48 protein-coding genes and 1 pseudogene (1 of these 49 running past the window's edge) are annotated in these 57671 nt (G+C 50.4%); 35 read left to right on the plus strand and 14 right to left on the minus strand.

What is annotated here, in order from left to right; genetic code table 11:
- Positions 1-415 precede the first annotated feature (415 nt).
- The 6 genes from J7E85_RS10080 (at position 416) to J7E85_RS10105 (ending at position 10625) form a co-directional block, all read left to right on the plus strand.
- Positions 416-649 carry a hypothetical protein gene (locus J7E85_RS10080; RefSeq protein ID WP_215157395.1) on the plus strand — a complete coding sequence of 78 codons (234 nt, stop codon included), beginning with the start codon at positions 416-418 and terminating at the stop codon, positions 647-649.
- A 449-nt stretch (positions 650-1098) separates the two neighbouring features.
- Positions 1099-2067, plus strand: a complete 969-nt coding sequence (locus J7E85_RS10085) for an ABC transporter permease (protein ID WP_215157397.1) — start codon at positions 1099-1101, stop codon at positions 2065-2067.
- A 16-nt stretch (positions 2068-2083) separates the two neighbouring features.
- A complete protein-coding gene (locus tag J7E85_RS10090; protein ID WP_215157399.1) occupies positions 2084-3001 on the plus strand; it encodes a carbohydrate ABC transporter permease in 918 nt (305 codons plus the stop codon).
- 290 nt (positions 3002-3291) lie between these two features.
- Complete coding sequence (locus J7E85_RS10095) at positions 3292-4830, plus strand: extracellular solute-binding protein (protein WP_215157401.1); 1539 nt, start codon at positions 3292-3294, stop codon at positions 4828-4830.
- A 130-nt stretch (positions 4831-4960) separates the two neighbouring features.
- On the plus strand, positions 4961-9619 hold the full coding sequence (locus J7E85_RS10100; RefSeq protein WP_251035625.1) for an S-layer homology domain-containing protein: 4659 nt from the start codon (positions 4961-4963) through the stop codon (positions 9617-9619).
- A gap of 901 nt (positions 9620-10520) precedes the next feature.
- A complete protein-coding gene (locus tag J7E85_RS10105; protein WP_127596271.1) occupies positions 10521-10625 on the plus strand; it encodes a YjcZ family sporulation protein in 105 nt (34 codons plus the stop codon).
- A 190-nt stretch (positions 10626-10815) separates the two neighbouring features.
- Here the strand turns inward: J7E85_RS10105 and J7E85_RS10110 are convergent, their stop codons facing one another.
- Entirely contained in the window at positions 10816-11580 is a 765-nt protein-coding gene (locus J7E85_RS10110; RefSeq protein WP_215157403.1) for an aminoglycoside adenylyltransferase domain-containing protein, read from the minus strand.
- Positions 11581-11772: 192 nt separating this feature from the next.
- On the opposite strand from J7E85_RS10110, the gene J7E85_RS10115 reads away from it, so the two are divergent.
- On the plus strand, positions 11773-12474 hold the full coding sequence (locus J7E85_RS10115) for a 4'-phosphopantetheinyl transferase family protein (RefSeq protein WP_251035626.1): 702 nt from the start codon (positions 11773-11775) through the stop codon (positions 12472-12474).
- 96 nt (positions 12475-12570) lie between these two features.
- Here the strand turns inward: J7E85_RS10115 and J7E85_RS10120 are convergent, their stop codons facing one another.
- Entirely contained in the window at positions 12571-14145 is a 1575-nt protein-coding gene (locus J7E85_RS10120) for an FAD-dependent oxidoreductase (RefSeq protein ID WP_215157406.1), read from the minus strand.
- 146 nt (positions 14146-14291) lie between these two features.
- Positions 14292-16574 (minus strand): helix-turn-helix domain-containing protein, encoded by a 2283-nt coding sequence (locus J7E85_RS10125; RefSeq protein ID WP_251035635.1) that lies wholly within the window; start codon positions 16572-16574, stop codon positions 14292-14294.
- A gap of 228 nt (positions 16575-16802) precedes the next feature.
- On the opposite strand from J7E85_RS10125, the gene J7E85_RS10130 reads away from it, so the two are divergent.
- The 10 genes from J7E85_RS10130 (at position 16803) to J7E85_RS10175 (ending at position 27812) form a co-directional block, all read left to right on the plus strand.
- A complete protein-coding gene (locus tag J7E85_RS10130; RefSeq protein WP_215157410.1) occupies positions 16803-18341 on the plus strand; it encodes an extracellular solute-binding protein in 1539 nt (512 codons plus the stop codon).
- 211 nt (positions 18342-18552) lie between these two features.
- Positions 18553-20088, plus strand: coding sequence for an extracellular solute-binding protein (locus tag J7E85_RS10135; RefSeq protein ID WP_215157412.1), 1536 nt, complete (start codon positions 18553-18555; stop codon positions 20086-20088).
- Positions 20089-20238: 150 nt separating this feature from the next.
- Complete coding sequence (locus J7E85_RS10140; RefSeq protein ID WP_372238778.1) at positions 20239-21132, plus strand: ABC transporter permease; 894 nt, start codon at positions 20239-20241, stop codon at positions 21130-21132.
- Between the two features lie 20 nt (positions 21133-21152).
- A complete protein-coding gene (locus tag J7E85_RS10145; protein ID WP_215157413.1) occupies positions 21153-22031 on the plus strand; it encodes a carbohydrate ABC transporter permease in 879 nt (292 codons plus the stop codon).
- A 16-nt stretch (positions 22032-22047) separates the two neighbouring features.
- The gene (locus tag J7E85_RS34815; protein ID WP_215157415.1) at positions 22048-23484 is read left to right on the plus strand and encodes a family 43 glycosylhydrolase; all 1437 of its coding nucleotides are present in this window, start codon (positions 22048-22050) and stop codon (positions 23482-23484) included.
- A 15-nt stretch (positions 23485-23499) separates the two neighbouring features.
- Positions 23500-24618, plus strand: coding sequence for a hypothetical protein (locus J7E85_RS10155; protein ID WP_215157417.1), 1119 nt, complete (start codon positions 23500-23502; stop codon positions 24616-24618).
- Between the two features lie 250 nt (positions 24619-24868).
- A complete protein-coding gene (gene tnpA, locus J7E85_RS10160; RefSeq protein ID WP_215157419.1) occupies positions 24869-25270 on the plus strand; it encodes an IS200/IS605 family transposase in 402 nt (133 codons plus the stop codon).
- A 6-nt stretch (positions 25271-25276) separates the two neighbouring features.
- Positions 25277-26380: an IS200/IS605 family element RNA-guided endonuclease TnpB gene (tnpB, locus tag J7E85_RS10165; protein WP_215157720.1), complete on the plus strand. Its 1104-nt coding sequence runs from the start codon at positions 25277-25279 to the stop codon at positions 26378-26380.
- Between the two features lie 233 nt (positions 26381-26613).
- Positions 26614-26931 (plus strand): cupin domain-containing protein, encoded by a 318-nt coding sequence (locus J7E85_RS10170; protein ID WP_215157421.1) that lies wholly within the window; start codon positions 26614-26616, stop codon positions 26929-26931.
- Positions 26932-27002: 71 nt separating this feature from the next.
- Positions 27003-27812: an alpha/beta hydrolase gene (locus tag J7E85_RS10175; RefSeq protein ID WP_215157722.1), complete on the plus strand. Its 810-nt coding sequence runs from the start codon at positions 27003-27005 to the stop codon at positions 27810-27812.
- A gap of 83 nt (positions 27813-27895) precedes the next feature.
- Here J7E85_RS10175 and J7E85_RS33985 read toward each other — a convergent pair.
- Positions 27896-28015: pseudogene (locus tag J7E85_RS33985) on the minus strand (ABC transporter permease); the annotation flags it as partial.
- Between the two features lie 180 nt (positions 28016-28195).
- Between J7E85_RS33985 and J7E85_RS10185 the strand changes: the two are divergent.
- The gene (locus J7E85_RS10185; protein ID WP_215157425.1) at positions 28196-29230 is read left to right on the plus strand and encodes a dienelactone hydrolase family protein; all 1035 of its coding nucleotides are present in this window, start codon (positions 28196-28198) and stop codon (positions 29228-29230) included.
- Between the two features lie 174 nt (positions 29231-29404).
- Here the strand turns inward: J7E85_RS10185 and J7E85_RS10190 are convergent, their stop codons facing one another.
- The 5 genes from J7E85_RS10190 to J7E85_RS10210 all read right to left on the minus strand — a co-directional run bounded on the left by J7E85_RS10190 (position 29405) and on the right by J7E85_RS10210 (position 37299).
- Entirely contained in the window at positions 29405-32659 is a 3255-nt protein-coding gene (locus J7E85_RS10190) for a carbohydrate-binding protein (RefSeq protein WP_215157427.1), read from the minus strand.
- Positions 32660-32739: 80 nt separating this feature from the next.
- Positions 32740-34077, minus strand: a complete 1338-nt coding sequence (locus J7E85_RS10195; protein WP_215157429.1) for an ABC transporter substrate-binding protein — start codon at positions 34075-34077, stop codon at positions 32740-32742.
- A 99-nt stretch (positions 34078-34176) separates the two neighbouring features.
- Positions 34177-35076, minus strand: coding sequence for a carbohydrate ABC transporter permease (locus tag J7E85_RS10200; RefSeq protein ID WP_215157431.1), 900 nt, complete (start codon positions 35074-35076; stop codon positions 34177-34179).
- Positions 35077-35090: 14 nt separating this feature from the next.
- Complete coding sequence (locus J7E85_RS10205; protein ID WP_215157432.1) at positions 35091-35981, minus strand: carbohydrate ABC transporter permease; 891 nt, start codon at positions 35979-35981, stop codon at positions 35091-35093.
- A complete protein-coding gene (locus J7E85_RS10210) occupies positions 35968-37299 on the minus strand; it encodes a glycoside hydrolase family 125 protein (RefSeq protein WP_215157433.1) in 1332 nt (443 codons plus the stop codon). The genes J7E85_RS10205 and J7E85_RS10210 overlap by 14 nt, the downstream gene beginning before the upstream one ends.
- A gap of 594 nt (positions 37300-37893) precedes the next feature.
- Between J7E85_RS10210 and sigK the strand changes: the two genes are divergently transcribed.
- Positions 37894-38595 (plus strand): RNA polymerase sporulation sigma factor SigK, encoded by a 702-nt coding sequence (sigK, locus tag J7E85_RS10215; RefSeq protein WP_215157434.1) that lies wholly within the window; start codon positions 37894-37896, stop codon positions 38593-38595.
- A gap of 205 nt (positions 38596-38800) precedes the next feature.
- Here sigK and J7E85_RS10220 read toward each other — a convergent pair whose 3' ends face one another.
- The 4 genes from J7E85_RS10220 to J7E85_RS10230 form a co-directional block, all read right to left on the minus strand.
- Positions 38801-39052 carry a hypothetical protein gene (locus J7E85_RS10220; RefSeq protein ID WP_215157435.1) on the minus strand — a complete coding sequence of 84 codons (252 nt, stop codon included), beginning with the start codon at positions 39050-39052 and terminating at the stop codon, positions 38801-38803.
- A 313-nt stretch (positions 39053-39365) separates the two neighbouring features.
- Positions 39366-39644 carry a hypothetical protein gene (locus tag J7E85_RS10225; protein WP_215157436.1) on the minus strand — a complete coding sequence of 93 codons (279 nt, stop codon included), beginning with the start codon at positions 39642-39644 and terminating at the stop codon, positions 39366-39368.
- A gap of 24 nt (positions 39645-39668) precedes the next feature.
- On the minus strand, positions 39669-39797 hold the full coding sequence (locus tag J7E85_RS34550) for a hypothetical protein (protein WP_285228806.1): 129 nt from the start codon (positions 39795-39797) through the stop codon (positions 39669-39671).
- 14 nt (positions 39798-39811) lie between these two features.
- Positions 39812-40648 carry a sugar phosphate isomerase/epimerase family protein gene (locus J7E85_RS10230; protein ID WP_215157437.1) on the minus strand — a complete coding sequence of 279 codons (837 nt, stop codon included), beginning with the start codon at positions 40646-40648 and terminating at the stop codon, positions 39812-39814.
- Positions 40649-40939: 291 nt separating this feature from the next.
- On the opposite strand from J7E85_RS10230, the gene J7E85_RS10235 reads away from it, so the two are divergent.
- From J7E85_RS10235 to J7E85_RS10265, 7 genes are all read left to right on the plus strand, one after another.
- Entirely contained in the window at positions 40940-41911 is a 972-nt protein-coding gene (locus J7E85_RS10235; RefSeq protein ID WP_215157439.1) for an acetylxylan esterase, read from the plus strand.
- A 288-nt stretch (positions 41912-42199) separates the two neighbouring features.
- On the plus strand, positions 42200-42574 hold the full coding sequence (locus J7E85_RS10240; protein WP_215157441.1) for a Na-translocating system protein MpsC family protein: 375 nt from the start codon (positions 42200-42202) through the stop codon (positions 42572-42574).
- A 147-nt stretch (positions 42575-42721) separates the two neighbouring features.
- Positions 42722-43501, plus strand: a complete 780-nt coding sequence (locus J7E85_RS10245) for an ABC transporter ATP-binding protein (protein WP_215157443.1) — start codon at positions 42722-42724, stop codon at positions 43499-43501.
- Between the two features lie 30 nt (positions 43502-43531).
- Positions 43532-44413, plus strand: coding sequence for an ABC transporter permease (locus J7E85_RS10250; protein WP_215157446.1), 882 nt, complete (start codon positions 43532-43534; stop codon positions 44411-44413).
- A gap of 44 nt (positions 44414-44457) precedes the next feature.
- Positions 44458-45498: an ABC transporter substrate-binding protein gene (locus tag J7E85_RS10255; protein WP_215157448.1), complete on the plus strand. Its 1041-nt coding sequence runs from the start codon at positions 44458-44460 to the stop codon at positions 45496-45498.
- 58 nt (positions 45499-45556) lie between these two features.
- Positions 45557-46219 (plus strand): cysteine hydrolase family protein, encoded by a 663-nt coding sequence (locus J7E85_RS10260; protein WP_215157450.1) that lies wholly within the window; start codon positions 45557-45559, stop codon positions 46217-46219.
- Between the two features lie 100 nt (positions 46220-46319).
- Positions 46320-47723 (plus strand): MFS transporter, encoded by a 1404-nt coding sequence (locus J7E85_RS10265; protein WP_215157451.1) that lies wholly within the window; start codon positions 46320-46322, stop codon positions 47721-47723.
- A 66-nt stretch (positions 47724-47789) separates the two neighbouring features.
- Here the strand turns inward: J7E85_RS10265 and J7E85_RS10270 are convergent, their stop codons facing one another.
- Positions 47790-48863, minus strand: a complete 1074-nt coding sequence (locus J7E85_RS10270) for a M42 family metallopeptidase (protein WP_215157453.1) — start codon at positions 48861-48863, stop codon at positions 47790-47792.
- A 150-nt stretch (positions 48864-49013) separates the two neighbouring features.
- On the opposite strand from J7E85_RS10270, the gene J7E85_RS10275 reads away from it, so the two are divergent.
- The 9 genes from J7E85_RS10275 to yqeH all read left to right on the plus strand — a co-directional run.
- Positions 49014-49175 (plus strand): hypothetical protein, encoded by a 162-nt coding sequence (locus J7E85_RS10275; protein WP_215157455.1) that lies wholly within the window; start codon positions 49014-49016, stop codon positions 49173-49175.
- Between the two features lie 241 nt (positions 49176-49416).
- Entirely contained in the window at positions 49417-49905 is a 489-nt protein-coding gene (gene spoVAC, locus J7E85_RS10280; protein ID WP_076320540.1) for a stage V sporulation protein AC, read from the plus strand.
- A 6-nt stretch (positions 49906-49911) separates the two neighbouring features.
- Positions 49912-50925: a stage V sporulation protein AD gene (gene spoVAD / locus J7E85_RS10285; protein ID WP_215157457.1), complete on the plus strand. Its 1014-nt coding sequence runs from the start codon at positions 49912-49914 to the stop codon at positions 50923-50925.
- 4 nt (positions 50926-50929) lie between these two features.
- The gene (spoVAE, locus tag J7E85_RS10290) at positions 50930-51280 is read left to right on the plus strand and encodes a stage V sporulation protein AE (RefSeq protein WP_015734153.1); all 351 of its coding nucleotides are present in this window, start codon (positions 50930-50932) and stop codon (positions 51278-51280) included.
- 181 nt (positions 51281-51461) lie between these two features.
- Positions 51462-52418 carry an AAA family ATPase gene (locus J7E85_RS10295; protein ID WP_215157459.1) on the plus strand — a complete coding sequence of 319 codons (957 nt, stop codon included), beginning with the start codon at positions 51462-51464 and terminating at the stop codon, positions 52416-52418.
- Between the two features lie 2 nt (positions 52419-52420).
- Positions 52421-53668: a DUF58 domain-containing protein gene (locus J7E85_RS10300; RefSeq protein ID WP_215157461.1), complete on the plus strand. Its 1248-nt coding sequence runs from the start codon at positions 52421-52423 to the stop codon at positions 53666-53668.
- Positions 53665-55905 (plus strand): transglutaminase TgpA family protein, encoded by a 2241-nt coding sequence (locus J7E85_RS10305; protein WP_215157468.1) that lies wholly within the window; start codon positions 53665-53667, stop codon positions 55903-55905. Before J7E85_RS10300 ends, J7E85_RS10305 begins: the two co-directional genes overlap by 4 nt.
- 242 nt (positions 55906-56147) lie before the next feature.
- A complete protein-coding gene (locus J7E85_RS10310) occupies positions 56148-56678 on the plus strand; it encodes a YqeG family HAD IIIA-type phosphatase (protein WP_098742677.1) in 531 nt (176 codons plus the stop codon).
- Positions 56675-57671, plus strand: partial view of a ribosome biogenesis GTPase YqeH gene (gene yqeH, locus J7E85_RS10315; protein ID WP_215157470.1) — the 5' portion only. 131 nt of this gene lie beyond the right edge of the window; the window shows 997 of its 1128 coding nt (coding positions 1-997); the start codon lies at positions 56675-56677; its stop codon lies beyond the right edge, outside the window. Before J7E85_RS10310 ends, yqeH begins: the two co-directional genes overlap by 4 nt.

Here is a 57671-nt window from a genome sequence, read left to right on the forward strand (position 1 = left end):
TCCTGGATCAGCTACAGATACCGCAATATTTTCCTTTGACACGTCTAAGCCTACGTATTTTATGGTATCCTTCATAGTACAGACTCTCCTTTGCAATTTAGCTCTGATTTTGGTTTTGGTTTAGCTTCTACTACACCATTATTCCCAAAATTAACCTAAGATGTTGCAATTACGGGGAGTCTGTCTCGTTCATGATAACTGTTGTCGCCGAATTCCTGGAATTAGGGTTTACGGAAGAATTTCGGCTCCAGTTTATGCTTTAGATGTGAGTTTTCCGATGGAAAACTTTCGGGCGACAGCTCTACGCTTTTCCGGAATCGGTACGTTCTCTCCGCTGGTCCGCGAGGATCCAAACCAACCCAAAAGCCTCCCCCCATGAGGGTGGGGGAGGGGTGAAAACGCAGCGCAGCATAGCATGCCGCTGTTACTTAAACAAGCAAACGAGCCGTTCGGGTCATACATCCCGAACGGCTCGTTTGCTTTTACCCCCAGCCCCAACCATCGGCAGGGCGGAAGTAATCACCCGCGCAGTGTGGCTGGGGGAGTGTATAGAGGCGAGGCCAAGCTAGGCAGAAAGCAGCGAGGCCTCCCATATGGCGACGAAACACGGCATTGCCGTGTTTCGAATGCCAACATCATTCTTGAGTAAGCTTCAACGGAGCAGGCGGAATTGTTCTGGAGAAGCGTGAGCGGTCCCCTTTATCCCCGGATTTCAACATTGTTTCATTCATTCAGAAGAAATCCGGGGGTAACAGGGATCGGAAGAACAATCCGCATGCGGAGTGATGAACCATCCCCTTTTTTCGATGAAGGTTCAAATAGGGGCTAGGGGTTCAAATGGTCCTAGGGGTTTTGAAAGCAAATGGTTTGAATCTCAGTTATGAATTTTCGGCTGGCAGCAATTAGCCAATCGTGACAACTTAACACCTCATGAAATACCCACCGTAACCTCATGGCACAATTACTGACGTCCATGCCCCAACACAACATCATATTACCATAAATAGTAATGATCCTCGCCTACTCAGTCGCTTCGGCGGGAATTACAATTTGTAGTAACCAAGGAGATTGAATCAATAGAAAGGGGGAGACGAGTCGATGAAACCCACGTTAGAACCATCGCCCGCACCGCACAGAGAATTGAAGCCAAAACGAGGGTATTGGGGCCGCTTAGGTTCCGACATATGGAAAGAGTGGGATCTATATCTGCTGCTCGTACCGGGCATCTTGTTCATTTTACTGTTTAAATACACACCGATGTACGGGATTACGATTGCATTTAAGGATTTCAACATATTCACCGGATTTGCCGATAGCCCGTGGGTGGGATGGAAGCATTTCGAGAAGCTGTTCACGTCGCCGGATTTTGCTCAGGTATTCAAAAATACGGTCATCATCAGCTTCCTGAAAATCGTGATCTTGTTTCCGCTCCCTATCATTATTGCACTGATGCTCAATGAGCTGAGGAATATGGTATTTAAACGAACGGTGCAAACCGTCATCTATCTTCCGCATTTCCTGTCTTGGGTCATTGTTGGCGGATTATTTATCGATCTCCTCTCAACAAACGGAGGAATCGTCAATAAATTGCTGGTATCCCTGGGCATGGAGCAGATTGCGTTCTTCCTGGATAACAGTGTGTTCCGGAGCGTACTGATCACATCAGCGGGCTGGAAGGAAACGGGCTGGAGCACGATCGTATATTTGGCAGCGTTTACAATGATTGACCCGATGCTGTATGAAGCAGCGAAGATCGACGGGGCCGGGCGATGGAAGCAGCTGTGGCATATTACGCTCCCGGGGATCGCCCCGATTATTGTCCTGATGTTTATCCTGCGGCTCGGGAACGTGCTGGAAGCGGGAACGGAACAGATTCTCGTCATGTACAATCCGGTGGTATACCAGGTATCGGATGTCATTGGAACCTATGTATACCGGCAGGGTCTCGGGAACCAGGATTACAGCTTCTCAACCGCGGTTGGCTTGTTCGAAGCGGTGATATCCTTCACATTGGTCATCATCGGCAATTCCATGAGCAGAAAATACTTACAGCGCGGGATCTGGTAAAGAAAGGGTGGCGCAAATGGATCACAAAAAAGCTTTGGAAGGAATAAACACCACCCGAGGTGTCATCAAAACGTCGTTCTCGGAAAAATGCTTCTCGGTATTTAATTATACGTTCTTCATCGTGATGGGTTTAACGACCCTGCTGCCTTTCATGAATCTGATCGCAAAATCCCTAAGCAGCGAGGGAGCCGTCATATCGGGTCAAGTTGGACTGCTCCCCGTCGGGGTTCAATTCGAAACGTACAAGTACGTGCTGCAGGATTCCATGTTCTTGAATTCGCTTAAGGTTTCCATTTTTCTGACGATCATCGGAACAGCCTGCAGCCTGTTTCTGACCACGCTGACGGCTTATCCGTTGTCCAAATACCGGTTGCGCGGACGGAAAGGCCTGCTGTTGATCTTCGTATTCACCATGCTCTTTAGCGGCGGACTGATTCCGACTTACCTCCTCATGCAGAATTTGAATCTGGTGAACTCCTTCCCGGTGTTATTCCTGCCGGCGATGGTGAACGTGTACAACATGCTCATCATTAAAAACTATTTCGAGGGGCTTCCGGATGAGCTCGAGGAATCCGCCAAGCTGGACGGAGCGGGGAATATCCGCATCTTGGTCTCGGTCATTGTGCCGCTCTCACTTCCCGTCATGGCAACGATCGGTTTGTTCTTTGCGGTCGCTTTCTGGAATGACTACTTTGCGGCGATGATTTACATTACTGACCCGGCGATCAAACCCATGCAGCTGTACCTGAAGGAATTGCTGGTTTCGTCCAGCGGGGACTTCCTGAAGGATAATGTCGATGCCGCGATTAACGCGACGCCGCAGTCCATCCAAGCATCTTCAATTCTGCTGGCAACGATCCCGATTTTGCTGGTGTATCCGTTCCTGCAAAAATATTTTGTCAAAGGCGTGCTGGTAGGTTCGGTTAAAGGCTAGATTTCATCAGGTTTTCTGAAGAGATCAGAAAGTATAAACTTTGGAGGATCTGCAGCCTATATTTCAAGAAAAACTACCGCTAATCGCGGTCTGTCTTCTTGGAGAGTACGTCGATAGACGTTTTTCTTAACATCATAGAAGTTATAATTTCCGGGGTCCCCGCAAAGTACCTGAATGGACTTCGGAGCAAGGCCCCACTTTGTGGGGTTATCTTATAAAGGTGGTGATGCGCTTCGTATTGCTCAGATGGCAGAATTCATTGAATTTCTCAATCACAAGGAGGGTTATCCATGATCAAGATTAAAAAATCCGCAGTACTGGCCGGGATTCTCGGATTCACGCTGGCGCTATCCGGATGCGGCGGCGGGGGAGGCGGCACGACGGACACGCCGGCCGCTAAGCCATCGGACACACCGGCAACCACACCGAAAGACGAGGGGAACGGGGGCACAACGGCCGAAAAACCGGGTCTGCGCATGATCATGCAATATGGATTGTTTGACCCGAAGACCGAATATGTAGCCAAGTACATCCAGGAAAGAACCGGATTCAATGTGGAATACGAACTGCTGCCGGCCGAGAACGCGGATGAGAAGCTGAACCTGCTTGTATCCAGCAAAGATAACTATGATTTGGTGAAATTGAATGCACTCCAGTTCTACAATCTGGCCTCTGCGGGAGCGCTCGAGCCGATCGATGAGCTGCTGGAATCCCACGGCAATTATATTAAGCAATCCATTAAGCAGGAATCCTTTGGCAGTGCCACCATCGACGGGAAGATTTACGGCATTCCCGAGACTGGGGCGGGCGTAAGTATCGGGGAGGCACTGGTGGTTAGACAGGATTGGATGGATGAATTAGGATTGTCCACACCGACGAACGCCGATGAGCTTTACAATGTGCTAAAAACGATCAAAGAGAAGAAGAATGTCATTCCGCTCACGGTGAGCAATAAGGCCCCTGCTATTTATGGCAACATTGCCACGACATTTGGCGTTTTGACGGATTGGAAAGAGGTCGATGGTAAGCTGGTGCATCGGGCTGAGCTTCCAGAGATGAAAGAGTATCTAACCTTTATGAATAAACTGTATAAAGAAGGATTGCTCGATACCGAGACTCCGATTAATACCGCACAGAAATCCATTGAAAAATTTTCAGGCGGTAAAGCTGCGATGTATGAGTTGGCCTGGTGGAATGCCGGGACAACGATTGATGCGCTGACCAAAAACTTCCCGGATGCCAAAACGTCCATTATTCCTTATCTGAAAGGGAAAGACGGCAAAGCCGTTGTCGGTGTTAAAACAAACACCACTTGGTATGTGGCTATCCTGAAATCCTCGAAGAACAAGGAAGCAGCCATGGAATTCCTGAACGCGAAGATGGAGCCTGAGACGTTTAAGGGCATCGCGCTTGGTAAGGAAGGCGTACATTATGAAGTGAAGGAAGAGAAATACTATCCGATTCTGCCGATCTTCAATGATGAATTGAGTAATGCAAGCAATTTTCTAACCGGGGTAGACGAAGAGAAGTATCCGATTTACTGGCAGGCACGCGTTCGTAAGGATCCGATTCTGCAAGCACATTTCGAAGCTTTCCAGAAAAATGCCGAGGGCATTATCGTAGTGGATCCGATGTCAACGGCACCGCCAATTGAAGCTGTATCCAAAAATCAGCTGAAATTGTCGACCATGCTCGATGACAATGTGCTGCAATTCATTTCCGGAGCGAAGCCGATTGATGCTTACGATCAATTCCTGGCTCAATGGAGAGCCGAAGGTGGAGCCGATATGGTAACCGCAGCAAATGAATGGTTTCAGTCCTCGAAGTAAATGATTCAATTTGAAAAAGCAGTCTGCGCTGGCGGCTGCTTTTTTCAAAATTAAATAACAGAGGGGAGGTGTTGGTTGAATTTAAATGGCACCAAACGGTTCATTCTGAATAAGAGAAGGGTGGTAATCAATGATGTATCGTTTATTTCGCAGGCGGATCGCACTGTTTCTCAGTCTGTCACTGATCGTTTCCCTCATCGTTCCGGTTGGTTCCTCCGCGTTCGCGGATAACGAAATTTCCCCGGCGCAAAGTGCGGGCACGGATCCCGTTACCTTGGTCTCCCAAGGCGGAGAGATTCTGGAGTTCACGGATATCAACGTGGCAGGCGACACGGTGGAAGGAAAAAATGATTATTTGGCGCTGTATACCAGCGGCGCAACAGTTACGGATTCCGTATATACCGATGAGGTATGGGTGCCTACACTTCATGTCGCGGTCTCCGTGGATGCGGGCGGCATCGTGCAGAATGTGGTTGGACCGGACGCTGATCCTCCGACTTCTTGGCCTCCGGGCACGCTGCTGCCGATTCCGGCCGGTGGTTACGTTGTAGTGGCTGGCGGCACCAATACGTGGGATCAATCCGTTTTTCAGAAACCTCTCTTCAATCATAACAAAACGGGAGATTCGGTTAAGCTGATGCGGGCGGGCGGAGAAGTGACTGCGGGTGATTTCCTGCCGGATTCGCCTGGACCGGGTCCTGGGCCCGATCCGCTGCCACCCGAGCTGCATCTGATTACAAAAACGGATACGACCGTGGATATTCCGGTCATTGAGATTGCAGGTTTTGTGGCGAACTATGCCGCTGATCAGGATTTAAGCGTAACCGTTAATAGCGATAAGACCGCACTAACGGCGGATGGCGTGTTTCGGATCAATGTTTATTTGGAACCAGGCCCGAATACGGTTGCGGTAAAGCTGTACAAGGGAGATCGCGAACTGGCAGTTCATACACTGAACATCGTGTACGAGCCGATCGAGAACCAGGATTATATAGAAGTCGAAGCGGCGCCGAAGGATATTACGATCGACATTGAAGGTCCGCGCAAGAAGCTGGACTATGTCGACAAAGATGTTACGGGCGTGCCGAACATCGTTGCGATTTTTACAAGGGATTACGGCAGCTCCATCACGATTCCCCAGACCAATGTCGCCGTGCAGGTGGATGCCAACAACCGCGTATTACGGGTGATCAATCCTTCGATCAACGGGAAGCCGCCCGTATGGACCGGGCCGACCGAGCTTGAAATCCCCGAAGGCGGTTATGTGCTGATGGCACAGGACAACAGCTACGCAGGCAATAACATCAAGCGCTATTTGGCCGAGAATTTTAAGGTCGGGGACATGATCAAGCTGCGGAAGAATGGGGAAGTGGTGCAAGTACGCGACATCATGAGCGGCAATGGCCTCATTGCAAGGCTTACGCTGGATAATCAGACGATGTATACCGTAACGGAAGGCAGCACCACGATCACGGGGCGCATCGACAACATGGACGACATTACCGCGATCAAACTTCTTGTGAACGGTAACGAGATTCCTTTTGAAGCGGATGGTACCTTCACCCATAACTACACGTTAGCAAACGGCACTAATTATATCGAAGTCAAAGTGTTGAAAAATGACATTGAGCAGGATGTGCGTCATCTTGCGGTGTTTGCAAGGCCTGATTTCTCCCCGGATAAAGAAGTCATTCTCTGGGTGGACCAGGCTTCCAATGCCAGAAAGTTTAAAACGAGCGAGGATGTTTTGGCATTCTTGCAAAAAGCCAAGGAATCGGGTGTTACCTCGGTCGCGTTTGATGTGAAAGGCGTTGAAGGTTATGTCTCGTACAAGAAGAACGATATGACGGGCAGACCTTACGTCAGCGAGATCAAGGCACCCGAAAAAGCAGGCGCAAGTCCGGACTTGGATCTGCTGCAGGAGTTCATTGACCACGGTCATGCGCTGGGATTAGAGATTCATGCGGCGATTAATGTGTTTGCCGAAGGATCGATTGCCCACAACGAGTATGCGGTTCTGAACGATCATCTCGATTGGGAGGAACGTGTATATTTCGCGGAGAACAATGGCGAGATCAAACGTCTACGTGAAAGTAAAAAGCAGGGCTTGGTAGCCTTCGTCAATCCGTCCAATGACGAGGTTCGCAATTATCAGCTTCGAACATTTGAGGAGATTATTAAGAATTACGATGTGGACGGCGTTGTCCATGACCGGAGCCGATATGACAACGAAGGGGCCGATTTTAGCGACGAAACTCGCGTGAAGTTCGAGCAGTTTTTGCAGGCACGGAACAAGCAACTTGTCAATTGGCCAAACGATATTTTCTATTATGAAAACAATGTTCGGGTATACGGTCCGCTGATTCAGGACTGGTGGGAATTCCGCTCGGGCACGATTCAGAGCTTCTTCGGCGAAGTGAAGACGTTGGTGGATTCTTATGAAGTTTCAACAGGCAGAAAGATCGAGGTATCCTCCTATGTTGGATCCTGGTATGAAACGTATTATTTGAACGGCGTGAACTGGGGCAGCAAGAACTTCCGGTTCGATCCCGCACTCGGCATGCCGGACGAATCGGTGTATACACCGGAATATTATGATACCGGGTATATCGAGTATTTGGATTTTCTGATGATCGGGGCTTATCAAACCACCAGCCAGGAAATTCAGAAATATATTACGCTCGGCAATATCGTAACGAACGGGGAAATTCCGCTGTATGCAGGCATTGCCATGAACAATGTGCAGGCACCTGCCGTTCAGCGCGAAGTGTTCCAGGCGGGGCTGAAGTCCACGAACGGACTGATGCTGTTTGACGCATCCCAGGTCAACTGGCCGATCGCGGCGGCTGCTCTCCAAGATAAGGAGTGGGTGAAGGATTACCAGCTCGGCATGAGCTTGCCGGGAAGTCCGGATTCGTTCCTTGAAGGCAATTTCTATAATATCAACCGGATCGAGGGAAACGTTAATGTAATGACGGAAGCCTTCGGTTACTCTACGGGCACGAACCGCTTTGGAGTGGAAGTGGTGGTGGACAATACGGGCCACGTGACCCGCGTGGTCAACCGGAATCAAGCGATCAACTGGAGCTGGGGAGCGCCGGAAGAGAATAACAGCGTTATTCCGCAGGGAGGCTTCGTCATTTCCACCCTGGACCCGTCAGGCACGAGAACGCTGCGTCAGCTCGTTGCCAATGCCTACAATAACGGGGATCAGGTTCGTTCAGCCGTATTAAGCGGGCTGATGGACGACGAGGGCAAAGAGACGCGCGACAGCCAGCTTGCTCTGAAAGGGCTTGTAGAAGTTCTCGGGCCCGGCAAAGCGACTGTCAAGGTGAACGGTGCTGATGCCGCCGTGGCAGCCAGCGGTGAATTTACAGTTAATGTTCCACTGCAAACAGGCGTCAATTCGATCAAAGTGGACGTGTTCGTTGACGAATTCAAAACGAACAGTAAAACGTTTGAGGTTATCCGGACCTCTACGAGAGATGGCGGATCCAATCCGGGGACTCCGGGCGGCGGCTCCGGTTCTTCCGGTGGAGGATCGACAACGCCACCTCCTAAACCATCAGAGCCCGAGCGGTTGAGCATCAAGAAAGAGACAGCATCTGGAGGCGGTACGGTCATCGTAGCGGATGCGAACGAGAAACGTTTGCTCGCTGATGTGGAACGGCTCAGTAAGCTGCCCGCTGCTTCACGCGTGCTTACGTATTCGGTGGCCGACGCTTCGGATGCCGTCGTTCTTCACTTGCCGGTACAGGGGCTGAGCGCTGCGGTGAAGGACCTGCCGGGGGGCTCCATCGTGCTGGAATCCTCCCTTGGCCGATTGGAAATTCCGCTGCATTCGCTTACGGAAGCTTTACAACAACGGGGTACAGCGGAAAGTCTGCAAATTCGCATCGGTTTAGCTTCGAAAGAAGAAGAGGATCGGGTGAACGCAGCGTTGGAGGCAGGAGCCTCCAAACTGGATGCAGCGCTTACCATTACATTAGCCTGGAAACAGGGTGACAAGTTATCGGAACTGCCAGCACTGAAGGGAGCTTATGCGAAGTTTACCAGGTCCCTGTCCAGTATCGTCAGTCCATCCCAAACGACGGTGCTGCGATTGGATTCAGCATCCGGCAAGCTGGTCTTCGTACCGGCGCTCATTCACACGTCGAACGGCAAATCCCAAGCGGAGTTTAAGTGGAGGGAGAGCGGGGTTTATTCCGTAGTTTCCCATGCGAAGACGTTTGAGGATTTAAGCAGCCATTGGGCTCGCGAGGACGTTTCGCTGCTGGCCTCAAAACAATTGATCGAGGGATTAAGTGATACGCGTTTTGGTCCAAACGAGTCGATCACGAGAGCGCAGTTCACAGCGATGCTCGTTCGCGCGCTCGGTTTGAAGGATCAGGGAGTTCATGCGAGCTTCCAGGATGTGAAGGCAAACGATTGGTATGCAGCCGCTGTCGCTACGGCTGTGGAGCATGGGCTGATCGAAGGCTTCAGTAATGGTACGTTCCGTCCGAACGAGGAGATTACCCGTGAGCAGATGAGTGTCTTGCTGCTCCGTGCACTGAAGCTTGCTGGTACGGATCTGGAGACAGGAAACCCGGACTCCATATTGGAAGGGTTCAAGGATCGCGAACGCATCGCATCCTGGTCCGAAGAGGCTGTGTCAGCCATCGTCAAATCAGGATTGATGGAGGGACGTTCTTCTGACCGATTCGTTCCAGAAGCCCATTCTACCCGTGCTGAAGGCGCGGTCGTATTAACCAGAATGCTGCAGATGGCAGAATTCATAAACCGCTAAAGTCAAAGACCCGTTCGAAAAAAACGGGTCTTTGTTATGTATTTGGCCCTGGAAATTGCACAGAAGTAACGATCTATCAAATACGGATAAATTATCGATCCGTATCGTTAGTAATTATTTTTTATTCTTAAGTAAACCCATCTAAGAATCAACAGTATAAGCAAGGAGGTTGTTACGTACCAGGGAGTTGCGTTACCAACAAATCTGCCAAGCAGGAAAACACCGATAAATAGAAGGATGAACATAACAACTGCCAGAGACTTAACGATGAAGATTGTTAATTTATCCATAAGATAGCTCTCCAAAATAATGAGTCATCAAGTAAAAGTTGAGTTAGAAGAACCAATTAAATCTAATCCCAGTAGCTATAAACAAAACAATCCAACCCCACAGAACCAATAATCGAAAAGGGCGCGGGATAATTAAATACTCCGAATACAGTTTTAATATAACCTTCAACAAATCCCCCCCTTTTTGATTGTGTGACTGTAGTGAACTTTTTATGTCTAAATGGGGTTATAGTGCGTCGCGAATGCAGAGGCCATCCACCCAGCCTTCAGTTGAATAATTTCATCATCAGTCGCGGGATATATAACACGGTATCAGATAAGAGGGCAATGATGTTTGCCGAGTTTTCTAAACGGGATCTTCCAAACCTGAATTTTTTTATAATGTGCACCTCGCTTCAGGATGTGATTAGTTCCTTAAAGTAAACATTACGCAGGAGTCTGTACAAAGTTCCAATAAATAGGAGCAGGCCCGATCCCTGCATCGGGCTTGCAGGAGGCATGGCATGATATTGGACTAATGCACATTCTGATCATCATTGCTGAAATGCCCTGTCTAAGGGCATCTATATACATAAACTGTACCATTCCACAATGCAAGGAGGTTAATATCGATGAGTTACGATAAATGCTGTCACGGCGGATATGGAACTTCAGTAGGCATTGTCTTGGTATTATTTATCCTGTTGGTGATTGTATTAAGCACTTTCTGGATTTAAACCATGGCTAAGCATCCTTGTTTAGTCCCCTTTAACTTGATGTGTGCTGCGTCCGGATAACACAGCGTGCCTATGTTAAGGGGGAAAACTTCCCCTCTGAGCTTTACTTAGCGCTCAATGAACGCTCTTCAATACCACGGAACAATCCTTTAGGAATGTCCGGCATGTCGATCGGCCGGCAATCTCTGCACTATTCCAGTGCCTTTCGGATCAACTCCAGCATATCGCCGGCAAATGCGGTGAGTTCATTCGGAGAGAAATCCGCAGGATTCTGGTCTAATCCGCTATATTGATGCAAGGCACGCTCAATAATAGAGTGATACTTGGAAGGAAGCGTGCGCAGGCCCCATTCACCGCCTTCTTTTTTGGAGGAAACAGCGCCATCCTTCAGATAGTACAGCACTCGGCACAGGTTTAGCGTGTAGTACATGGGGGAGCCGGTGATGTCTTGTACCGCACCCTCCACGTCATGGAGGATGGCTTGTATGTAATGCTCCCGGTCAACGGATGTAAAGACCTCGCGAACTGGTTTGCCGTACAGGGCAATGCCCCGATGAAAGATTACGGTATAATGGGCGGCCAGGTCGGCGTCTTGGAATCCGCCGCATAGGTAATTGTCATTGTTCAGGTACTTCTCGCGATGAAAGGCGGAGTAATGGAACTCGAATGGAGGCGGATAGACGAGCTTCTGCAGACTGGATTCCAGGACAAGGCTCAGCTCCAACCCCTGTTGATTGGGCATACCATCGTGGAACGCTATGATTTTTTTGGCCAGTCGTCTCATATGATCCGATGTCAGCTTGTCCGCTACGACAAGCAGCAGATCGATATCGCTTGTGTCCGGATTGAAGCAGCCCATAGCTAACGAACCATGTAAATAAATGCCGACTAGATTGCCGCCAAGCTCTTCCTTAAACAAATCGACCACTTGATCCAAAACCCATTGCGTGTCCAATCGAAACCCCACCTTCACCCTGTATGATATTCATCCATTATGTTCGGGGATTCTTTCCTTTGTCAATTAATCGATCCGTTCGTCCGTATATACTTGGAATTGGGACAGGGAGACTAATAAAGCAAGCAGGGGATTCGAATGTACATATCGAAGTGAACACGTGACTATGTTTTTTGTTGAAAGGACGGAGTTATGAATACTTTTCATGATGACCAACCAAGCCATATCGAAGTATATGCAATCAAGAATTCGGACCAAATTCGCGATGAGACGTTCCGTGCCTTGTTCCAGACGTTATCGCCCGATCGACAGGACTATGTGTCCAAATTCAAAAGAGCGAGCGATTACCAACGGTCGGTGCTCGGTGATGCCATGGTCCATCGAATCCTTCAGGATAAGCTGGGACTTGATCCGATGCATATAGAAATCATAAGGAACGCATATGGCAAGCCATCCTTAAAGCATCATGACAATCTCCATTTTAATGTCTCCCATTCCGGGCACTGGATCGTGTGCGCCGTTAGCCACGAGCCGGTTGGGATTGACGTGGAGAAAATGGAAGCCATCGATATGGATATCGCCAAGCGCTTTTTCCATAAAACCGAGTTTAACGCGCTGTTACACTGTGATCCTTCCGTCCGGCTTTCCCGCTTCTTCGATCTATGGACATTAAAGGAAAGCTATATCAAGGCTGTTGGCAAAGGCCTGCATTTGCCGTTGGATTCGTTTGCATTGGAACTGCTGGGAGGGGAGTGGGCACCTGTGCTTGGTGAGAACGGAGAGACTTACTATTTTAAACAGTATGCGGTGGAAGAAGGTTACAAGCTGTCGGTGTGCGGCATTAGCCGTCATTTCCCTAAGAACGTCCAATTCGTAACCGCTGAGGAGTTATGAGTTACGAGATATGAGTTATGAACGGAACGAGGAAAAACCAGCCTGAGGACGATGCCCTTGAGCTGGTTTTTTGGCATTTCGATTGTAGCTGGCGGATCAGACAGGACGCAGTGCCGGCCATGCCAGCTCGATTCCTTCGCTGACGAGCTTTTGCTGGAAGCTGGCCAGTCTTTCTTCATCGCTCCGCACATCCGTCGGCAGAATATCATGGTCCAGGCAATAGCTGACACAGTATCCGGCGGCCTCGCCAATGTTCCATTCTACGGGATGCAGCCGGTAGCAGCCGTTCGTAATGTGGGTGACCCCGATGTTTTTGCTGGCGGCCAGCACATTCTTCATCCGTTTCGGAATTAAGCTGCCCAGCGGGATTTGGAACGGCAGGGACGAGATATCAATGTAAGGGCGCTCGCCCGTGCTCGGATGCAGATCGATCCGGTAACAGCCGATGCCGACGGAATCAGGGAACGTTTCCGAAGCTCCGTCCGGCCGCGATTCGGTTGCCACATGCTGCTCCAGTACCGTAAACTCGGCCTGAATTCTTCTCGACTCACGGATGTAAGGATACATGGCCATCCCGTCTTCCGTTCCGACCACATCGGGACGCAGGCGCAGCCCGGGATAACCCTTCCCGCCGTCCGGCCGCGGCACCTCAGTCTGCAGCCAATACAGCAGGGACAAGCTAAGCTGCTTGGCTTGATAGATATGATGGTCGGCCTCTTCCTTCGGAACATCAATAATGGAGCCCAGCCAATAGTCGTTCTGCGGCCAGTTCACAAGCGATACCGAGCTTTCGAACGTGCTTTCGGCGAAATGCTTCGGGTCTATGATTTGCCGATATTGATAGAGTGGAAACTTGCCGTGTCCCGGAAAAATCTCATATTCGATCGGCTCATTCGTGGACGGCTTGACGGCGGTCAGGCTTAACAGCTTATCCGGCCAGAAATCGGGTTTATACTCCCGCCAAAAATCGTAAAGCGCAGGCTTCTCAATCGTGTGGTCTTCACCCTCCAAATAATCCACGGCAAAACAATACGTAAAGCCCTGCATGTCCTGGGGCAGCGGATCGCCATCAACGGCATGCGGTTCCCCTGTCTGGGATTTGGACTCGGCGCCGGTAACATACTCGATACCCGCCAGCGGAAGCAAATCGCCGAGTTCGGTGGCATCCACGAAGAACGGGGCGCGGAGCGCGATTTGATCCTGCGTTTCAAGATGACGAACGGTTACGCTGTTCACGTGATCCCCTGAAACGTCGGCAGACTCTGCCGCATACTGATACAGGATCGTAAGCCGTCCGCTGTGAATGTACGGGGCCAGCATTTGATGCAGCACGGCGAGAGCCGTGCGCGGCTCATGGCACAGCCGGCTGACGATGCCGCTGCCGGGGTTCAATTGCACATTGGATCTAGCCTTGGGAGTCATGGGGAAAAAATCGCGATAGTACTGACGGACACCTTCGCGGAACCGCCGGTAGCTGCGCGTGCAGCCAAAGGATTCAATCCACGGATGCTCGTCGGGCGGAACTGCCTGGCTGGTTAGCTGTCCTCCGATCCAAGTGGTCTCCTCGGTCATGATGACCGTCTTTCCTGATTTAGCGGCGGCAAGCGCAGCGGCTGTTCCCCCTGTCCCGCCGCCGAGAATGACGATATCGGCCTGCATTTCTCGTATCATTGACAGATTCTCCTTTTGGGATAGTTTCATAAATGATCCACAAGATCAGCACAACAAGTGACTATTCTAATTGTAGATTCTCTCCTGCAGGAAAAGTACGGGACATAGGTGACCTTTTTTGGTAATCTGATGCCGTTTTACAAGGTTTATTGTCCGGTTTTGTATTTGCTGCGATATTGCCCGGGCGTCATCCCCTCCAGCTTGCGGAAGGACCGAATAAAGTTCTGCGAATTATTGTAACTCAGCTTCTCCGCAATATCCTTAATGGGCATATCGGTTTCGACAAGCCATTTCTTGGACATCTTGAAGCGGTACTGGGACAGGTATTCGCTGAAGGACATATTCGTTTCTTTTTTGAACACGCTGCTAAGATAAAAATTGTTGTAATGGAGGCGCGAAGCACATTCCTCGAGCGTAATATTGCGGTCAAACTCATTGCGGATGATCTCGATCATCTGCTCGGAGAGATTCTGATATTGAGAGTCCTGGCGATCCCGGAATACACTGACCATCGGCCGGATGATGCGGGATTTAAACCAGCTTTCGATATCATGATTGGTGTAGAGCCGAAGGAGTTCCTCCACAAGAGAGCTGTCCCGGATGTCGAGCTGCTCGAGCATGATCCCATTCTCCTGCATCACGATCATCAGATCATTTAACAGCCGGATGAGCGAGATTTGATAAGCATGCGGGGTCCGATCCTTCCGAAACACTTCGTGCAGCCACTGCTTCAGAAGCTCTACGGCTCGATCTTCATCAGCCAGCTTGATGGCATCAATCAGCTCGTTCTCCACCTGCATTGGGTAGAAATAGACCCGGGTGTGCTTGCCCGAGTTCAGGCTGAAGTAAGGGATAATGACACCGGTCCCCAGCTTGATGCGGTGTTTAAGGGCTTCGAGCCCTTCCTGGTAAGCGCGTGCCGTTTTGGATAGGTTCTCGTAAGGCAAACTGATGCCGATGCTGACCTCCAGATCGAGAAAATTGCGCGTCGTCTTCTGGATCTCTTCTGATAACGTATAGATATAGTCGTTGAACGCTTCCAGCGTGATACCGCCTCGTCCGATGAGGGTAACCTGCGTGAGGTCGATAATGACGGAGGGGAGACGTTGGGAGGAAGGGATCATCTCCTCGATGATATTGTTGATGGCAAACAGCAACAGATCACGATCCTTGCGTTCATAGCGGGTTTCGTCCAGCATATCGATCTGAAGGGTAAATACCGCCAGGTGCTCCCAAGCGGATATTTGCTCCTTGAAGCCGAACAGCTCGATCTGCTCCATCACTTCGGGCGGACTGCTCTTCCCCAGAAACAGCTTATGGAGGAAAAAGGTGCGTACCTGCTGGCTGGTCTGCCGAAGCTCGCTGCGGAGCTTGGTGTTCGAATTGAACATATCCCGGATATGTTCGTCGATGATTTGCAGCTCGCTCTTTTTGTTGGCTTGGATTTCCGGCAAACGCTCCACGATATTTTCAAAAATGTGCCGGATGGGTGTGTACATTTTCCGTGTTCCAAGCCATACCAGCAGAATGCTGAAACCGATCATCAGCATGCAAATATACAGCGTAAACCAGCCGATGGAGCGGGACTCCTTCGTAATGGCGGACATTTCGGTAAAGGAGGCATACAGCCAGCCGTTAAAATCGGACCGGACGTACGTAATGGACACCGGCTTGTTGTCGATCCTCGTCTCGAACTGCCCTGATTTATTGTCAAAATGGCCCAGCTCCGCCTCCTCATACCCGGTATCGGTCAGATATTGCCCGAGCTTTCCTTGCTCAGGATGCACAATGATCCGGTAATTGTGGTCCAGAACCATTACCTCCCGGGATTCGGAAGGGGTATCCATCATAGCGGCGAGACTGCAGCTGGGAATGGTGGCGAGCGCGACACCCCGGGCGCTGGAGGAAGAGAGCGGCATTTTCTTCACAAGCGCAATCGTGTAGGGGCAGGCATAACTGAGTGTATCGCTGGACCCGAGGGATTCCGTTTCAAGCATCACCCAATTGGAGTTCCCATGAAGCTCCATGAGTGTCAGCAGCGCATCCTTGGAAGCGTATTCATTAAATTCGTACATGCCCCGGTTATTGATCAGCCAGTTGGTTGTCGTATTCGCAAGGATGACGTCCGTAACCTTTGTTTCGGGAGATTGCAGCAGACTCATCTCTTCTCTCAGTTTGTTATACAATTGGAAGTCATAATAGGACAGGGGCCGATACAACGCGCTTTGCAGAATATTGGAATTAATGACGTAATTCAGTGTATAATCCACGGTCCGCAGCACCTGTTCGAGATTGCTGTTGGTTTGATTCATAATCTGGATATTGCTGCTGTTGACGTGGTTTTGAACGGAGGTGGATGATTTCATGAACGAGAAGAAGCCGAGGGCTACAAGAGGAATGATGCTGATGAAACAGCCGAACAGGACCATTTTAGAATAATAGCTACTTTTTGGATGCAATAGATACACCTTCCTGTTTAACAAAGTGTATAATCATTGTATGGGCAACCCGGGTTACATTCAATAATCATTTCGAAAAGAATAATCACTGTATTTGATCATCCTGCCTTGTCATGAAAAAAGATGTACATATGTTATGATCATTTCATTCACATGGGATCCGCAAGAAACATGGGGGAACGGAGGTAGAACGGATTGATGACCCGTCTGTCAAACTATGTCATTCTTACACTCGCTTTTCTGATGGTATCGGCTGCATGCATCAGCATGGCCCGATCATCGGGAGCGGATAGCGGAAGTACGTCTTCTGATCGCACAACCAGCATTTCGATTATGGCCAACCTGCACACCACCGAAGTTCCCTCCGATCGGATCGAGAAATGGATCGAGGAAAAAACGGGCGTTCAGCTGAACATTCAGTGGGTACCCGACGGGAGTTATGATGAGAAGGTATTTGCTTCGCTTGCAACAGGGACTTTGCCGCAAGCACTGTATCTGAAGAATGCCGCATCCTTGTCCTATTTCAGGGATGAGATTCGGAGCGGGCTATTCTGGGAAATCGGCCCGTATCTTAAGGACTATCCGAATTTGCAGAGATTGAAGCCCGAGGTTCTGAAGAATACGGCCATCGATGGTAAACTGTACAGCTTGTATCAGGAACGTCCCTTAGCCCGTTCAGGCATCATCTACCGTAAGGACTGGGCAGATCGGCTGGGACTACCGGCACCGGAAACGCTTGATGAATTATATGAAATGTTGAAAGGGTTTACATATGAGGATCCGGACAACAACGGTATCGATGACACCATAGGTTTGACGGACCGCAACGATTTGATCTATGGGGCTTTCAAGACGATTAGCTCCTATTATGGAACTCCGAACCATTGGGGATGGTATAACGATTCATTGCAGCCGGAATTCGTCTTCCCGAAGTATATGGAAACGATGAAGTTCTTCAAGAAACTTCACAGCGAAGGATTGATGAATGAAGACTTCCCGATTACCAGCAAGACCGACCAGCAGGAGCTGTTCGTAACGGGAAAAGCCGGGGTCTATATCGGTGCGATGGGAGACGTACTGTCCCTGGAGTCAAGGCTGCTGGCGAATGATCCCAAGGCCGTGCTGGACGTTCAGAATCGGATTCTCGGGCCGGAAGGGTACGGGATATGGGCTTCGCAGGGGTACGGGACGGTGATCTTGTTTCCGAAGTCCGCGATTGCTACAGAAGAGGAATTGAAGAGCGTGCTCTCCTTCTATGACGCACTGATGAGTCCCGAGCTTGCAAACCTGATGTATTGGGGCATCGAAGGGATCCATTATACCGTTCAGGAGGGCAAAGCGATGGCGGTGGATGCCTTTGAGCTAAGGGAAAAGGATGTAAAGCCCTATCAGGCTTTAATGGCCGGAGGATTCAGCACCATACCGGGCATGCTGCAGCCGGTTACTCTGAATCAGGCGAAGGATAAGGCCGAGCGGCTGATTTACGATAATGAGCGTTTCCTCATCTATGATCCCACCGCACCGCTGGAGTCTCCGATGTATAATGAGATCGGCGTCAGATTGAATGAACGCATGCGGGATGCCACCTATCAATTTATGCTAGGGATGATCGATGAGCAGGGATTTGAGGCCGAGATCAACCGCTGGCTGGAAGAGGGGGGCAGGCAGATTATCGAGGAATATAATGCTTCATACCGAAGCACGGTCGGGCCCTATTTACATGAGAAATACCGCTAAGGGATTGATTTCCCCGGCGGTATTTTTTTGTTGTGCCATGGCGCGAGCAATCTCATGGACAACATAATCATTAGATTTGATTCCACTCCATTAAATGCCGGGCGCGACCGAACTTCCCATATCCAATCTGAGGATTATATACGTACCAGACTTCCGTCATCTAAGCTGTTTCTTGTCAGTCCATATTTAAATTTAAAACGGAGGTCAGAAGATGATGAAGAAGAAAGCCAGTACCATCCTGGCAATTGTAACCGCTTTATCCGTGTTGGCGGGCTGTGGCGGCAACTCCGCCCCTGCAGCAACCGGCAGCTCAAATGGCAGTCCAGCGCAAGGCGAGAACAAGAGCGAACCGGTAACCATCTCGATTATGGCCAACCTCCATACCCCTGAAGTTCCCTCCGACATGATTGAGAAGCTGCTGGAAGAGAAAACAGGCACCCAGCTTGACATTCAGTGGGTGCCGGACGGCACTTATGATGAAAAGGTCAATGCATCCTTTGCAACCGGAACGCTGCCGCAGGTGACGTACCTGAAGAATGCCGCCTCGCTTGTGAATATGCGTGATGCGATCCGCAACGGGCAATTTTGGGAGATTGGGCCATTGCTGGATCAATACCCGAACCTCAGCAGGCTGAAACCTGAAGTGTTAAAGAACACGGCGGTGGACGGCAAAATCTATGCGCTATACCGTGAAGTGCCTTTGTCGCGTCAGGGCATCATTTACCGTAAGGATTGGGCCGACAAGCTTGGGCTCAGCGCTCCGACCAATGTGGACGAATTCTATAATATGTTGAAGCAGTTTAAGGAGAAGGACCCGGACGGCAATGGCAAAGAGGACACCATTCCGCTCACGGACCGGAATGACCTGATCTATGGCGCGTTCAAAACGGTTAGCTCGTGGCTCGGCACACCGAATAACTGGGGCGAGAAGGACGGCAAGCTGGCTCCCGAGTTTATGTTCCCCGAATATATGGAGACGATGAAATTCTTCAAGAAGCTTCACCAGGAAGGCCTGATCAATCAGGATTTTCCGGTTACCAGCAAAACCGACCAACAAAATCTGTTCATTACCGGCAAATCGGGTGTATATATCGGAGCAATGGGGGACGTATCCAGCCTGCATCCCAAGGTCGTTGAAGTGAATCCGGATGCGGAACTCGATGTTCAGAATAAAATCGAAGGAGGACCGAATGGATTCGGAATCTGGTCGGTTCCCGGCTATGGCTCGGTGATACTCTTTCCGAAAACAGCTATCAAATCAGAAGAGGAACTGAAAGATGTGCTGGCCTTTATGGATCAGTTGATGAGTCCGGAGCTTGGCAACCTGATCTACTGGGGGGTTGAAGGACAGCACCAGAAGTTGGAGGAAGGCAAGGTCATTCCTTCGGAAGACACCAAGCTGACCGATCGCGAAGTGAAGCCTTATCAAGCGATGCAGGTCGGCGGGCCGTTAACGATCGAGGGTTTTTATGAACCGAAGCATATGCTCCCTGTCAAAGCGAAATCGGAGGAAATGATCACGGAGAACAATGATTATCTCATTGAGGATCCTTCGGCATCACTGGATTCCAAGACGTTTAACGAAAAAGGTGTACAGCTGCAGGAGATGATTAAAGACGGCACGTATCAATTTATGCTTGGCGATATCGATGAGGCCGGATTCCAGGCGGTCGTGGATAACTGGCTTAAGAGCGGCGGTCAGCAAATCATCGATGAGTTCAACGTATCCTACGAATCATCCAAATAACGAACATGCCAGCATCCCGAATGGCCGGGGACTGCGATGCTGCAGTCTCCGGCAGGCTTCGGGATAGAAAGGAAGTCTGAGATCATGAGCGAAACCGCAGTGAAGACCGGGATGAGCAAGGGCGCCCCCAAAATACCGGAGTCCGGTCGAATGAGGAGAATCATAAAAAACCGGGCGATCTACCTCATGATTCTTCCGGGATTTTTATACTTCCTGATCTTTAAATATATCCCGATGTCGGGATTGATTATAGCCTTCCAGGATTATCAGGCTTATCTAGGCGTTACGGGCAGCCCCTGGGTGGGGCTCAAGCATTTTGAGCGGCTGTTTACCGAGCCGATGTTCTTCACGATTTTGGGCAATACGCTGCTGCTGTTTTTCTTGAACCTGGCCTTCTATTTTCCCGTGCCGATCATTCTTGCCTTAATGCTCAACGAGGTTCGGCGCGAAGTGTTTAAACGTTTTATCCAGACGCTGGTGTATATTCCCCACTTCATGTCCTGGGTTATCATCGTATCCATTTCGTTTGTCATGCTCTCGATGGATCGCGGAATCATTAATGAATTGCTGGTTATGGCCGGATTCGAAAAAATCAATTTCCTGATGAGCAGCGAATGGTTCAGGCCGATGTATGTTATGCAGATCATCTGGCGGGAGGCAGGCTGGGGGACGATCATCTATTTGGCTGCCATGGCGGCGATTGATCCCGGTTTATACGAGGCGTCCCGGATTGACGGGGCCAGCCGCTTTCGGCAAATGTGGCATATTACGCTTCCTTCGATTCGAAGCGTGATCGTCGTTTTGTTGATTTTGAAAATCGGCGATGTGCTGGAACTTGGGTTCGAACATATCTATCTCCTCTTAAACTCAATGAACCGGAATGTGGCGGAGATATTCGATACGTACGTTTATACCGCAGGTCTTAAGCAAGGTCAGTTCAGCTTCAGTACGGCGGTCGGGTTCTTTAAATCGCTGATCGGTCTCATTCTGGTGATGCTGGCCAATTGGCTGGCCAAAAAAGCGGGAGAAGAAGGCATCTATTAACTACAGAAAGGTGGACCGCTATGGTACAAGATAAAACGATATCGAGCCGAATCTTCGATATCGTGAACTATACGCTGCTGTTGATCATTGGCCTGGTTACCATCCTGCCTTTCCTTCACGTCATCGCCGGATCTTTCACAACCGTGACGGAGCTGGCGCAGAAGCAGTTTGTCCTGTTTCCGACCGTATGGTCGCTTGATGCTTACAAATATGTGTTTTCAACCAATACGGTGTTTCGCTCGCTTGGCGTTTCCATGGGCGTCACCTTCTTGGGAACCTTGTTCAGCATGCTGTTAACCTGCTTGATGGCATACGGACTGTCGCGCAGGGATCTGGATGGCCGTAATATCATCATGTTCATGGTCCTGTTCACGATGCTGTTCAGCGGCGGAATGATCCCAACGTTTCTCGTGGTGAAGGAGATGGGGCTGATCGATACGTATGCGGCGCTGATTGTCCCGACGGCGATCAATGCCTTCAATCTCATCATCATGCGTAACTTCTTTCAAAACCTGCCTGAGGGATTGGAGGAATCCGCGAAGATCGACGGGGCCGGCGATTGGGGCATCCTGTTCCGAATCGTGATTCCGCTGTCGATGCCTGCTATTGCGACCATATCGCTCTTTTATGCGGTTACCTACTGGAACACGTATATGTCGGCGATTTTGTACTTGAATGATGCAGCCAAATGGCCCGTGCAGGTCATCCTGCGGCAGATTGTCATCCTTGCCAGCGGTTTGGCGGCAGACACCTCCGGCATGGACGAATTTGTCCGGCCGCCGGAGCAGACGGTGAAGATGGCGGTCGTTGTCATTGCCACACTGCCGATTCTGTGTGTATATCCGTTCCTGCAGAAGCATTTTGCGAAGGGTGCGCTGCTGGGTTCAATCAAGGGATAGAGAGGAGTGAGGGATCGTGTTTGAAAAGAAACAGTGTGCACCGATCATTGCTGGCAATTATGCCGACCCGTCGATCATCCGGGTTGGCGAGGATTATTACATGACACATTCCTCTTACAAGCTGACGCCAGGTCTCGTCATCTGGCATTCGCGTGATTTGTTAAATTGGAGCCGGGTTGGGGCAGCATTGCCCCAATACGAGGGGGACGTATGGGCGCCGGAATTCGTGGCGCATAACGGCATGTATTATATTTATTATCCGGCAGCGCGAACGAACTGGGTCGTAACGGCATCCAGTCCGATGGGACCGTGGAGCAAACCGATCCATTTGGGGATCAAAGGAATTGATCCGGGGCACACGGTAGGACCGGACGGAAAGCGTTATTTGCATATGTCGGGCGGTGATTTTGTAGAGCTTACGGCGGACGGACTCGCGGTCACCGGCGAAGTCAGACATGTGTATAACGGCTGGCGGTATCCGGACGATTGGGTCGTGGAGGCTTACAGTCTGGAGGGGCCGAAGATTACCGTTCACGATGGATATTACTATCTGACGGTGGCAGTTGGGGGGACAGCTGGACCGCCCACAAGTCATATGGCCGTGTCGTCAAGATCCAGAACGCCATGGGGACCTTGGGAGCACTCTCCGTACAACCCGATTGTTCATACGGAATCCAGGGATGAGCCCTGGTGGTCTAAAGGACACGCCTCGTTGATCGACTCCCCGGACGGCCAGTGGTGGATGGTCTACCATGCTTATGCGGGCGGGTTCCATTCGCTGGGCAGGCAGACCTTGCTCGAACCGATCGAATGGACTTCAGACGGATGGTTTCGTGCTGCGGGAGGCAGCCAGAGTCTTTACCGGGACGATGAGCCGGGTCTTGCAGGAGAAACAACGGTTGGGATACAAGCAGCGTTTAGGGATCCCTTTGACGGTCCTGAGCTGGGTTTGCATTGGCAGTGCGAAGGCGTGGAGCCTTCCGCCCGGTTCCATCCGAGGAATCATGAATTGGTAACTGAGGCGGCATCCGAGGAGGTAAAAGCTTCTCCGCTGTTCTACATGGCAGGCCATAAGCGTTATTCAGCAGAGGTCGAGATCATCGTGGAGGGCCAGGCAGAAGGCCGCCTGCTGCTCTATTATAACGATGCGGCATATCTCGGGATGGGAGTCAACGAGCGTGGGGTCCGGCATTTCCGGTCATTTAAGGGCTACGGCACGATGCCGAATGATCGGCGCAGGGCATTTTTGCGGTTGGTTAACGATGCGCATATCGTTTCATTCAATTACAGCTTCGATGGGGTGGAATGGCTCCGGTATGACAAAGTGGCGGATGTTTCAGGATTCCATCACAATACGTTTGGTGGGTTTCAGAGCCTCCGCATCGGACTGGATGCCGTCGGTAAAGGCAGGGTGATTTTTCGGAATTTTTCATATAACGTCATAAGCAGCTGAAAGAAGGGATAGGGCATGACAAAGAGGTTAGAGGACATTCTGACGGGTGGCGACGGGCTGTTTGAAGGTTTCTTCGAATGGCTCGAAGGACAATATGACGCTGCTTCTGGCGGCTTTTATTATGCCCGCAGTTCAAGTGATTCTGATGCGTTCACGCCGGACATCGAATCGACGGCGCAAGCATTGGGCATTATCGAGCGCTGCGGGCTTCAGCAAAGGCTGGCCGATGATATTAAGACGGGCATCGTGCGTTTTTTCCAGTCGAAGCAAGACCCTGCGACGGGGTATTTCTATGATGCCGATCCCAGGATGAGAAAAGACGATGTGATGGTGGGACGTGCACTTGGTTACAGCGTAGGAGCACTCCGAAAATTGGGTGCAGCCCCTTTGCATCCGCTGCCGGGCAATCGGAATATGGCTCCGGCATACTGCCGTTCTCCTGAGGCTTATGCGGAGTGGCTGCGTTCGATCAGTCTTGCGAACAGCTGGCGCGGCTGCGACCGGCTGTGTAACTCGGCCCCCTATTTAAATCAGATGACGCCTGCAGATCGGGAGCCGTTCTTATCTGAAGCTCTGTCTTATTTTGCGAGTATACAAGACCCCGTGACAGGGTTGTGGGGTGAAGGCACCCTTTATGTGCGAATATCGGGAACCTTCAAGCTGTTGACATTCTATAACCGGTTTCAGGCTCCCCTGCCGCGGACGCCGGAAATATACCGTTCCCTGCTGCACGCTCTGCGGAACGAGAAGGCCGTTGATATGTGTTACATCCGGAACCCGATCAGCCTCCTGACCTCGATGAAGCTGCGCATCCCGGAAGAGGACGTTCTGGAGATCGCGGAAATCACCTTGTCGAATATGGCGCGGCTCAAACGCGTCGACGGCGGATTTTCCAGGGAAATCGATCATTCCCCGCCGGCACCGAATGTAGCCCAAGTGAAGCAAGGTGAGTATTATCCTGACATGCCGGAAGCGGTTCCACTGGGCAAGGGTGAGGTTGAAGGGGACATGAATGCCGGAACGCAGGCGATTCTTATCCGCTATTCGCTGCGTGAGCTCGGGGGGCTGCAGGAACGAAAGCTGGATATTTCCGATTCTGTGTTCTCATCTTTACAAGCAGATACGGGGATATGATTTACGAGTCAGGACCTCTAAATGTATAGAATCAATCAGCCGAGATGAGCCTCTGAATTTTTATGAATTAGCCGAGAACACTCGTAACTTCAGTCATGAGATGAATCGGCCTCGGACAAGGCGTGTCTTTTGATGACACGTCAATTGTCCGACATATGTTAACTTATCCATTAACAAAAATCACTGATTTTTAGTGGTAATAACTTGAAAAATACTTGGCATATGTTATCCTGTGCTTGAGGTGGATAGCATGGCAGAAATCAAACATGGTAGAGGGTATGTGTACTCGATCCAATATCATATTGTATGGTGCGTGAAATATCGCCACAAAGTGTTGCTTGACGATATAGATATAAGGGCAAAGGAAATACTCAATCGAATGGCTACAGATCATGGCTTCACGATTTCAGAAATTGAAAGTGATTGTGACCATGTTCATCTCTTGGTTGATTGTAGTCCTCAACATTCAATTCCGAATATCATCAAAGCGTTAAAAGGCGTTTCAGCAAGGTTGCTATTTAAAGAGTTCCCCCAGCTAAAAAAGAAGTTATGGGGAGGGAATCTCTGGAATCCTTCTTACTTTGTGGAAACTGCAAGTGAACACACGGAAGCGCAAATACGACAATACATCCAAAATCAGAAAGTGAGGTGAAAAGCAATATTCGTACATAAAGCGTACAAATTCCGTATCTACCCAACCAAAGAGCAGGAAATCCTAATCGCTAAAACGATGGGGTGCAGTCGATTTGTGTTTAACCACTTCTTAGCGAAGTGGAATGAAACGTACAAGGAAACAGGTAAAGGATTATCATACGGAGTATGTTCTTCCGAACTGCCGAATCTGAAAAAAGAATTACCATGGCTCAAAGAAGTAGACAGCATCGCTATTCAGTCGTCAGTAAAAAACCTGGCTGAGGCCTACTCACGATTCTGTAAGAAGCAGAACGATGCACCACGCTTCAAGTCAAAAAGGAACAAGGTTCAGTCCTATACAACGAAACACACAAACGGAAATATTGCGATTGAAGGAAGTAAGATCAAACTCCCTAAACTTGGACTTGTTCGTTATGCGAAATCAAGAGAAGTAGAAGGACGTTTTCTGTCCGCAACCATTAGGCGCAGTCCTTCTGGCAAATACTTTGTTTCGTTGTTAGTAGAGACAGACGTACAACCATTGCCAGAAACAAACAACGAAGTTGGAATTGATGTCGGACTTAAAGATTTTGCGATTCTCTCAAACGGAGAAGTGTTCGAGAATCCTAAATTTCTACGGAATATGGAAAAAAAACTCATTCGTGAACAACGCACCCTTTCCAGACGAGTGAAAGGTTCTTCAAACTGGAATAAACAACGAATCAAGGTTGCGCGAATCCATGAATGCATTACAAATGCCCGAACAGACTACTTGCAAAAGATTTCAACGCATATTGTCAAAAACCAAGACATCATTGCGATTGAAGATTTGCAAGTGTCTAATATGATGAAGAACCATAAACTTGCCAAAGCGATTAGCGAAGTATCTTGGTATCAATTCAGAACGATGCTTGAATATAAAGCAAAGTGGTATGAACGCACTGTCGTTGCCGTAGGAAAAACCTTTGCTTCCTCTCAGCTCTGTTCGTGTTGTGGATACCAAAACAAGGAAGTTAAAAACCTTAACTTGCGACAATGGAAGTGTCCTTCTTGCTATAGAGAATGGGATCGGGACGTGAACGCAAGTTTGAATATTCTTGCCGAAGGCAAAAGACTACGACCTGCATAATCGCAGTAACCGCAGGAACTGCGGTGATAGCTTGGTGGTACATAATGTACTAATTCTGCTCAGTAGAGCAGACTACCCAAGAATCTCGTGGCTTTAGCCATGAGAGGTTCAAGACATGGATAATAGGAATACATAATAGATAGACCCTTCGGCGAAGAAGTTATGAAGATTTTTAATTTAATGAATCGATGAACGCGAAAATTTGGTGCTTGGATTAGCAGAGGAGGAGGATCATGGCGGAAATCGGAGTTTGGGAACAAGCGGAGCCCGGGGTGACAAGGAAGGTGTTTCAACCCGGAACCGGGCTGATGATGATGGAGGTGCATTTTGAAGAAGGGGCGGAAGGTGCATTGCACAGCCATCCCCATGAGCAGATGAGTTACTGTCTGAAGGGCGCCATCGAATTTTATATCAACGGTGAGACAACTCTGGTGCGTCAGGGAGATACCATCGTCATTCCCGGCGGAGCAGAGCATGGGGTAAAAGCACTGGAACCCTCCGCTCTTTTGGATACGTTTACACCGCTGAGACTGGATTTGCTTGGCCTCTGAGTGCCTAAAGCTGAAGGAAATGTAGAAATGAATGAATAGACTTGAGATGAAGACAGAAAGGAATGGATATGATGAAGCTTTGGGAACAGGATATTCCCGGACATGAGTCGGTGGAAGAGAAATTCACACCCTACATCGTACCTTATCTATTACAAAATGAAACGCCTCACGGAGCCGTGCTTGTCCTTCCGGGCGGTGGATATGAGCGGCGCGCGGATCATGAGGGTGATCCGATTGCCATGTGGCTGAATTCTATTGGGCTATCGGCCTTCGTCGTTCATTACCGTGTTGCCCCTTATCGCCATCCATATCCGCTAGGCGATGCCCAGCGTGCCATCCGGCTTGTAAGACATCACGCCAAGGATTGGAACATCGATCCGGAACGTGTTGGAATTCTCGGGTTCTCGGCAGGCGGACATCTCGCGGCGAGTGCCAGTACGCATTTCGATGAAGGAAACCCGGAGGCCGTGGATGCTGTGGACCGGCAGAGCTCCCGCCCGAACGCTTCTATTCTGTGTTACCCGGTCATTTCATTTAAGGATTATTACCATGAGGGCTCCATGTCCAAGCTGTTGGGAGAGGATCCGCCGGAAGAATTGAGAAATGCGTTGTCGCTTGAGCTTGCGGTGAAACCGGAGACCCCTTCGTCCTTTCTGTGGCATACCGCGGACGACGGCGCGGTTCCCGTTGAGAACAGCCTCTTGTATGCGAAAGCGCTAAGCGAGCAGCGCATCCCTTTTGAGCTTCATGTTTTCCCGGAGGGCCGGCATGGCCTTGGTCTTGCGGAAGAAGATGCCAGTGTTTCGCAATGGACAGGCCTGTGCGCGGGCTGGCTGCAGAAGATCGGATTCCTGTCGCAAGCGGTCGTGCAGGGAAAGTAGGACGAAGCAGCCTAACTTGAGAACTCATGCAAAAAACAAGCTCATCTGAAAATTCAGACGAGCTTGTTCGTATAACCTAAAGATCAGGACCGGCCTCTAATCTCCTGTCGGAGGAACAGGACGTAAGAGATGGCGAAGCAGATCAGCGTGGCTGCGGTCAGTCCGGTAATTTGCGGCCAGACGAGCAGCAGGCTTGAAGGGAAGCGACGGGCAGACCAGTGCTGTTGTGAGCATGGAACCCAAAGGGGGGAGCCGGAGACCGACCGGGCCCGAAACCATCCTGGAGAATAGGGGGCCTTGATGCCCAGATATACAGGAAATGCGCTATCCAAGGGAACACCTTATCTAAAAACAGTGAGTAAATCGAAGGCGGTGAGTACGGGATGTGGCGCGCAGATGCTTTGCTGGAGTCCATGTATAACGAAGCCATGGGACGAACGAAAGACAGGCAGGTTGCCATGAGTGCCGAAGAGCGCAAAGGGCATTTGAAGCAGACGCTTCGGCAATTGATCGGCGAATTTGAATCCAATGACAGGCATAAGCCTGTGCTGCTCGAACAGGAGCCGTGTGACGGATATATTCGGGAGAGGGTGGAGTTATCCGCCGTACCGGGCGTATCCTTTGCGGCGTATGTATTAATTCCGGATGGGAATCAGGGGGAGCCGATGCCGGCAGCCGTCGCTGTTCATGGTCATGGCTATGGCAGTAGGGAGATTGTAGGGCTGAAGCAGGACGGCTCAAGTGATCCCGATGTATCTGGTTTACATCGGCATTTCGCTGTCCAGTTGGTACGACGGGGCATGGTGGTAATCGCTCCGGATGTAGCCGGTTTCGGTGAGCGTCGCCTTGCGGCGGATCTCGCGCGGAATCCGGATGTCCCGAACTCCTGCCACCGGCTGTCCACCCAACTGATGATGCATGGCAAGACGCTCGCCGGTCTCCGTGTTGCCGAGACGCTAAAGGTATCGGAGTACGTGGCCGAGCGTCCCGAGGTTCAAGCTGACAGAATCGGCATCATGGGCTTTTCGGGAGGCGGGCTTATCTCGTTCCTGTGCGCGGCGCTGGATGAACGGATACGGACTGCCGTGCTTGCGGGATATCCCAATACTTTTAAGGACAGCATCATGGCGGTGCAGCACTGTGTATGTAATTATATCCCCGGCATGCTGAACCATGCCGAACTGCCGGAATGGATGGGGTTGATCTCTCCCAGACCCTTGTTTCTGGAGTCGGGAACCCATGATCGGATATTTCCGGCTGCCGGCTTTGAAGCCGCAGCTCATGAGCTCAGGGAAATATATCGGCGCACCGGTGCGGAGGAGAAGCTGCGAACCGATCTGTTCCCCGGGTCACATGAAATCAGCGGCCGTTATTCGTACGACTGGTTGTTTGAACGATTAAGCAGACCGGACTTGTGAATGGTATCCTACCTAGCCGTTTCTTATTAGTACTACATGTAACAGGTCATCGCGCTTATGGGCCGCAACAGACAATGGGTGCAGGTGAAATAAAGCAAAAAATGACTCCTGAATCATCGATCATCAGGAGTCACTTTTTTACATGAGCATGGTTGCCGCTATAGCGCATTAGGTTTACTCGAGGCCATCCTGCCAATCTTCGAGCAGGCAGTTCGCATCGGTATTTAATACCGATTTGGCTTGATCACTGACGTTCCGTCCCATCGGCTCTTTATTCAGGTGCTTGGTGAAATTTTGCATATGCTTGACGGCATGATCCACTCTTCCCAGATCCAGTTGATGCTGTGCCTGGTTAAGAGCGTTGGTCAACTGAGGAATGATCGCTCCGCTTACATCTCCTGAATCCGCGAATCGGGCGATTAATTGTTTGATCGAAAACACGCTGGTGATGACCCGGAACTGGAATGTTTTCTGAAGTTTGTTACCGGAGCGATCTTCAGTCATAACCGTTGCCGTTATGTCGCCCAAGTTACCGGCCAGATCGATGTCGATGGCGTCCTTGGTCAATGGATCCAGCGTATATGCTTTGCCGTTGATCGTTATTTCGGCAAATTGAATGGCGGAAGTGTCCAAGATTTTGAGGCTGAGGACCATGTAATCCTCCAAGGCATCGCCATCCTCCAAGCTCTTGCCATTGGCGGTCAGAGAGAAGGAAGGGGAATCGGTAACCTCGACGGTGACTCCCTGCGAAACATTCCCGGACCGATCAACGGACCGGATGAAGAGCGAGTAATCCTTGCCCGCTTCGATACCCTGTATCACCGCTGTTTGAATTCCCCGATTGACCTCGATGACGTCGCCCACCTGCTGTCCATTGCTCCGCAGCGTAATTTGCACTTTTTGAGCATCGATATCATAAGGACCATCCCAAGACAGCGTTATGTTTCCTTCACCGCGCTTCACCTGCACGTTCTCTACCTCACCCGGGGCAACGTCGTCCTCTTCGGGTATGGTAGGAGGAGCAGGCTCCGTAAATACGGCCGGATCGCCAAAAGTAAATTTATCAAAGTTATATAACCAGTCTCCACCTTTGAAAGACATGAATACAATGTGTTTTCCCGTTACAGGGGTTGTTACATCTGTCGAGAAAACTTTGAAATTCTGCCAGCCTCCGGTCCCTGAGACGGTGGCTGTTGCAATGACCGGACCGCCCAGACTGTCCAGTCTGACCTCGATCGTCCCGCCAGCCGTGGCGCTGGCTGCGTTGACATGGAATTGGGTAGGGCTTTCGCTGCCAAAATCGATATAATTGTACATGGCATAAGGGTTATTCGGACCAAACATCCCGGCCAGGTAAGTTTCCCCGCCGCCGGTTTCTCTGCCGAAGCCTACCCCGTTCGTATAGTTTTCGGCTTCCAGCTTCTCGTAAGCATTTCTTGCTTTTCCTTTCATGGTGGTAAAGGTGAACCACTCCAGATTGAGAGGGTAGTCGCTGCTGTTTGCACCCTTGAAAACAAGGTATACATCGTGAACCCCTACAGCGAGGGTGTCATCGATATTCGCCATGATATCGACCCAGTTATCCCAGCTTCCCAGCGCCGGAATTTGAACGACACCTGCGGTAGGTCCATCCAGACTATCCAATTTAACCTCGATCGTGCCGCCTTGATTGCCGCTGGCCACATGCACCGTGATACCAGCCGCGCCAGATCCGAAATCAATTCCTTCATAAGAGGCATAGGCATTGTGATGGATTGCGTCCAAATATCCGAACTCGGCATGTTTACTAAGTCCTTCGCTGCTGTCGTAATTTCCGGCCTTAAGCTTGGCATAGGCGTCGGTTTCCGTTGGGTCCGTCGTTGTGAATTTAACCCAGTTCAAATTGAATAAATAATCGTCGTTCCTCTTGGTGAAGACAAGATACACATCATGGACGCCGGTTATGGTGCTCGGCTCTCCCTGGTCATCTTTAAGTAGGGTGACGGCATCGATATAATGATTCCAGTCGCCCGTTCCCTCTACGTTCAAGGTCCCGACTTTGGGGCCATCCTTGGAGTCAAGCCGGATCTCGATTTGACCTCCGCCCGTTCCGCTGGACGCTCTGGCAATGAAGCCGATCGCGCCGTCTGATCCAAAATCCACATTTTTGTAAGCGGCATAAGAGCCATGCTGGATTCCGCCTAATTGCAGCGAACCTTCGAATGAACCCTCCAGCACGAATCCGGCCCCGATGTTGTAGCGTTCCGCTTCGATTTTCTCGAAGGGGTTTTTAACGGCATAATGCAGCTCCGCTTCCATTGGCTTGATACCGTTTAAAGCTTGAACGGCTGCGGCCGAGGACCAGGATTCATAGGTTCCGGACAGCAGTTGTCCTGCCCAGTTTCCATCCACGATATGATCCGAATTCCGGTGACTCCAGGCCATTTCGATATTGAATGCAAGCCATTCGTCGAATTCAGCACTGAATTCCGGGTGCTGGCCGGTTTCATCCAGTGTCTTTTGCAAATGGGCCAGATTGCGCATCAGGATCGTTTTGCCGCCTTTCAGATCCCCGTTGGGACCTTCATAATTCAACACCCCGTTTGAATCCACCAGATGGTTTTTGGTGAATTTAGCGGCTTTGACCGCGTCATCGAGGTAAACGGCATTTCCGGTCGCTTTATACAATCCGACGGCCGACCCGATGTATGTACCCTGGTTGTAGTGAGTGGCATCCGGAACCGCGCCATGTTCAATTTCGATGCGGTCGAACACTTTTCCGTTTCCGTCCGTAAGCATCGTTTTGCCCCATCTGAATATTTTGGTTGCCGCGTTTAGATAATGCTCATCTTTCGTAATATCGTAAAGATAAAGCGCCGCTTGCGCCGCCGGGAAATTAATGCACGCATTTTTGGTATTATGGTCGCTGTTCAGCCACCAAATGCCGCCGTTTGCGAACTCTTCATCCCACTGCGTATCGTACACAAAATCGAAATGATCCCTCGCGGCTTCCAAATATCTTGGGCTTCCGGTGATTTGATAGGCTCTGGCGCTTCCCATCGCCCACCACATAATGTCGTCATTGAACGGGTTATTCGTCCAATCTTGGCCGTACTTGGCGACGGTGCCGTCATATACATCGTCGATCTGCGTTTTAAGCTCGGCTTTCAGAGCAGGATCGGATGTATGCTGATACGCATCCATGACCAATTCCCAAAGCTCTGCCTCCACCCAGAAGTCTTGATGCTTTTCGCGCTTCGAGTCCTTCCAGAACATCTTGGCGTTCGGATCCCAAAATGTATCGTTAAAAGCTCTCATCGCTGTATCTCCGTCCGATGCGGTATAGGCGTAGGCTTTGGACGTTCCGATGCCCGGCATGGAACCGAGCATGAGTGCGATAGCCAGAGGTACCGCCAGAAACCTGAAAAGTTGACCTGATCTTAGTGACATGAATGTTCCTCCTCTATTTTCAAATCGAAGCCGATCCGTTTCATTCACGATCGGCTTCATGAGCTTACCGGTTCCGGTTACTACTTGCCGGTCGTAATCACTTTGTTGATTTTTTCGGCCATCACATCCAGTTCGGTGATTGGGGCTTTGCCCATCAGAATGTTTTTCCATGATGCTTCAATGAACGGGTACGCTTTGCCTGCCCATGCCGACAGGAAACGAACCGGCTGCGTATTCTGGGATTTCAGAATATGATCAAGGCCTTCGCCCACTTCAGGATGTCCGGCCGCTTTCAGCGCCTCGTAATAAGCTGCGGAAGATGCTTGATAGGCTGCAGGAGCCACCGGGGTTGAAGGGAGGACTTCCTCGTACATTTTGGAATCCAGGTACTTGAGCACTTTCCATACAGCTTCCGGATTTTTAAGCGTTGCCGGACTGGACCAGCCTACAGCGTCATAAATCTCGGTCTGGCTGTTTACCACCGGCATCGGCACGTAACCCCACTCCAATTCCTTCGGAGCCGTACGGATCAAATCATCGGCTACCCATTGCCCCTGCAGGGTCATCGGGACTTTACCTTGCTTGAACGAACTCATGGCATTCGTTAAGTCAAAGGTAGGGGGATTCATGTAACCGTTTGCAATGGCGGATTTATATTTTTCGACTCCCTCTCTGAACGGGTCACTGATTTCCACCTTCGTTGGATTGATGATGGCATCAGCGAAGGGAGCGCCACTTGCGGATACCGAATAGAGAGAGACGTGGAAGGGGTCAAGGGGAGCGTAATAACCAAATTGCTGCACGCCGCCCTGATTGCTCGAAAGTTCTTCCATCGCCGTGAAGAATTCATCATAGGTCCAGCCAATCTTCGGTTCCGGAAGGCCTGCATCCTGGAATGATTTTTTATTGTAAAAAATGCCGTATGTGTTCAAGAGGCCGGGCAATCCGACCAACTTGCCTTCATAGTACCAGCTGTCTACCACACCGTCGTAAAAGCCCTCCATGAACGCTTTGTCCTGTGTTGCAAGCTCCGTCCAGTCATAGAGAAGTCCTTTGCCGGCATTATCGAGCAGCATGTCGTTGCCGGTCATGAAGATGTCGGGTGCTTTCTTTGCCGTGATCATTCCGTTAATCTTTACACCGTAATTGTCCAATGGAGTAGGGATGAGTTTCACTTTGATGTCGGGGTTATCCTCTTCGAATTTTTTCATGGATGCCATGATTTTTTCGTTCATGGCCGCCGACTCCCAAGTAATCATCGTGACTTCGACGGGTTTCTTGGACCCGGCGTTGTCTTCTCCGGATGGTGTGTTTCCGGGGCTCACCGAACCGGAGCCTCCGCCGCAAGCGGCTAGCAAACTTGAAAATAACAGTAAAGCGATGATTCCGCTGGCCCACCTTCTAACACCCTGTCTCATTGAAAGACCTCCCCAATGGTTAATTTAATGAACTGAACATCACATGGTTTTTACTTCAGTCAGTTAGGATCGGCATCACCTCCCATACAGTCGGAAGTTTTACTTTAAACCCGCGGAATTCATGGAGCCGAGCCCCTGCATAAAAAACTTCTGGCCAAAGAAGAAGAGCAGCAGCATCGGCAGGATATAAATTAAATCCGCGGCCATAAACAGATTCCAGGCTGTTGCATAGGTGCCCGTATAGGTAGCCATCGCCAGTGACAGCGTCCATTTGCTTGGGTCGATAATATAGAGCAGAGGTTCCAAATATTGATTCCATGCCCCTTGGAACGCAAATATCACCATGGTCATGATGACCGGCATGGACATAGGCACCAGTACCTTGAGCAGCACATAAAGGTCCGATGCTCCGTCTATTTTGGCAGCCTCGTCAAATGAAACGGAGATCGTTCTTATATACTGGACAAACAGGAACGAGAACGTGGCGTTTCCAAAAAAGGCGGGCACGATAATCGGCAGCCAGGAATCGTACCATCCAATGCTGGTGTACAGGTTAAACATAGGGATCATGCCTACAAATCCGGGAAGCATAAGGCTCCCTATAAAAAGCGAGAACCACAGTTTACGTCCCGGGAACTTCAGCCGTGCGAGCCCGTAGCCCACCAGCACCGAGCTTATAATCTGTCCGATCGTGCAGGTAATCGCGATAAAGAGGGAGTTGCCAAACGTTTGCCAAAAGTTGATTTCTTTTGTTCCAGTTACAAAATTGGACCAATGAAATTCCCGCGGAAACCATTCGGGCGGAATTTTGAACACGTCATTGTTGCTCTTCAGCGCAATGGTAACCATCCACAAGAGGGGGAACAGCATCGCAATGGCGCCGATCGCCAATAAGATAAAACGAATGGTGTCTATCCAGTTAAACCGTACTCTTCGCTTTACGCGTATGTCCGCTGCATTTAGATTTCCTCGTTGTTTGGGCCGTACTTCCGCTTGCATCACTTCTTACCCCCTTATTTGTCGCTTTCGTAATAAACGAACCGGTTGGAGTACCGGTAAGAAATCACGGTAAAGATCATGATGATGACGAACAGTACCCACACTTCCGCGATTGCATAGCCAAACATTCTTCCATTGAAGGCGTCGGTATAGATTTTGTAATTCAGCAGGGAGGTGGAAAAGTTCGGGCCGCCTCCGGTCAACACCTGAATCTGGTTAAACGCCTGGAATGCACCGATGATGCCGAGTATAAGCTGCAGGAACAGGATCGGGGTGATCATGGGCAGCGTAATGTTTAACGACATCCGCCACCTGGAGGCGCCGTCGACTTCCGCCGCTTCATACATTTCCTGGGGAACCGACTGCAGACCGCTCAGAAAAATGATGACACTGGATCCGACCTGCCATAAACCGATTAACACAATGGATGGAAGTGCTGTCGTTTCGCTGGTCAGCCAAGTACCCGGTGGTAGTCCGAACTCTCTTAGCAGCGAATTCGCCAGACCATATTGCGGCTCATAAATAAATTGCCACAACGTGAGCGTGGCGATGGAGGGAACGACGACGGGAAGATAAAAGATCGTGCGGAACCATTTGATGCCGGTCAAGTTTTTGTTCAGCATCATGGCCAATAACAAGCCTAGAATCAGTGATAAAGGAACACTCAGCATCACGAAGTAAAACGTTGCCCGGATCGAAGGCCAAAAAGCCGGATCTTCGGTGAACAGGTATCTAAAGTTCTCAAAGCCGACAAAACGGGGAGAATCGTACCCGCTCCATTCTGTCATGGCGTAATACATGGACGACAACAGGGGGTAGGCGACAAAAACGCTGAAGCCGATAATGGACGGTAAAATGAACAGATATCCGATGACCCAGCCGCGAAGCTTCCTATTGGTTCCCATGGTGATCCCGATGACCTCCTCCGATATCATTCGCTTTGACTCGAATGCCGCAGTAATCCATAATCAGCTCGCAAAACATCATGTTAGCCCAGGAAAACCATGGGCGGGTATAACAGGCAGGGTCGTCGACCAGAAATCCTTCATGCATCATGCCGGTGCCTGCATTGGTATCCGCCATCAGCCGAAGCAGCCGAAATTTCTCTTCCCGATCCGTGGTCGTCAAACCTTGAATCGCCAGCGCAATCGGCCAAATATAACGATCAGGCGTATGGGGGCTTCCAACGCCCGCAGCGGCAGTGCCTTGATAATAATACGGATTGGCGTGGCTCAGCACGAACCTGCGGGTATTTTGATAGACCGGGTCATCAGCGCTTGTGTAACCCAAATACGGAATGGACAAAAGGCTGGGGACGTTGGCGTCATCCATTAGCAGGTGGCTTCCCATCCCGTCCGTTTCATAGGCATAAATTTTGCCATATTCGGGATGCTCGAGAACGCCGTACGACTCAATGCCATGTCGGATCTCTCCGGCAAGTTTCTCCGCCTCCGCTTCCAACTCGGGATCGCGCAGGACATCGCGGGAAATCTCCGCCAGATATCCAAGCACAACGACGGCGAACATATTGGATGGAATGAGGTATCCGTAGGCGCAGGCGTCGTCGCTCGGGCGGAAGCCGGACCAGGTCATTCCCGTATAAGCCACCTCCGTCCCTTTTCCGCCGCGCGGCAGCGTGTCGCTTGGAGGACAATCGAAGCGTTCGAAGTAATACGGCGAATCGGTTTCGTGATGCTGCTCGGTTCGCCAGATGTCCAGAATGACCCTGGCGGCTGAATGGAACGTTTGATCCAGATGCGAGGTTCTGCCGGTTTCTTTCCATAACAGATAAGCAAGCTGGATGGGATAGCATAACGAATCGATCTCATATTTGCGCTCCCATAGCCATGGATTCATGGCGGTGCGGTCGTTCTGGTGGCCTTGACCGGAAGGCGAATCATTGAATGCATTGGCGTATGGATCAAGCAGGATGAATTCTGTTTGCCTGCGTACGAGCCCCTCGATCAAATCGGCCAGCTTCTCGTCTTGGCCCGCTGGAACGAGGAAGGGGCGGATTTGCGCAGCCGAATCCCTCAGCCACATGGCCGGAATATCGCCGGTAATGACAAAGGTGGTACCGTCGGGCTGTTTTTGAATGGTCGAACCCAGCGTATTGTCCAGCATGCTCCTGAACATATGTCCGAGCTTCGGGTAAGCTGTGGTGCCTTCGGTTATCGTGCGGTTCAAATCATGCAGTACAGAAAAATAGTCCAACGTGTACATGTAAGCTCTTCTCCCTTCCATTCTTCAGGGTGTTGATCGTTTTGTTAGGTCATTATATAAAACGCTTACATTTAATATAATTACATACCAATTTAATGTCAATATATTATATTGATAAAATTATGGCTGTTATATTATGTGGGTGTGTGAATATCTTATCGGTCACTCTGCCGGTTCTTAATTTTATTATTTCCCAAAGTCAACGTCCCTCGTTTTGATAGCAGATATGCTGGATAGTGAATGATTGATTTGAGGCAAAAGCATGGTTTTAAATCAGGGGCAACCCGTGGCTCAAACGCAATGTATTGATTATTATGGCTTTTTTTATAACATGATATATTGGTATATTTCGATAAATCGGCCCCTTCGTTGCCGTTGTTCGTTGCTTGGTTCAGGAATCAAAAAAACAAATGTCGTATATTTGCGAAATTTCTTTTATGAAGTGACGGGCAGATATCGGGGAATTAACGTTTTTACGGATCACTTTCCCGCGTACAGGCACTTCTGGGCCGTTGCCTACATAGAATGAGAAGACCGAGAAACCGAGCGCGATAAGGGCCGGTTGCATTGTAACTTCGCAGGAGGTGTCCTAAAGTGCCTGGATTGTTTACCGCAATTGCTTTGTTCATAAAAGAGTTGACCCTGCTCGTTTCGTACGTGAAAAACAACGCGTTTCCCCAGCCTCTGACCGAGGAAGAGGAAGCTAAACATCTGAAGCGAATGGCCGAAGGCGATCCTCAATCACGCAATAAACTAATTGAGCATAATCTTCGGCTGGTTGCCCACATCGTCAAAAAGTTCGATAACACCGGCGAGGATTTAGAAGATTTGATTTCCATCGGGACGATAGGACTCATCAAGGCAATAGAAAGCTTCAGGCCGAATAAAGGCACGAAGCTGGCGACATTTGCTGCCCGTTGTATAGAAAATGAAATACTGATGCATTTGCGTTCCTTGAAGAAGACACGAAAAGACGTATCCCTCCATGATCCGATTGGAACGGACAAAGAGGGAAATGAAATTACATTAATTGACATTTTAGGAACGGAAGCGGATGATATCGTGGATGCCGTGCAGTTAAAGATTGAGAAGAGCAAGATCTACCGGAACCTCGATATATTGGACGACCGGGAGAAGGAAGTCGTTATTGGTCGTTTTGGACTGGAAGCCGGCGGAGAAGAACGGACGCAGCGTGAGATCGCCAAGGAACTCGGCATATCGCGCAGCTATGTATCGCGGATTGAGAAGCGGGCGCTGATGAAGCTATATCATGAATTTTACAAACAGAAACGGTAAGAAGAAGTCTGTGTTAACCACTGATGACCGAAACGGGAATGTCGATATAGAGCAGCTAAAGCCACTTCCTGTGTTGGAAGTGGCTTTAGCTGGTTTTCCCGGGGTCGAGAAAACCAGCCTCTTGCTTGGCAAGAGGCTTCTATCATAGGGATAGGATGATTATTTCCGTATTTGAGCTGAGCCGCTCGCTTGATTTATGTAGGATTCAGTTCGCTCGGCTTGTTGAGTGAAGCCGCATAGGACTCTCGGATTTATACTGCTGCCATTGCAGCACGCGGCGAATGGCCATCGGAGCGATGATGCTGCCAATCATGCCGAGCAGATCGGATTGAAGTGCTTTTTGAGCGATGATGAAACCGCAAGACCCGCCGATAAATTCAATGGACATATAGCGCTTTACGCTGGATAACGTGACAACATAAATCACGAATTCATCCTGCTCCTTGATGATGGGCATGACGTACTCCCCCACTCCTTCAAGTCTCTGTAACTGCGGACAACGGATTTCTTCCTTCTTGGAATCGTACGACTCTCTCGCAAGAAAAACATCCGCTAAAAGCGGTCTGTCTTCTGAGTGACTACGACGTTAGACGTTTTTTCATATGCCATCTTATGTATTTTTATAGGCTATTATGCTTTCCGAGCGAGGATACAAGCCCTGTTACGACAAGAACTAACCGTCTTGGCCATAGAAAAACTGCACCTCCAAATGTTAGATGGTGTCTAACGAGTGGGGTGCAGTTCACGACGGTTGGTTTTTTAGTTCGGCTCTATTCGGGTTTCCTTTGTCCCGGGTCTGCTTGAATGCTCTCATCTTCACCGGGATACTCCCGTTCGATGCCCATGTGCAGGTTGCGATCCTCATAATCAAACCGATTCGGAGGCCGCTGATCCTTGCGCCATGGGGTGCTCTTGCCAAGGGAATCGCTGCGGAGATTGGAACCGTAAGGCCCCTCGGGAAACTCCTCGGCCACCAGATCGTTCCGCTGTGACTCAACGGTGGATAGGTCCGTAAAGTTATCCCGTTCTTCCTTCTCAAATCCGTTCATTCTTGAGGCCTCCCGAAAAGGTACTTAAGCTACCGTTTCAGTGTTCCCCTGAACAGATGGAATCATTCCGTTATGTGGCCTGGCTTCCCCCATCTGCATGACATGGAGTGTTACCGGTCCCGTGTCTCTTTCGTCAATTAACAACTCAAACATGCCTGGATCCTCTACTATAATCCTGCAGCGCCGAATACGCTGTCGAAGGCTCGCCGTGATTTAGCGATCAATTCCTCAGGAGTCCCGGTCGGCGTGAAAGGCGTCAATATTTCTTGTGTAACCGGGCCTGCATAGCCGATATCGTTCAGAGCTTGAAGGAACCCCGGAAGATTAATTACGCCTTCACCCGGATAAAGCCGATCATTATCGAGAACATCCCCCACGGGAATGTCCTTCGCATCGTTAATGTGGACATGAACGATTTGTTCGGCGCGCAGCTGCCGGATATCCGACACCGTCATCTCATTGGTGTACCAGTGATAGGCATCATACAGCAGCCCGACATTCGGTTCGCCGATGGCATCGATCCAATCCAAAGTTTCTTGTACCGTCCAGATGAACGGGTTCTTCCATTGGGTGCGCAGATGATGCGGTCCTACAAACTCCAAGGCTAATCGGATTCCGTATGCCCCCAAAATGCTGGCACAAGCCCGCAGCCTTGTGGTGGCCAGCGCCATGAAATGAGCTGCGGATGCGTCCGTGGAAGGAAGAATGTATGTACAGCAGCGAGTGCAGCCGAGGGCCTTGGCAGCTGCCGCTGCAGCCGGCAGTTTCTCGAGTCCGCTTAGGAACTGCTCGTCCGATCCTCTCCATTCCACGGGAAGACCGATTGCCCCAACTTCCAGTTGGCGGGATTGCAGCATATCGGCTGCTGCTCCCACGCCTAGGCGGTCTACAAGACCTTTGGCATCGATATCGACGCATTGGAATTCATATTTGGCCGCGAGTTCGATAAACTGTAAATCGCTTTCAAGTTTTCCGAGTCCTGCGCTTGTTAAACCTTGCAGCATATTCATCGTCTCCATTCGATATAAGATGTCGTATTGCTCTGGCGGGCGCATCGTTTATATCAACCCGTTGGTTTTTCATAGTTTCTATTATGATATGTTCAACTCTATAAATCTATGATAGCTTTTTAATTTTTTTAGAAAAGATAACGATTTGGGCCCCCGATCAATTCGTTATTTCGTAATAAACCGGCATGAATTCCTACCGTTTCGAAAGGAGTTGCGGATGTATTGCCGAAATAACCATGTTACAAGAACCCACACTTCACTCGCGAAAAGGAGATTTAACTCAGAATGAATACCATTAAGCTGCGTAAGAAAGAGCTTGGCAACTTGTATCCGGAACCTACAATCAACGAGGAGGTAGTGAATCGATTTTGGGAGGAAGTGTTGAAGTCGTATAGCGACAAGCCGCTTCACATGGCCAGTCAGCCGGAAGCGACGCCATATCCCCATATGAAGGTATCCAAGGTAACCTATCATGGTTATGATGATACCCCCATCAATGCTTGGTATATAGCTCCAACTATACAACCTTCGGACGAAAAACCCCGACCGTGTATCGTAACCTTCCCGGGTTATTCCGGAGACCGCGGATTTCCAGAACGGTATGCTCACTGGCTGATGCTGGGTTATACGGTGTTTGCTGCGGACGTCAGGGGACAGGGTGGGGAGACGGGGAATCTGCTGCCGTTGGACAGCGGCGTGGTTAGGGGCTGGGTGACACAGGGGATTACAGATATTCGTCGCTCCTATTACATGGCAGTCGTTATGGATGCTGTGAGAGCGGTGGATGTGGCATCGCAGCAACCCGGAGTGGATCCGAAAAAAATTGCCGTGGTAGGCGGCAGTCAGGGTGGCGGACTGTCTCTGCTGGCAGGGGCCCTGAATCCGAAGGTCGCGGCCATTGTGGCCGACATTCCCAACATGTGCAGAATGGATTACGGGATTCTGCATTCGGTCAGCTCGCTGAACGAAATCGCCCAATACATCAAGCGGTACCCGGAGCAATTGGATCGGATCCTGGAGCATCTCTCGTACTTTGACATGCTGAATCTCGCTCCGCGAATCCAGGTGCCAGTCATGGTATCCGTCGGCTGGAAGGATACGGTCTGCATGCCCGAAACTATATATGCCGCATACAACCGAGTGAAATCGGCAAAAGAAATAAGAGACTATCCGTTCTCTGGCCATGAAGTCAATGAGTACCAGAAGCGGGAGGGCGTCTTGTTCCTGGAACGAATTTTTAACGGGAATAGAAAATAGAACATGGTGACAGATTTAGGGTAAGGGCGCTGGGCCCGACGGTCGCAAAGGACTGCTCTTTATATAGGCAGGCAGCGGACAGGTGCAAACGGAATCACACTTAAAGTGCATCATATTAATGTTATATAAAATGACATATATTAAATATTTGTTATATTTTTTGACGTGAACGTATTGACAACTACCCGATATCGCCTATAATTATACCCAAGGACAGAAAAAACTCGATAAACACCCTATACCTACCCGGTCAATGTGATATTAATTTACACAAAGGGATGTTGAACCATGATGACAGCAGGCGAGCTCAAACAGGATCTTTTGAGGGTTTACAACGCGATAAATAAGAAAATATTTAACGTGGGTGTAAAGCAGCAAAAAGTCGATTTCGTTGGCAACAAAATCATCATTATATCGAGAAATAGTAGAGTCCCCGTCCTCAAACTGCTGGATGAGAATTACCCCCTCTCTACCCGGCAGTTGGACCACCTTTTATTCCAGGTGTTCAAACATGAGATTAAGGTCTCCCTGGAACAGCAGTTTCAATTTAAAATCATCTCCGTTCTTAAAGACTATGATGCAGAGACCGAGTTTTCCGGTACCATCGTATTCTTGGAGAAGGAGGTCGAAGCATATCTGAACGACATGCCGGAACTCAAGTAGAGAGCGGGCCGATCGTCAGTTTGGTACCAAGGCACATATATGTGTGCGGCTTGGGGCTGGACTGGCGATTTTTTGTTACATCCGCTTTTGAAAATACATGTTTGATGTGTTTCAGAAAAATAATGAAATCAAAAAAGGAGGAAGCGCATGACTCACAAAATTGAGATTTCGGGCGTCAGCAAATGGTTCCGCAGAAACGGGGTAGAGATTGCGGCCATGAGGGAGACAAGCTTGGCGATCGAGGAGGGGCGTTTTGTCAGCATTATTGGTCCCAGCGGGTGCGGCAAATCAACATTGTTTAACATTATTGCCGGTCTGATGCCGCCCTCCACGGGCAAGGTGACGGCTGACGGAAAGGATATCGTGGGCACCACCGGTTATGTGGGCTATATGCTGCAAAAGGACATGCTTCTGCCTTGGCGTACCATCCTCGACAACATCATTCTGGGCATGGAAGTCAGGGGTGTTCCTTACAAGGAAGCCGTGGAGAGGGCACTGCCCTTGATGGGAAAATATGGTCTAAAGGGTTTTGACAAGCATTATCCGAAGGAGCTTTCGGGAGGGATGAAACAGCGTGCCGCGCTGCTGCGGACGCTCCTCTACGACCGGGATATCATTTTGTTGGACGAGCCCTTCGGCGCACTGGATGCTCAGACAAGGTTGACCATGCAGAACTGGCTGCTGCAGATCTGGGAGGATTTTGGGAAGACGGTGCTGTTTGTCACCCATGACATCGACGAAGCGATTTATTTATCGGATGACATCTATGTATTCTCTTCCAGACCCGGGCGGATCAAGTCCAAAATCACCGTAACGATGGAGCGTCCGCGCAAAACGGAAGACATGACGTCTCCAGCCTTCATGGAGTTGAAGCATCATCTCATGGATTTGCTGTCAGCTGGACAAGATGAAGAACAAATCTCTTAGGGAACAAGAAAAAAATGAGGAGGGAAACCGATGGAAACTGCACGTAAAGAGGCTTTTATCGTACATGCTGTAACACCAGCGGAGCCTGCCACGGGTTCATCCAAACGGCCGGAGGTTGTGCCCTGCATCTTGGATGAAGAGGCGATGGAGCGCCGGAGGAGCAGGTCGATCGTCTGGGGGCGGGCCGCTGTGGCCGTACTTGTTTTTCTGGTATGGGAGGTGTTCACCCGGCTCGGCCTGCTGGACTCCTATTATTGGAGCAGCCCGAGCGCGATTCTTCGCACGACCTGGACCCAAATGACCGAAGGAACGCTTCTCCGTGACATTACGTATACTTCCGGCTCGACGATCCTTGGTTTTGTGTTCGGAACCTTGCTTGGCGCACTGCTTGGACTATCGTTCTGGTGGTCTAGATCGTATGCCGGCATCAGCGAGCCGTATCTTATCATTTTGAATGCCATGCCCAAGCTTGCTCTTGCACCTGTACTCGTTATACTGCTGGGAATCGGATTTTTTTCCAAGGTGGCGCTGGCTTTCTCTATGACGGTTGTCGTTTCGGCGCTATCCGCATACAGCGGCGTGAAGAGCGTGGATCCGGATATGGAGAAGCTGATGTATTCGTTGGGCGCCAAGCGGCATCAGGTTTTTACCAAGGTCGTTGTCCCATGGTCCATGCCCTGGATTATCAGCAGCTTGCGGATTAACATTGCGCTTGCGCTGGCAGGCGCCATCGTGGGCGAGTTTATCGCTTCAAGTCAGGGCGTCGGCCGCATGATCATGTATGCAGGGACGATACTGGATATCAATCTCGTGTGGGTGGGCGTCGTCGTCCTGTCGCTGCTGTCCATGGTGATGTACTGGGGCGTGGTGGTGCTGGAGAAGTGGTTATCTAAGGGATTGACCAAACAATAGACAGAATAACCGAACTCATTATTTCTATTAAAAGGGGAATTCGTATGAACCAAAAAATGAGGAAACGTTCACTGTTGTTCGCACTGCTCATGGTCACCGGTCTGCTTGGAGCCTGCAGCAATGAGAAAAGCAGCAGCACCGCCTCCGCCTCCGGTGATGGGAAGCTGAAGAAAATCGTGATCGCCGAGCCGCTTCACTCCACGGGTTATCTGCCTCTGTATGTAGCACAGCGGGAAGGCTTCTTCGAGAAAAGAGGGCTCGACGTCGAGGTCATCCAAGCAGCCGGAGGAGCGCACGTAACCGCCGTGGTCAGCGGAGATGCCTGGGGCGTGATCGGCGGGACGGAGTCCAATGCCTTGGCTAACAACAACAATTCCGATCCGATTATCTCGGTCGTGAATGTCGTCAATCGGGCGAACGTGTATTTAATGGCCAAGAAAGGCACCGCGCCTGCGAGCAACTCCCCCGAAGACCTGAAGGCATTTTTGCAAGGGAAAAAGATTAACGCCGGTCGCCACGGCGGCACGCCAAACCTTCTGACCCGCTATCTCTTGATTCAGCTTGGACTCGATCCGGAAAAGGATGTGCAACTGCTGGAGCCGGCAGACGGCTCAACGGTGGTGACGATGGTCCAGCAAGGTGCAGCCGACATTGCGAACGGAGCCGAGCCGCAGATCAGTGACGGGATATCGAAGAACGTATGGGAAGAGCCGTTCTACAAGTTTCATGATCTGGGAGATTTCTCGTATTCGGTTCTCAGCGTGAAGAAGTCTACCATCGAGAAGGATCCGGGAGCCGTGCAAAGCTTTACTGCTGCCATTGTCGAAGCGTTAGAAGTCGTGCAGACGGATAAAGAGCTGGCCAAGAAGAACCTGAAAGCCGAATTCCCGACGTTGTCCGATGATGCGATTCAAGCTGCGCTGGACCGGGCCTATGCAGACAATCTCTGGAGCTTGGACGGGATGATCTCGGAAGAGGCGTTGCAGCATGATATGGATGTCATGATCGAGACCGGAATTTTTAAAGGGGATTATACCTATGAAACGCTGGTGGATATGCAGTTTGTGATCAATTCCAAGAAGTAAAAGCAAGCGGAAGGGTTCACATGATTACCAATACACGACCTGAAGGGGAGAGAGTCAGATGAAATCTTTAAATCAGCAGATGCTTGGGAGCAAAGCGGCTGTCATTGTCGTTGATGTGCAAAATGATTATTGCCATCCCGAGGGGGCACTGTCTCAAGCGGGATGCGATGTTATCGGGGTGGCAGAGATGATGCCGCAGCTGCATAGGCTGCTTCATTCAGCCAGGGAGTTGAACGTGCCCGTCATCTTCATTCAGACGCTTCATGAGAAAGCGACGGATTCCGACGCATGGACCACCAGGTCCTCGGGACGTTTGGCTAACGTATGCAGGAGGGGAAGCTGGGGCGCGGAATTTTACGAGGTGTCGCCGGAGGAGGACGATATCATTGTCAATAAACACCGGTACAGCGCTTTTGTGAATACTAGGCTGGATTCGGTATTGAAGACGCTGAAGATCGAGACCTTGATCATGACGGGAGTCAGCACCAATGTTTGCGTGGAATCAACAGCCCGAGACGGGTTTATGCTGGATTATCATATCGTGCTTGTTGCGGATGCTTGCGCATCGTATTCGCAAGCGGCGCATGAGATGACGCTCCAGAATATTGAAGGCTATTTCGGGAAAGTTAGTAAGGTAGCGCAGCTTATCGATATTTGGATGGATCTAATGCCTGAGGAACCAAGGCGGTCGATGTCGACCGCTCAGCCCGCTATCGGCTAGCTTGTCAGAATGTGGTTCAACCTAGAGGGAAGCTCTCCGCATGCGGGAGCTTTTTCTATGAACGGTACAGAAATTAATGAATAAAGCGGGTGAGTCCTGCATGAATAACAGATCAAGGATGATCGTCCAATATACCATTTGTTTAGGGGCATTTCTGTCCAATCTGTCCGCCGGCATGTTCAACATTGCGCTTGTTGATATCGCCAGAACGTTCGATTCCACCATCCCTACGGCCCAGTGGATTGTCACCGCTTATTTGCTTGTCATCTCCATATTACTTCCGGTCATGGGAAAACTGGGGGATGTGCTGGGCAGGCGGAAAATCCACAATATCGGCTATTTTGTGTTTATGGCAGGGGCGCTCTGCTGCGCCTTGTCACCTTCATTAAACGGACTGATATCTTCGCGAATTCTGCAAGGCGTAGGAGCGGCCATGTATCAAGCCACCAATATGGCGCTGATCGTCTCGGTATTTCCGAAGGAGCAGCGAGGTAAAGCGCTCGGGCTCATCAGTACGTTTGTCGCTGCAGGCTCGATGGTCGGACCGAGCCTTGGCGGAATACTGATTCAGTGGTTTTCGTGGCGGAGCAATTTCTGGCTGCTGACGGCTATTTCGCTGATTGCATGGTTGTTCGCCCAGCGCTTCATTCCGAAGGACGAACCGGAAAAAGGCGTAAGCCGATTGGATGTGCCGGGGGCTGCCTTGTTTGCGATATCCCTAACCGGACTGGTTACGGCCGTGAATATGGGGGCTCAGTGGGGCTGGGGTTCCTGGCAGGTTACGGTGCTGTTCATCGTGTTCGGAGCGGGAACTGCTGCATTCATCGGGTGGTGTCTATCGTCGCAGTGGGAACGAGGAGGGAAGGGGAAACTCCCGTTTATGAAGCTGGATCTGTTTCGGGATGCAGGCGTTAGCGTGGGAATCATCATCACTATCATTACCTATATGGCGGCTTTCTCCGCTCAGCTTGTGCTGCCCGTGTTTTTGCTGAGCGAGCTGGGCGTTGAACCTGCCACGGCAGGGCTGATCATGATGGGATATCCGTTGTCCCTGATCATATTCTCGCCCCTGAGCGGGAGCCTGTCGGACAGGCTGGGGACATTCCCGTTATTGTCTGCCGGCCTGCTGGTCATGACGGCAGCGTTACTAGTGCTCGGATTTGTATCGCCGGCGTATCCGATCTTCTTTCTGATCCTGCTTATCGTCCTGCTCGGCGGTTCCATGGGCATGATTACGCCCCCGAACAATTCCCTGGTGATGGGCAGGACATCCAAAACGGACCTCGGCCTGATCAGCAGCATTTTGGCGCTGTCACGAAATTTGGGGATGATGTTTGGTACGGCGGCGGGGGGTGCCATGCTAGCGCTCCCGGGCCAATCGGCAGGGGGGCTTTTAGGATTTCGGATGATATTTGTGCTGAATACGGTGCTGGTTGTTATTGTCTATTTAACGATGATTTTATCCTTTCGGTTCGCACGGCATAAAGAAACGTTATCTTCATAGGGAAGAAGCAAGAAAAGGGTATCCGCGGTCTCATTGAGACCTGCAGGATACCCTTTTCCATTTAGCTTACGCGCGATCCAGGATCGTCTGGAGTGTCGTGCGATCCAAACCTTTTACGAGCTTGATCAGAAGTTCTTTAGCAGCTTCGTAATCGTCCGTGTGGATGATGGACGAAGATGTGTGGATATAGCGGGAGCAAATGCCGATGATGGTGGACGGAACGCCGATGCCGCTAAGATGCACTTGGCCTGCGTCCGTGCCACCCGGCGAGACGAAGTATTGGTATTTGATTTTGTTGGTGTCGGCCGTATCTTGAACGTACTCTACCATTCCGCGGTGAGTCAGCATCGTCGGATCGAAGATGCGAAGCAGTGCGCCTTGACCCAATTGGCCGAACTGGCTCTTGTCACCCATCATGTCGTTTGCCGCGCTGGCATCCAATCCGAAGAAAATATCCGGTTGAATCAGGTTGGCCGAAGTACGTGCTCCACGCAGTCCGAGCTCTTCCTGGACGGTTGCACCGGCGTAAACGGTGTTAGGCAGCTTCTCGCCATGGAGCGCCTGGACTAGCTCGATCGCCAGGCCGACGCCATAGCGGTTATCCCACGCTTTGGCCATGATTTTTTTCGGATTGGCGAGCGGCGTAAATTCACAGATCGGAACCACTTGCAATCCGGGACGAATACCGAACGCTTCGGCCTCCGCCTTATTGTCGGCACCGATATCGATATACATGGTCTTGATGTCGACCGGCTTGCTGCGCTGCGCTTCATCCAGCAGGTGTGTAGGGATGGAGCCGACAACCCCGACGACAGGACCGTTGTCTGTAATAATTTGCAGGCGCTGAGCAAGCACGGCCTGACTCCACCAGCCACCGAGCGGCTGGAAACGGACCATCCCCGCTTCGGTAATACCGATTACCATGAATCCGACTTCATCCATGTGACCGGCCACCATGACTTTTGGACCTTCATCGTTACCGCGAAGAACGGCGAACAGACTGCCCAGCCGATCCTGCACGAACTCATCTGTATATGGCGAGAGGGTATTCTTCAACCAGGATCGAAGTTCCCTCTCAAAGCCCGGTGCAGCCGGGAATTCCGTCAAAGTACGAAATAATTCCAGTGTTGATTTATTCATTACGAAATCGCTCCTTTAGAAAAGGTATGTAAGAGTTTTTCCTTTTCTAGTATGCCCCTATATATCTGAAAAGTCTACAAACCGTACCGCTAAGGCTACGTCATTTAAAAGTAAATGGAACAAGCACCCTGCATCCGGGAAAGGAATACGATGGAGAAACGAAGTGGAATTTTTGTTGTCCGAGGGAAGGAGCAGAGTATGAAGCACCATGGGATTGAGGTAAACGTCTATCATGCCGAAGTCAGAGAACTTCTGCTCATTATGGTACTGTTCATCCTCCTCGTCATTTTGCTGAAATATATTCTTATATAATGATCGGCTACAGCAATGATGACAGGCGAGTCTTACTTCAGCTTTCAGGGATATTCCTGAAGGCTGATTCTCGTGCCGGAGGACCTTGATGTTGGACAAGCCGTGATTGCCAAGTGAGAAGGATGATTTTCCAAACATAAAGGGAGTTCATTCAAAGCATAATGATATCGAGTGATATCCATAGTGGCTCTTTAGCGTTATAGAGGATTCCATACTTAAATAAAAGCGGAGGTGTATTGAAATGTCAGGCTCTAACCAAAAGCCTAAGTCTGATATCACCACAATGAGCTCAGGGGAATATCAGGCGATTGCCAAAAAGCATGAACCTCCCCGCCCCATACTTAAAAATTGCCTGCGTGCGTTTTTGGTGGGAGGTCTCATCTGTTTGATCGGCCAATGCATTCAGAAGTTTTTTATGTCCGTATTCGACATGAGCACCACCGAAGCGAGCAATCCGACGGTAGCCGTGCTGATTATACTCTCCGTCATTCTGACCAGCTTCGGCGTGTATGACAAAATCGCGCAATGGGCGGGAGCAGGCAGCGCCGTGCCGGTTACGGGGTTTGCGAATTCCATGTGCTCCGCAGCGCTCGAGCACCGTGCGGAGGGTTTGGTCCTCGGGGTCGGGGCCAGCATGTTTAAGCTGGCGGGATCTGTCATTGTATTTGGTACCGTGGCTGCGTTTATTATCGGTATCATTTACGCTATTTTTGGCATTGAGGGGAGATAACGAGAGATGAAGGTAATCGGCCAAACTTGGCAGTTCGAGAACAAACCCGTCATTATCGGCACGGGAACGATTGTAGGCCCGGAGGAAGGCGAAGGGCCTCTGGCCAATGATTTCGACTATGTCTACGACAATATTGAGATCAACGAAAAAACATGGGAAAAAGCGGAACGGAAACTGCTGGAGGATGCTTCGAGCAAAGCGGTAGAGAAGGCTGGCATCAAGGAAGACCAGCTGCAGTTTTTTGTGGGCGGGGACTTGATGAACCAGATCATCAGCAGTTCCTTTGCTGCAAGACAGTTGGGTGTGCCTTACATCGGCGTATTCGGTGCCTGCTCTACTTCAATGGAGAGCCTCGCGGTGGCCTCCATGCTCGTGGATTCAGGAGGGGCCAAGTATGTCATGGCCGGTACTGCAAGCCATAACTGTACAGTCGAGAAGCAGTTTCGTTATCCTACGGAGTACGGATCGCAGAAACCGCCGTATGCACAATATACGATAACGGGAGCAGGCTGCTCCGTCATTTCGGACAAGGGAGAGGGTCCTGCTGTCACGTATGCCACTATTGGCAAGGTGGTCGATCTGGGCATCAAGGACCCATTCAATATGGGGACGGCGATGGCTCCGGCGGCAGCCGATACAATAACCAAGCACTTTAAAGACACAGGCCGGCAAGCGAAGGATTATGACCTGATCGTGACCGGTGATCTGGCTTCGGTTGGACTTCCGATCGCCAAGGATCTCTTGAAACAGAATGATGTCATCATGGACGGCACGGTATTTGCCGATTGCGGCTTAATGATCTACGACATGGAAAAGCAGAAATACGTCAATGCAGGGGGCAGCGGCTGCGGCTGCTCGGCTGTTGTCACTTATGGCCATATTTTGAAACGGATGCTTAAAGGCGAATTGAAAAAGGTGCTGGTCGTTGCTACCGGAGCCTTGCTGTCACCTCTTTCTTACCAGCAGGGTGAGAGCATTCCGTGCATCGCTCACGCTGTAGCTTTAGAGATGGGAGGATAACGCAATGCAGTTTTTATGGGCGTTTATTATTGGCGGTCTGATTTGCGTCATTGGGCAAATTATGATGGACGTTATTAAATTGACACCGGCACATACGATGAGTACGTTAGTGGTCGCCGGAGCCATCGCCGACGGGTTTGGATTGTATGAGCCGCTGGTCAAATTCGCGGGAGCGGGAGCCTCGGTGCCGATCACCAGCTTTGGTAATTCGCTTGTGCATGGCGCCTTGACGGAGCTGGGGAGGGACGGCTGGATCGGGGTCGTGACGGGGATATTCGAAGTCACCAGTGCAGGGATATCCTCGGCCATCATTTTCTCGTTCCTGGCCGCTCTGTTTGTTCGTCCGAAGGGATAAAACTAAATCATCAAGAAGGAGAGGACCCTGGCATTATGCATCATGCCGGGGTCTTTTCCTGTTTATAAGGACGATAAGAAGGTGAATAGGCAAAATCTCTCTTCGAATGTACTCCGTGACCTCGATCATGTACAATAGTACTAAAATAAGTATTTATTCCCTTACAGGAGGTTAGTCATACATGCCCGTAAGCCAAGAATCCATGAAAATCATTACCTCGGTGCGAACCAATCTGGAGTCGTGCCTATTAGGCAAAGAATTTGAGATCCAAGTGCTCCTTACGGCGCTGCTCGCTGGCGGACATGTACTGATCGAGGATGTGCCCGGCACAGGAAAGACCCAATTGATCAAAGCATTAGCTAAATCCATGCAGGGAGACTACCGCCGCATTCAGTGTAACCCGGATATTCTCCCGAGTGATATAACGGGCGTTTCGGTATTCCACCCGAGAGACGAAATGTTTTACTTCCGTCCAGGTCCGGTCATGACCAACATTTTGCTGGCGGATGAAATCAATCGAGCGACAACCAAGACGCAATCGGCCCTGCTTGAGGTCATGGAGGAGCGCAGCGTAACAGTGGATGGAGCTACCCACGAGCTTCCGCATCCCTTCATGCTGTGCGCGACCCAGAACCCGATCGATTTTGAAGGCACCTATATGCTCCCGGAAGCACAGCTGGACCGGTTTATGCTGAAGCTGAGCCTGGGTTACCCCGATGCTGCCACGGAGAAGCAGTTGATGTACCGTTCGCGGGACGGACAACTGGCGGACAAGCTTCAGCCGGTGACGCATATGGATACCATTTCGGCTATTCAACGTGAGATTCGCGAGGTATTCATCGGTGACCCCGTCGCCGATTACTTGCTGAATATTACTCGGTCGACCCGCGAGCACCCTTCCGTTATGCTGGGCGCAAGTCCCCGGGCAACGTTGTCATTCATGAATGCTGTTAAAGCTTATGCCTTCTTGCAAGAGAGGGATTACGTTCTGCCAGATGATGTGAAGACGCTGGCTCCATACGTACTTTCGCACCGGATCATGCTGCGTCCGGAAGCCAGGCTCGACAATGCGAGTCCCGAATCGGTGCTCGAGTTTATACTGCGTCAGGTCAAAGTGCCTGTTCAGATGGGGAGATAGGCATGCGCCGCGCTGTTTCGTTATTTTTGAATGGCATGCAGCCGTCTAGACTGGCAGCGGTATTGGCGGTATGGTGCCTATGTCTTTTGTATGTATTATTTCAGGGGGGCAAAACCTCGCTCATGCTTTTCTCCATGGTCAGCCTTCTGACGATCTATTTGATCGGTGCAGGCTTCGGTGGGGTCAATCGTGTGAAAGCCCAGCGAAGAGTGCTGGGAGGATCGGAGCACGAAGGAGAACCTCTTCACGCCGGTGAACAGGTCCGCGTGAAGCTGGAGGTCCATGTTCCGGGATTGCTTCCGATGCCCTATATGATCGTGCGTGAAGTATTGCAAAGGCACAACGGCGACTCCTGGTCTTTTGAAGATAGCGTCATTCCGAACCTCCGCGGTGCGGGCAAACTTGTATTTCAGACCCCTCCGCTTGAACGGGGAAGGTACGCTTTTTCAAAGACGGAATGCATTAGCGAGGATATTTTCGGATTAATGGAGCACAAGGGACGCATTGAAGTTCAGACCGATTTCCGCGTTCTGCCAAGAACTATATATATTCCCAAATGGCAGCGGAACATACGGAATTCAAGATTGGGCGGTACGCATACCACGGTTTCGGCTTCAAGACGGGAAACAACGCAGATTAACGGAGTCCGTGATTATGTATATGGCGACCGGATCTCCCGAATTCACTGGAATGCAACGGCGAAGACGGGCTCGTGGAAGTCGAAGGAATTTGAGCATGAATCGTTTCCCAGAACGATGATCGTGCTAGACTGCACCGCGGACGGATATGATCATGCCCAGCAGTTCGAGCTGGCCGTATCGGCAGCTGCGTCGCTGATCCAATACGGTGCCAAGGAGCATGCAGGTACAGGCTTGTTCACGGCTACCCGAGAAGCTCAAATGTTCGCTCCCGCCGATCACGCCGGAGAGCGGATGCGCATGATTCAGCATTTGGTTGACGTGGATTATAACCGTAAAACCAAACTGATTGCTTCCCTGGAGAAATCCTATCGCCATTTTCCAAAAGGAGCCTTGTTCCTGCTGATCAGCCCGATGAGCGGCAAGGACGCTTCAGAGATCATGCGCTGGGTAGAAACCAGGGGAATGAACCCTTGCTTCTTGCAAATAAACAATTCCAATGAAACGAAAAAACGCGATGGATCCATATCGCTTCTGCAATCCCGGGGGATTTCAAGCTATTCGGTTTCATCCCTTGATGAGCTTCCGGCTGCGCTGGGAGGTGGTGCATGATGAAGTTATGGCTGGACAAACTATCTACTACCTTCTTTAGTACTTTAACGATGCTATGGATCTGGATCATCGGGATGCAGTGGGTCTCCTTTACGGAGACGATATGGCTCTCGGAAACGACAGCTATCGTTATTGCAGCATTAACCATTACGGCGGTTACCGAAGCGCTGCTGCCGATCAAGCAAGGTTACCGGGTGCTTATCCAGTTTGTTTTGATCTTGTATTGTGTATACAGTTTGCTGAAAACTTACGGTAATCCGGTTCCCGCCTTCGGAGCTGAAGGCATTCTGACCGAGGAAATCATGTATCTTTTTCCTTATTTGTGGTTTGCTATCGCCGCATGGGCCGCTTTTCTGTTCCTTACGCGATGGGCCAAAACCAAGGGGCGCGTGCTTTTTATAGTCGGGATCAACGTCATCGGTTTTGCCGTGCTGGATTCCTTTACGAAAATCGTGCTGTGGGATGAGATCGCCTGGGTGGTCGGAGCAGGGATGGGCTGGCTCGTATCCAGCCATTTTAACCGGTTCCGCAGGCGTTTTCCGCAGGGTTGGGTCAATTTATCGAAGTATCCGTTTAAGATTATCGCCAACATTCTGGTCATCTTCTCTTTGATCATTGTGGCCGGCGTGAATATGCCGCATGTGAAGCCGACATTAACCGATCCTTACACGGCGTGGAGAGAGTGGAACGGAGTGCCGTTATCCGGCAGCAGTACAACCGGGACCGGAACCCTTATCGAGTCACCGTCTGAAAGCATGTCTGGGTATGGACGAGAGGATAATGACCTTGGCGGCGGTTTTGATTTCGACTATTCACCGGTAATGTCGATTACCTCGGATGAACGCAGCTATTGGCGAGGGGAGACCAGAGCCGTATACTCGGGAACAGGTTGGGCGGACGGAGCCAGCAGCCGGCGTTCCGGTACGGGCGTGGGCATCGGTGAGGATTTGCCGGGAGAAGTCAGCGCATCCGTACCTACCAAAACGTTGGAGCAATCGGTAACGATGCTGAGTGATACGGTGTATCCGGTATTGTTCGGTGCCTACACCGTTCGTCAGTTGGAGAATTTGGATGAGGATATCGATCCGGATCGGCTCAGTTGGGTGACCGAAGGCGCAGAAATGCATCTGGACGATGTTCGTAATGCGGACTACCCGAAGAGTTATACCTTAACGTCGCAAGTGCCGGTGATACCAATCGATGAGCTGAGCACCAGGACTTATGATGAACTATATTCCAGTTCGATTGACGATGCTTATATCCAGATGCCGAGAAACTTTCCTGACCGCGTTTCCGATCTGGCCGAAGAAATTACCGCGGACGGAGATACGCCGTATGAGAAGGTCATGCTCTTGCAACAATATTTAACGAGCAACTTTACTTATACCAACACGCCGGATCTTACGCGGAAGAAGAGCGATGATTTTGTGGATGCGTTTCTGTTTGAAATCCAGGAAGGGTATTGTGATTATTTCTCTACATCCCTGGTGATGATGACACGGTCGCTGGATATCCCCGCGCGCTGGGTCAAAGGCTACGCGCCGGGAAGAATGACGGCTTCGGAGTACGTTCCGGCCGATGGTCAAACCACGATTGAGCCCGGAAACTATACCGTTACGAATGCTGACGCTCATTCCTGGGTTGAAGTATACTTCGGTGAGTACGGCTGGGTTCCGATTGAAGCAACACCAGGTTTCAGCATGCCGATTCTGACGGCCGACACAGACGCTAAACCTGTCATTGAGGAAGAAGTTGAAGAAGAAGAGAAGGCAGAGGACAAGGCTACGCCAGCCGCAGCCTCTGATCATCAGCAACCTGTCTGGGTTAAAGTTGTTGTCACGGCAGCCGTGGTTGTAATCGTATTGTGGATTCTGTACATCGTGTGGAGAATGCGCATCAGCCTGCGTTTTGCCGGGGCACGCATTCGGGCGGGCAAGCCGCTGACGGCAGCGGATAAAGTCATTGCCGAAACCGAACGATGGATTCGTTCCGTGCAACGCCGAGGCTTAGTGAGGCAGGAACATGAAACCCTCCGTGAATCGGTTGGCCGCTGGGTAAGTGCACACCCTGAGCTGGGAGCGGAGCTGAGACCGCTGCTGCAGCAATTTGAAGCGGCTCGGTATAGTCCGGCTGAAGTGAAGGAGGAGCAGTGGCGCTCGGTCCAACATGATGCTCAGAAGCTGAAGAAGTCCATTAAGAAGGTCCGCATTGTATCCGAGAAACGTCTATCAACCTAATCCAAGAAGACAGACCGCGTGATGGTGGTTGTTGTTGTTGCGTGTATCAGGATAACTCGATATGAATATGTTCTGATATCCGGTCATTTCAAGACCGCCCGGTCTGCTTCCAATTAGCCGCCGGGTGGTCTTTTGCTAGTAAAGTCAGCGGTGCGGTATAAGGGGAGAAAAAGGCTCGTGATTATTTTTACTAAGGAACCGGAATATGGTATAGTTTTTCGTATGAAATTGAGGTGACGAACTTGTTTGAAATGTTAATTCCAAAGCTCCGTGTCAATACGGTTTTTGATATTAACCTAGAGGAATTATATGAGCAGGGGTATCGGGGGATCATTACCGATTTGGATAATACTCTTGTAGGGGCGAAGGCACCGGTTGCCACGCCGGAACTGGTTGTTTGGTTCAAAAGGGTGAAGGAGATCGGTTTTCAGCTCATCATCGTCTCGAATAACCAGCTGGAACGCGTGTCTAAATTTGCGACGCCGCTGGATATCCAGTATGTGCATGAAGCCCGTAAACCAAGCAATACCCCGTTTCGCAAAGCGATGAAGATGATGGAGCTTACGCCGGAGAAAACGGTAGTTGTCGGCGACCAGATGCTGACCGACGTATATGGCGGGAATCGGCTGGGTCTATACACGGTACTGGTTATGCCCATCGCCATCAACGATGAGGGATGGTTTACGCGCCTGGTCAATCGCCGGGTGGAGCGCATCGCATTGACCCGTTTGCGCAAAAAAGGATTATGGATGGAGGAGGAACCGAAATCATGACGTTGCCTACTGGCGGAGAAGACATCAAGAAGTGCAGCGGTTGCGGCATACAGCTTCAGAGTGTTGCACAGGACAAGCCGGGCTATTTGCCGGAGAAGGCTTGGGACCGCGATCCGGTTATTTGCCAGCGCTGTTTCCGGATTAAGAATTATAATGAAGCGTCCTCGGTTGCCGTAGACCAGAATGAGTTTTTACGGCTGCTGGGACAGATTGGCGGCAAGAATGCGCTTGTCATTCATATCGTGGATCTCTTCGATTTTGAAGGCAGCCTTATTTCGGGGCTGCAGCGGTTTGTCGGCAACAATCCGGTTATTCTGGCCGTTAACAAGACGGATCTTCTGCCGAAGGTCACCAATTGGAACAAGGTTCTCAATTGGGTACAGAAGCAGTGCAAGGAGCATGGTCTGAGAACGGAAGACATCGTGCTCTGCAGCGCGAAGAAGAATCAAGGCTTTGAGCGGCTGCTGGAGACGGTTGCGCATTACCGGGGTGACCGGGATGTCTACGTGGTTGGCGCCACGAATGTGGGTAAATCCAGCTTGATCAACCGCCTGATCCGCGACTACAGCGATCTGGATCAGGAATTGACCGTTTCCCGTTATCCGGGAACGACGCTGGACATGGTCAATATTCCGCTGGACGACGGTCGGTATATTATCGATACGCCAGGCATCGTGTACCCATGGCGCTATAGCGAGCTTGTGAGCCGTGAGGATTTGGGGACGGTCATGCCGGAAAATCCGCTGAAGCCGATGGTATACCAGTTGAACGAAGGACAGACGCTCTTCTTCGGAGGTTTCGGCCGTTTTGATTTTCTGCAAGGAGAGCACCAATCCTTTACTTGCTTTATCAGCGGCAGATTAGGCATTCATCGGACCAAGCTGGAACGGGCGGATTCGTTATTTGCCGAGCATGCTGGAGAGCTCCTCTCACCGCCGACCAAGGAACGAATTGAAGAACTGCCGGAGTGGACAAGACATGAAATCCGTATTC

The sequence above is a fragment of the Paenibacillus sp. ISL-20 genome (assembly GCF_018613005.1).
GTDB lineage: Bacteria > Bacillota > Bacilli > Paenibacillales > Paenibacillaceae > Paenibacillus_AQ.

Bases quoted from the DNA above. Each gene is read 5' to 3' on its own strand.
- J7E85_RS10190 (WP_215157427.1), bottom strand. From the start codon at position 32,659: ATGTCACTAAGATCAGGTCAACTTTTCAGGTTTCTGGCGGTACCTCTG.
- J7E85_RS10265 (WP_215157451.1), top strand. From the start codon at position 46,320: ATGAATAACAGATCAAGGATGATCGTCCAATATACCATTTGTTTAGGG.
- spoVAE (WP_015734153.1), top strand. From the start codon at position 50,930: ATGCAGTTTTTATGGGCGTTTATTATTGGCGGTCTGATTTGCGTCATT.
- J7E85_RS10105 (WP_127596271.1), top strand. From the start codon at position 10,521: ATGAGTTACGATAAATGCTGTCACGGCGGATATGGAACTTCAGTAGGC.
- J7E85_RS10255 (WP_215157448.1), top strand. From the start codon at position 44,458: ATGAACCAAAAAATGAGGAAACGTTCACTGTTGTTCGCACTGCTCATG.
- J7E85_RS10245 (WP_215157443.1), top strand. From the start codon at position 42,722: ATGACTCACAAAATTGAGATTTCGGGCGTCAGCAAATGGTTCCGCAGA.
- spoVAD (WP_215157457.1), top strand. From the start codon at position 49,912: ATGAAGGTAATCGGCCAAACTTGGCAGTTCGAGAACAAACCCGTCATT.
- J7E85_RS10235 (WP_215157439.1), top strand. From the start codon at position 40,940: ATGAATACCATTAAGCTGCGTAAGAAAGAGCTTGGCAACTTGTATCCG.
- J7E85_RS34550 (WP_285228806.1), bottom strand. From the start codon at position 39,797: ATGTTTGAGTTGTTAATTGACGAAAGAGACACGGGACCGGTAACACTC.
- J7E85_RS10250 (WP_215157446.1), top strand. From the start codon at position 43,532: ATGGAAACTGCACGTAAAGAGGCTTTTATCGTACATGCTGTAACACCA.
- J7E85_RS10080 (WP_215157395.1), top strand. From the start codon at position 416: ATGCCGCTGTTACTTAAACAAGCAAACGAGCCGTTCGGGTCATACATC.
- J7E85_RS10305 (WP_215157468.1), top strand. From the start codon at position 53,665: ATGATGAAGTTATGGCTGGACAAACTATCTACTACCTTCTTTAGTACT.
- J7E85_RS10125 (WP_251035635.1), bottom strand. From the start codon at position 16,574: ATGGTCCTGTTCGGCTGTTTCATCAGCATCATTCCTCTTGTAGCCCTC.
- spoVAC (WP_076320540.1), top strand. From the start codon at position 49,417: ATGTCAGGCTCTAACCAAAAGCCTAAGTCTGATATCACCACAATGAGC.
- J7E85_RS10155 (WP_215157417.1), top strand. From the start codon at position 23,500: ATGACAAAGAGGTTAGAGGACATTCTGACGGGTGGCGACGGGCTGTTT.
- J7E85_RS10145 (WP_215157413.1), top strand. From the start codon at position 21,153: ATGGTACAAGATAAAACGATATCGAGCCGAATCTTCGATATCGTGAAC.
- J7E85_RS10270 (WP_215157453.1), bottom strand. From the start codon at position 48,863: ATGAATAAATCAACACTGGAATTATTTCGTACTTTGACGGAATTCCCG.
- J7E85_RS10115 (WP_251035626.1), top strand. From the start codon at position 11,773: ATGAATACTTTTCATGATGACCAACCAAGCCATATCGAAGTATATGCA.
- J7E85_RS10225 (WP_215157436.1), bottom strand. From the start codon at position 39,644: ATGAACGGATTTGAGAAGGAAGAACGGGATAACTTTACGGACCTATCC.
- J7E85_RS10170 (WP_215157421.1), top strand. From the start codon at position 26,614: ATGGCGGAAATCGGAGTTTGGGAACAAGCGGAGCCCGGGGTGACAAGG.
- J7E85_RS10300 (WP_215157461.1), top strand. From the start codon at position 52,421: ATGCGCCGCGCTGTTTCGTTATTTTTGAATGGCATGCAGCCGTCTAGA.
- J7E85_RS10185 (WP_215157425.1), top strand. From the start codon at position 28,196: ATGTGGCGCGCAGATGCTTTGCTGGAGTCCATGTATAACGAAGCCATG.
- J7E85_RS10240 (WP_215157441.1), top strand. From the start codon at position 42,200: ATGATGACAGCAGGCGAGCTCAAACAGGATCTTTTGAGGGTTTACAAC.
- J7E85_RS10210 (WP_215157433.1), bottom strand. From the start codon at position 37,299: ATGTACACGTTGGACTATTTTTCTGTACTGCATGATTTGAACCGCACG.
- J7E85_RS10135 (WP_215157412.1), top strand. From the start codon at position 18,553: ATGATGAAGAAGAAAGCCAGTACCATCCTGGCAATTGTAACCGCTTTA.
- J7E85_RS10195 (WP_215157429.1), bottom strand. From the start codon at position 34,077: ATGAGACAGGGTGTTAGAAGGTGGGCCAGCGGAATCATCGCTTTACTG.
- J7E85_RS10260 (WP_215157450.1), top strand. From the start codon at position 45,557: ATGAAATCTTTAAATCAGCAGATGCTTGGGAGCAAAGCGGCTGTCATT.
- J7E85_RS10275 (WP_215157455.1), top strand. From the start codon at position 49,014: ATGGAGAAACGAAGTGGAATTTTTGTTGTCCGAGGGAAGGAGCAGAGT.
- J7E85_RS10175 (WP_215157722.1), top strand. From the start codon at position 27,003: ATGAAGCTTTGGGAACAGGATATTCCCGGACATGAGTCGGTGGAAGAG.
- J7E85_RS10140 (WP_372238778.1), top strand. From the start codon at position 20,239: ATGAGGAGAATCATAAAAAACCGGGCGATCTACCTCATGATTCTTCCG.
- J7E85_RS10295 (WP_215157459.1), top strand. From the start codon at position 51,462: ATGCCCGTAAGCCAAGAATCCATGAAAATCATTACCTCGGTGCGAACC.
- J7E85_RS10200 (WP_215157431.1), bottom strand. From the start codon at position 35,076: ATGCAAGCGGAAGTACGGCCCAAACAACGAGGAAATCTAAATGCAGCG.
- J7E85_RS10100 (WP_251035625.1), top strand. From the start codon at position 4,961: ATGATGTATCGTTTATTTCGCAGGCGGATCGCACTGTTTCTCAGTCTG.
- J7E85_RS10230 (WP_215157437.1), bottom strand. From the start codon at position 40,648: ATGCTGCAAGGTTTAACAAGCGCAGGACTCGGAAAACTTGAAAGCGAT.
- J7E85_RS10205 (WP_215157432.1), bottom strand. From the start codon at position 35,981: ATGGGAACCAATAGGAAGCTTCGCGGCTGGGTCATCGGATATCTGTTC.
- J7E85_RS10095 (WP_215157401.1), top strand. From the start codon at position 3,292: ATGATCAAGATTAAAAAATCCGCAGTACTGGCCGGGATTCTCGGATTC.
- J7E85_RS10085 (WP_215157397.1), top strand. From the start codon at position 1,099: ATGAAACCCACGTTAGAACCATCGCCCGCACCGCACAGAGAATTGAAG.
- J7E85_RS10130 (WP_215157410.1), top strand. From the start codon at position 16,803: ATGACCCGTCTGTCAAACTATGTCATTCTTACACTCGCTTTTCTGATG.
- tnpA (WP_215157419.1), top strand. From the start codon at position 24,869: ATGGCAGAAATCAAACATGGTAGAGGGTATGTGTACTCGATCCAATAT.
- J7E85_RS10220 (WP_215157435.1), bottom strand. From the start codon at position 39,052: ATGCCCATCATCAAGGAGCAGGATGAATTCGTGATTTATGTTGTCACG.
- J7E85_RS10120 (WP_215157406.1), bottom strand. From the start codon at position 14,145: ATGATACGAGAAATGCAGGCCGATATCGTCATTCTCGGCGGCGGGACA.
- J7E85_RS10090 (WP_215157399.1), top strand. From the start codon at position 2,084: ATGGATCACAAAAAAGCTTTGGAAGGAATAAACACCACCCGAGGTGTC.